Origin of the sequence: uncultured Dysosmobacter sp. (assembly GCF_947631635.1) — a bacterium.
Lineage (GTDB): Bacteria > Bacillota > Clostridia > Oscillospirales > Oscillospiraceae > Oscillibacter.
This window is the reverse complement of sequence record NZ_CANRMB010000009.1, coordinates 55,383-104,171: the sequence shown is the minus strand read 5'-3', so window position 1 is coordinate 104,171 and position 48,789 is coordinate 55,383. Positions and strand designations below refer to the sequence as shown.

Annotated in this window: 55 protein-coding genes, 1 tRNA gene and 1 riboswitch (1 of these 57 cut by a window edge); of the genes, 23 read left to right on the top strand and 33 right to left on the bottom strand. The window is 58.6% G+C overall.

The window, feature by feature from the left end; translation table 11 throughout:
• Positions 1-148 precede the first annotated feature (148 nt).
• The 10 genes from Q0Z71_RS06940 to Q0Z71_RS06895 form a co-directional block, all read right to left on the bottom strand.
• Positions 149-1,180 carry a DUF262 domain-containing protein gene (locus Q0Z71_RS06940; RefSeq protein WP_298019955.1) on the bottom strand — a complete coding sequence of 344 codons (1,032 nt, stop codon included), beginning with the start codon at positions 1,178-1,180 and terminating at the stop codon, positions 149-151.
• Positions 1,177-1,767, bottom strand: coding sequence for a hypothetical protein (locus Q0Z71_RS06935; protein ID WP_298019952.1), 591 nt, complete (start codon positions 1,765-1,767; stop codon positions 1,177-1,179). Before Q0Z71_RS06935 ends, Q0Z71_RS06940 begins: the two co-directional genes overlap by 4 nt.
• A 101-nt stretch (positions 1,768-1,868) precedes the next feature.
• Entirely contained in the window at positions 1,869-2,516 is a 648-nt protein-coding gene (locus Q0Z71_RS06930) for a flavodoxin family protein (RefSeq protein WP_298019950.1), read from the bottom strand.
• Between the two features lie 13 nt (positions 2,517-2,529).
• On the bottom strand, positions 2,530-2,940 hold the full coding sequence (locus Q0Z71_RS06925; RefSeq protein WP_298019948.1) for a peptide deformylase: 411 nt from the start codon (positions 2,938-2,940) through the stop codon (positions 2,530-2,532).
• Between the two features lie 241 nt (positions 2,941-3,181).
• Positions 3,182-3,257, bottom strand: a tRNA-Pro gene (locus Q0Z71_RS06920).
• A gap of 342 nt (positions 3,258-3,599) precedes the next feature.
• Positions 3,600-5,126: an O-antigen ligase gene (locus tag Q0Z71_RS06915; RefSeq protein WP_298019946.1), complete on the bottom strand. Its 1,527-nt coding sequence runs from the start codon at positions 5,124-5,126 to the stop codon at positions 3,600-3,602.
• Positions 5,127-5,147: 21 nt separating this feature from the next.
• Complete coding sequence (locus Q0Z71_RS06910; RefSeq protein WP_298019944.1) at positions 5,148-6,164, bottom strand: glycosyltransferase; 1,017 nt, start codon at positions 6,162-6,164, stop codon at positions 5,148-5,150.
• A 115-nt stretch (positions 6,165-6,279) separates the two neighbouring features.
• Positions 6,280-6,729, bottom strand: coding sequence for a DUF6194 family protein (locus Q0Z71_RS06905; RefSeq protein ID WP_298019941.1), 450 nt, complete (start codon positions 6,727-6,729; stop codon positions 6,280-6,282).
• Positions 6,730-6,778: 49 nt separating this feature from the next.
• Positions 6,779-7,528, bottom strand: coding sequence for a GNAT family N-acetyltransferase (locus Q0Z71_RS06900; protein WP_298019939.1), 750 nt, complete (start codon positions 7,526-7,528; stop codon positions 6,779-6,781).
• A gap of 53 nt (positions 7,529-7,581) precedes the next feature.
• Positions 7,582-7,836, bottom strand: coding sequence for a TfoX/Sxy family DNA transformation protein (locus Q0Z71_RS06895; RefSeq protein WP_298019937.1), 255 nt, complete (start codon positions 7,834-7,836; stop codon positions 7,582-7,584).
• A 236-nt stretch (positions 7,837-8,072) separates the two neighbouring features.
• On the opposite strand from Q0Z71_RS06895, the gene Q0Z71_RS06890 reads away from it, so the two are divergent.
• Positions 8,073-8,792: a hypothetical protein gene (locus Q0Z71_RS06890; RefSeq protein ID WP_298019935.1), complete on the top strand. Its 720-nt coding sequence runs from the start codon at positions 8,073-8,075 to the stop codon at positions 8,790-8,792.
• 249 nt (positions 8,793-9,041) lie between these two features.
• Here Q0Z71_RS06890 and Q0Z71_RS06885 read toward each other — a convergent pair whose 3' ends face one another.
• Complete coding sequence (locus tag Q0Z71_RS06885; protein WP_298019933.1) at positions 9,042-9,230, bottom strand: hypothetical protein; 189 nt, start codon at positions 9,228-9,230, stop codon at positions 9,042-9,044.
• Between the two features lie 68 nt (positions 9,231-9,298).
• Here Q0Z71_RS06885 and Q0Z71_RS06880 point away from each other — a divergent pair, with 68 nt between their 5' ends.
• Positions 9,299-9,784 (top strand): N-acetyltransferase, encoded by a 486-nt coding sequence (locus Q0Z71_RS06880; protein WP_298019931.1) that lies wholly within the window; start codon positions 9,299-9,301, stop codon positions 9,782-9,784.
• A 131-nt stretch (positions 9,785-9,915) separates the two neighbouring features.
• Here the strand turns inward: Q0Z71_RS06880 and metK are convergent, their stop codons facing one another.
• Positions 9,916-11,097, bottom strand: coding sequence for a methionine adenosyltransferase (gene metK, locus Q0Z71_RS06875; RefSeq protein ID WP_298019929.1), 1,182 nt, complete (start codon positions 11,095-11,097; stop codon positions 9,916-9,918).
• Positions 11,098-11,187: 90 nt separating this feature from the next.
• A riboswitch (SAM riboswitch) is annotated at positions 11,188-11,279 on the bottom strand.
• Positions 11,280-11,451: 172 nt separating this feature from the next.
• On the opposite strand from metK, the gene Q0Z71_RS06870 reads away from it, so the two are divergent.
• Positions 11,452-12,333 carry a rhomboid family intramembrane serine protease gene (locus Q0Z71_RS06870; protein ID WP_298019926.1) on the top strand — a complete coding sequence of 294 codons (882 nt, stop codon included), beginning with the start codon at positions 11,452-11,454 and terminating at the stop codon, positions 12,331-12,333.
• A 43-nt stretch (positions 12,334-12,376) separates the two neighbouring features.
• Here Q0Z71_RS06870 and Q0Z71_RS06865 read toward each other — a convergent pair whose 3' ends face one another.
• The 5 genes from Q0Z71_RS06865 to Q0Z71_RS06845 all read right to left on the bottom strand — a co-directional run bounded on the left by Q0Z71_RS06865 (position 12,377) and on the right by Q0Z71_RS06845 (position 16,383).
• The gene (locus tag Q0Z71_RS06865; RefSeq protein WP_298019924.1) at positions 12,377-13,018 is read right to left on the bottom strand and encodes a hypothetical protein; all 642 of its coding nucleotides are present in this window, start codon (positions 13,016-13,018) and stop codon (positions 12,377-12,379) included.
• On the bottom strand, positions 13,015-13,740 hold the full coding sequence (locus Q0Z71_RS06860; RefSeq protein WP_298019922.1) for a permease prefix domain 1-containing protein: 726 nt from the start codon (positions 13,738-13,740) through the stop codon (positions 13,015-13,017). Before Q0Z71_RS06860 ends, Q0Z71_RS06865 begins: the two co-directional genes overlap by 4 nt.
• Before the next feature lies 1 nt (position 13,741).
• On the bottom strand, positions 13,742-14,083 hold the full coding sequence (locus Q0Z71_RS06855; RefSeq protein ID WP_298019920.1) for a PadR family transcriptional regulator: 342 nt from the start codon (positions 14,081-14,083) through the stop codon (positions 13,742-13,744).
• A gap of 183 nt (positions 14,084-14,266) precedes the next feature.
• Complete coding sequence (locus Q0Z71_RS06850; protein WP_298019918.1) at positions 14,267-15,148, bottom strand: DUF3298 domain-containing protein; 882 nt, start codon at positions 15,146-15,148, stop codon at positions 14,267-14,269.
• Positions 15,149-15,174: 26 nt separating this feature from the next.
• Positions 15,175-16,383, bottom strand: coding sequence for a nucleotidyltransferase family protein (locus Q0Z71_RS06845; RefSeq protein ID WP_298019916.1), 1,209 nt, complete (start codon positions 16,381-16,383; stop codon positions 15,175-15,177).
• Between the two features lie 196 nt (positions 16,384-16,579).
• On the opposite strand from Q0Z71_RS06845, the gene Q0Z71_RS06840 reads away from it, so the two are divergent.
• From Q0Z71_RS06840 to Q0Z71_RS06825, 4 genes are all read left to right on the top strand, one after another.
• Entirely contained in the window at positions 16,580-17,785 is a 1,206-nt protein-coding gene (locus Q0Z71_RS06840) for an acetate/propionate family kinase (RefSeq protein ID WP_298019914.1), read from the top strand.
• 231 nt (positions 17,786-18,016) lie between these two features.
• Positions 18,017-18,421 (top strand): zinc ribbon domain-containing protein, encoded by a 405-nt coding sequence (locus Q0Z71_RS06835; RefSeq protein ID WP_298019912.1) that lies wholly within the window; start codon positions 18,017-18,019, stop codon positions 18,419-18,421.
• A 9-nt stretch (positions 18,422-18,430) separates the two neighbouring features.
• Positions 18,431-19,114: a 5'-methylthioadenosine/S-adenosylhomocysteine nucleosidase gene (mtnN, locus tag Q0Z71_RS06830; RefSeq protein ID WP_298019910.1), complete on the top strand. Its 684-nt coding sequence runs from the start codon at positions 18,431-18,433 to the stop codon at positions 19,112-19,114.
• Positions 19,086-19,475, top strand: coding sequence for an S-ribosylhomocysteine lyase (locus Q0Z71_RS06825; protein WP_298019907.1), 390 nt, complete (start codon positions 19,086-19,088; stop codon positions 19,473-19,475). Before mtnN ends, Q0Z71_RS06825 begins: the two co-directional genes overlap by 29 nt.
• Here Q0Z71_RS06825 and Q0Z71_RS06820 read toward each other — a convergent pair.
• Positions 19,453-20,148, bottom strand: a complete 696-nt coding sequence (locus Q0Z71_RS06820; RefSeq protein ID WP_298019906.1) for an aspartate/glutamate racemase family protein — start codon at positions 20,146-20,148, stop codon at positions 19,453-19,455. The two genes, Q0Z71_RS06825 and Q0Z71_RS06820, sit on opposite strands and share 23 nt — an antisense overlap.
• 128 nt (positions 20,149-20,276) lie before the next feature.
• Between Q0Z71_RS06820 and Q0Z71_RS06815 the strand changes: the two genes are divergently transcribed.
• The 6 genes from Q0Z71_RS06815 to Q0Z71_RS06790 all read left to right on the top strand — a co-directional run bounded on the left by Q0Z71_RS06815 (position 20,277) and on the right by Q0Z71_RS06790 (position 25,716).
• On the top strand, positions 20,277-20,966 hold the full coding sequence (locus Q0Z71_RS06815; RefSeq protein WP_298019904.1) for a helix-turn-helix domain-containing protein: 690 nt from the start codon (positions 20,277-20,279) through the stop codon (positions 20,964-20,966).
• A gap of 302 nt (positions 20,967-21,268) precedes the next feature.
• Positions 21,269-21,580, top strand: a complete 312-nt coding sequence (rplU, locus tag Q0Z71_RS06810) for a 50S ribosomal protein L21 (protein WP_298019902.1) — start codon at positions 21,269-21,271, stop codon at positions 21,578-21,580.
• A 2-nt stretch (positions 21,581-21,582) separates the two neighbouring features.
• On the top strand, positions 21,583-21,915 hold the full coding sequence (locus Q0Z71_RS06805) for a ribosomal-processing cysteine protease Prp (protein WP_298019900.1): 333 nt from the start codon (positions 21,583-21,585) through the stop codon (positions 21,913-21,915).
• 43 nt (positions 21,916-21,958) lie between these two features.
• Positions 21,959-22,240 (top strand): 50S ribosomal protein L27, encoded by a 282-nt coding sequence (gene rpmA, locus Q0Z71_RS06800; protein ID WP_298019898.1) that lies wholly within the window; start codon positions 21,959-21,961, stop codon positions 22,238-22,240.
• A gap of 280 nt (positions 22,241-22,520) precedes the next feature.
• Entirely contained in the window at positions 22,521-23,807 is a 1,287-nt protein-coding gene (obgE, locus tag Q0Z71_RS06795) for a GTPase ObgE (RefSeq protein ID WP_298019896.1), read from the top strand.
• 523 nt (positions 23,808-24,330) lie between these two features.
• Complete coding sequence (locus Q0Z71_RS06790) at positions 24,331-25,716, top strand: TrpB-like pyridoxal phosphate-dependent enzyme (protein WP_298019894.1); 1,386 nt, start codon at positions 24,331-24,333, stop codon at positions 25,714-25,716.
• Positions 25,717-25,926: 210 nt separating this feature from the next.
• Here the strand turns inward: Q0Z71_RS06790 and Q0Z71_RS06785 are convergent, their stop codons facing one another.
• Positions 25,927-26,406: a hypothetical protein gene (locus Q0Z71_RS06785; RefSeq protein ID WP_298019891.1), complete on the bottom strand. Its 480-nt coding sequence runs from the start codon at positions 26,404-26,406 to the stop codon at positions 25,927-25,929.
• Between the two features lie 172 nt (positions 26,407-26,578).
• On the opposite strand from Q0Z71_RS06785, the gene Q0Z71_RS06780 reads away from it, so the two are divergent.
• Positions 26,579-26,839 carry a helix-turn-helix transcriptional regulator gene (locus Q0Z71_RS06780; RefSeq protein ID WP_298019889.1) on the top strand — a complete coding sequence of 87 codons (261 nt, stop codon included), beginning with the start codon at positions 26,579-26,581 and terminating at the stop codon, positions 26,837-26,839.
• 62 nt (positions 26,840-26,901) lie between these two features.
• Here Q0Z71_RS06780 and Q0Z71_RS06775 read toward each other — a convergent pair whose 3' ends face one another.
• Positions 26,902-28,065: a DUF2974 domain-containing protein gene (locus Q0Z71_RS06775; RefSeq protein WP_298019886.1), complete on the bottom strand. Its 1,164-nt coding sequence runs from the start codon at positions 28,063-28,065 to the stop codon at positions 26,902-26,904.
• A 147-nt stretch (positions 28,066-28,212) separates the two neighbouring features.
• On the opposite strand from Q0Z71_RS06775, the gene Q0Z71_RS06770 reads away from it, so the two are divergent.
• The 5 genes from Q0Z71_RS06770 (at position 28,213) to Q0Z71_RS06750 (ending at position 32,479) form a co-directional block, all read left to right on the top strand.
• The gene (locus Q0Z71_RS06770) at positions 28,213-28,827 is read left to right on the top strand and encodes a single-stranded DNA-binding protein (protein ID WP_298019884.1); all 615 of its coding nucleotides are present in this window, start codon (positions 28,213-28,215) and stop codon (positions 28,825-28,827) included.
• Between the two features lie 136 nt (positions 28,828-28,963).
• Positions 28,964-29,881 (top strand): PstS family phosphate ABC transporter substrate-binding protein, encoded by a 918-nt coding sequence (locus Q0Z71_RS06765; protein WP_298019883.1) that lies wholly within the window; start codon positions 28,964-28,966, stop codon positions 29,879-29,881.
• Positions 29,878-30,933, top strand: coding sequence for a hypothetical protein (locus tag Q0Z71_RS06760; RefSeq protein ID WP_298019881.1), 1,056 nt, complete (start codon positions 29,878-29,880; stop codon positions 30,931-30,933). The genes Q0Z71_RS06765 and Q0Z71_RS06760 overlap by 4 nt, the downstream gene beginning before the upstream one ends.
• Positions 30,934-30,944: 11 nt before the next feature.
• The gene (locus tag Q0Z71_RS06755) at positions 30,945-32,039 is read left to right on the top strand and encodes a hypothetical protein (RefSeq protein WP_298019879.1); all 1,095 of its coding nucleotides are present in this window, start codon (positions 30,945-30,947) and stop codon (positions 32,037-32,039) included.
• A gap of 200 nt (positions 32,040-32,239) precedes the next feature.
• A complete protein-coding gene (locus Q0Z71_RS06750) occupies positions 32,240-32,479 on the top strand; it encodes a hypothetical protein (RefSeq protein ID WP_298019877.1) in 240 nt (79 codons plus the stop codon).
• 115 nt (positions 32,480-32,594) lie between these two features.
• Here the strand turns inward: Q0Z71_RS06750 and Q0Z71_RS06745 are convergent, their stop codons facing one another.
• Genes Q0Z71_RS06745 through yedF form a run of 5 tightly spaced genes read right to left on the bottom strand, consistent with a single transcriptional unit; the run spans position 32,595 to position 35,305 of the window.
• Positions 32,595-33,113 carry an NUDIX domain-containing protein gene (locus tag Q0Z71_RS06745; RefSeq protein WP_298019875.1) on the bottom strand — a complete coding sequence of 173 codons (519 nt, stop codon included), beginning with the start codon at positions 33,111-33,113 and terminating at the stop codon, positions 32,595-32,597.
• A 12-nt stretch (positions 33,114-33,125) separates the two neighbouring features.
• Positions 33,126-33,299, bottom strand: coding sequence for a DUF6472 family protein (locus tag Q0Z71_RS06740; RefSeq protein ID WP_298019873.1), 174 nt, complete (start codon positions 33,297-33,299; stop codon positions 33,126-33,128).
• 11 nt (positions 33,300-33,310) lie between these two features.
• Complete coding sequence (locus Q0Z71_RS06735) at positions 33,311-33,547, bottom strand: DUF3343 domain-containing protein (RefSeq protein WP_298019871.1); 237 nt, start codon at positions 33,545-33,547, stop codon at positions 33,311-33,313.
• A 1-nt stretch (position 33,548) separates the two neighbouring features.
• The gene (locus Q0Z71_RS06730) at positions 33,549-34,691 is read right to left on the bottom strand and encodes an aminotransferase class V-fold PLP-dependent enzyme (RefSeq protein WP_298019869.1); all 1,143 of its coding nucleotides are present in this window, start codon (positions 34,689-34,691) and stop codon (positions 33,549-33,551) included.
• Positions 34,688-35,305 (bottom strand): sulfurtransferase-like selenium metabolism protein YedF, encoded by a 618-nt coding sequence (yedF, locus tag Q0Z71_RS06725; protein ID WP_298019968.1) that lies wholly within the window; start codon positions 35,303-35,305, stop codon positions 34,688-34,690. Before yedF ends, Q0Z71_RS06730 begins: the two co-directional genes overlap by 4 nt.
• Before the next feature lie 262 nt (positions 35,306-35,567).
• On the opposite strand from yedF, the gene Q0Z71_RS06720 reads away from it, so the two are divergent.
• Positions 35,568-36,824 (top strand): diaminopimelate decarboxylase, encoded by a 1,257-nt coding sequence (locus Q0Z71_RS06720; protein WP_298019867.1) that lies wholly within the window; start codon positions 35,568-35,570, stop codon positions 36,822-36,824.
• A 93-nt stretch (positions 36,825-36,917) separates the two neighbouring features.
• On the opposite strand, the gene Q0Z71_RS06715 is transcribed toward Q0Z71_RS06720, so the two are convergent.
• Together Q0Z71_RS06715 and Q0Z71_RS06710 are read right to left on the bottom strand one after the other, a co-directional pair.
• On the bottom strand, positions 36,918-38,228 hold the full coding sequence (locus tag Q0Z71_RS06715; protein WP_298019865.1) for a hypothetical protein: 1,311 nt from the start codon (positions 38,226-38,228) through the stop codon (positions 36,918-36,920).
• A 9-nt stretch (positions 38,229-38,237) separates the two neighbouring features.
• The gene (locus tag Q0Z71_RS06710) at positions 38,238-38,603 is read right to left on the bottom strand and encodes a VOC family protein (RefSeq protein ID WP_298019863.1); all 366 of its coding nucleotides are present in this window, start codon (positions 38,601-38,603) and stop codon (positions 38,238-38,240) included.
• A gap of 291 nt (positions 38,604-38,894) precedes the next feature.
• Between Q0Z71_RS06710 and Q0Z71_RS06705 the strand changes: the two genes are divergently transcribed.
• Genes Q0Z71_RS06705 through Q0Z71_RS06695 form a run of 3 tightly spaced genes read left to right on the top strand, consistent with a single transcriptional unit; the run spans position 38,895 to position 41,281 of the window.
• Entirely contained in the window at positions 38,895-39,125 is a 231-nt protein-coding gene (locus Q0Z71_RS06705; protein WP_298019861.1) for a FeoA family protein, read from the top strand.
• Positions 39,122-41,128, top strand: coding sequence for a ferrous iron transport protein B (gene feoB / locus Q0Z71_RS06700; protein WP_298019859.1), 2,007 nt, complete (start codon positions 39,122-39,124; stop codon positions 41,126-41,128). The genes Q0Z71_RS06705 and feoB overlap by 4 nt, the downstream gene beginning before the upstream one ends.
• 12 nt (positions 41,129-41,140) lie before the next feature.
• Positions 41,141-41,281: a FeoB-associated Cys-rich membrane protein gene (locus Q0Z71_RS06695; RefSeq protein WP_298019857.1), complete on the top strand. Its 141-nt coding sequence runs from the start codon at positions 41,141-41,143 to the stop codon at positions 41,279-41,281.
• Positions 41,282-41,642: 361 nt separating this feature from the next.
• On the opposite strand, the gene Q0Z71_RS06690 is transcribed toward Q0Z71_RS06695, so the two are convergent.
• The 6 genes from Q0Z71_RS06690 to Q0Z71_RS06665 form a co-directional block, all read right to left on the bottom strand.
• Positions 41,643-42,407 carry an HAD family hydrolase gene (locus tag Q0Z71_RS06690; RefSeq protein WP_298019855.1) on the bottom strand — a complete coding sequence of 255 codons (765 nt, stop codon included), beginning with the start codon at positions 42,405-42,407 and terminating at the stop codon, positions 41,643-41,645.
• A gap of 5 nt (positions 42,408-42,412) precedes the next feature.
• Positions 42,413-42,958 carry a hypothetical protein gene (locus Q0Z71_RS06685; RefSeq protein ID WP_298019853.1) on the bottom strand — a complete coding sequence of 182 codons (546 nt, stop codon included), beginning with the start codon at positions 42,956-42,958 and terminating at the stop codon, positions 42,413-42,415.
• 74 nt (positions 42,959-43,032) lie between these two features.
• Positions 43,033-44,355, bottom strand: a complete 1,323-nt coding sequence (locus tag Q0Z71_RS06680; RefSeq protein WP_298019851.1) for an extracellular solute-binding protein — start codon at positions 44,353-44,355, stop codon at positions 43,033-43,035.
• Between the two features lie 66 nt (positions 44,356-44,421).
• Positions 44,422-45,543 carry an ABC transporter ATP-binding protein gene (locus Q0Z71_RS06675; protein WP_298019849.1) on the bottom strand — a complete coding sequence of 374 codons (1,122 nt, stop codon included), beginning with the start codon at positions 45,541-45,543 and terminating at the stop codon, positions 44,422-44,424.
• 41 nt (positions 45,544-45,584) lie between these two features.
• Positions 45,585-47,414, bottom strand: coding sequence for an iron ABC transporter permease (locus tag Q0Z71_RS06670; RefSeq protein ID WP_298019847.1), 1,830 nt, complete (start codon positions 47,412-47,414; stop codon positions 45,585-45,587).
• A 436-nt stretch (positions 47,415-47,850) separates the two neighbouring features.
• Positions 47,851-48,789, bottom strand: partial view of an ABC transporter ATP-binding protein gene (locus Q0Z71_RS06665; protein ID WP_298019845.1) — the 3' portion only. 795 nt of this gene lie beyond the right edge of the window; only the last 939 of its 1,734 coding nucleotides appear in the window; its start codon lies off the right edge, out of view; the stop codon is at positions 47,851-47,853.

The following is a 48,789-nucleotide window of genomic DNA, read 5'->3' as shown; positions in this document are numbered from 1 at the left end:
AAGACGTCTCTATTGCCGGCTGACTTCATTCAGCCAGAGTCTGCAAACTATTTTGCGCATAACTCTTGACGGCACCAGCACCCATATCGGTGATTCTTGATGTTTGTCATCAGTTTTTGATAGTAGCTCTTTGTTCGTTGGCACTAAATTAATCAGCAAATAGTTCTTTCTGAAGTGCGGCAAACCGATTCTTTCTGGCGTTAAGATCAGAAGAATTTCGGATACCAGAGGCATAAAGAGTCACATTCTCTTGGACATCTTCTTTTTCATCGTCGATTTTCTTCTGATACGCACTAATATTATTCCCAAACTCCAACAACTTTTCTCGAAGCTGATCACGCTTGTCCTGAGCCAGTGGCAACTTACTTTCTATTTCTGCCATAACAAGAAAGAGCGTATAAAAGTCAATCAGTTTACTCCAGCGAGTTTTTTTGATTTCTGGCAAAACTTGTATCAGTTCACTACATACCTTATTGAATACTGTTTCTACGTGCTCAACATCAGGATATTCTGTTTCATACATAACATAGTAATAATCTAATTTGTCTTTTTTATTCTGCGGGCCATTCAGAAATGCAATCGCTAACTCGCTGATGTATTCAACATCCATCATGCGTCTGACTTTTTCTGCCGAAAAGAGCCCAATATCCTTCCAATACTCGTTATCAGAAATACGGTTCATGGATTTAATAAAATCACCATTATATGTCGATTGTCGTAGCTCTTGTGCATTTAGCGCTACATTATTTTTATTAATCCGCTGAAATATAGACCTAATCTCATCATCAGTAATATCTGGTAAAGTTCGGACAACAAATCTATAAGAATAGAAATTTATCCTGTCTGCTTCGGATAAATCTTCAAAAGAGCACATACTCCATTTGTCGCTTTCTCCTTCAGAGATTTCAAATTCGCCAGCAATAAATCCAAGAACAGATCGAATACGTTGCTGTCCATCTACAATAATGTATTTTCTTCTTCCGTCTGCAGATATTTTTTCCTGAATATATATCTCAGGGATTGGATATCCATTCAGAACAGAGTCAATTAAATAGCTTTTCTGTTTATCTGTCCATACTGGGTTTCTCTGAAAAGGTGGACTCATCTCCAATTCCCCTGCGTCAAAAGCTTTCTTAAACCAAGAAATATTATATGTTGTTGTATCCAAATAGTTTTTCATCTCAACTTCTCCTCCAACAAAGCATTTTTGCGATTATCCACGCTTATCGCAAGATAGTTACGTACAGCGAGCTTATCCTTATAAATTCTAAAATTTATATTTCGGTTTTCTAATAAAGGATATGATTTGCTTTGTTTAATAATATTGTCCCATTCGGTACCAAATGATAACAAAGGGAGTATTTTATCAGTAGCAATAGTACCCCAATATATTAGCCGTTTTCTATGATCATCTAAAGCTTCTCTCATTTTGGGTTGTATAATGGTGCGAGATGTATAAATTAAATCGTGCCATGCCACATCGAAATAATGATGTGAAATTATGCTAACATCAACATCTGATTTTTCGTTAAATGCTTTGAAGTTTTTATTTGGATTTAAGCTAAAGCCAAGAGACGCTGAGCCAGTAATAAGTATATCAGCTGGATCAATTCGTAATTTCTGAGCAATCCCCTCGCGCCAACGAATATATTCCGTCTCTTGGGTATCAAATATATATGGAGTATGTTCAAGTATCCATTTTGTTATAAAAAATGATGTAGGGAGACTTTCTAACTCTTTCTTAATTATTTCAATGTCTCGTTCCACTATTTTTACCCCACAGACCACCGTTTAAAATATTGATCAGTGCTAAATGCATTATAGTTTATAGCAATACAAATTACAACAAAAAATGAGTTTATATTCAATCACACTTGCATCTTCGTGACCAGCGCAGCGCCCATCTCATACGCCTTCTTGCATTCCTGTGGGAATACAGTCTCATGCCGGAGTGTTTTCGCCTCGGGGTCAAATATCGACCAAGGCCAATCCATCTTGCTGTAATCCTTGAGCTGGAGGGTATCCCCGCTGACGAGGAGCTCCGTGGGCCCCACAAATCCACTCAGCGTCCGCTGATAGTTTTGCAGAAGATTCATGTAAGCCGTGTCCGGTGCGTTGCTGGTCATGATCAGCAGCACGGGGATCGGTCTCTGGTTACAGCAGGGCGTTTCCCGGTTATAGGTCAGATTTTGGAACACAAGGCGCTCATAAAGAGCCCGGAAGGAGGCCGTCATCTCCCCGAGATAGTTGGGAGAGCCGATAATCAACCCGTCCGATTCGCGGATGGCATCCAGTACCTCCGTCAGACCGTCGCGGCAGACACAGTGTCCCTTGTTCTGCTCTCTTTTGCAGCCGAAACAGGAAATGCAGCCGGTGTACCTTTCCAAACGGAACAGGTCGAATTTCTCCACGGTCGCCCCTGCGGATTCGGCACCTTTGGCCGCCTCAGTGATAAGGGTGTCCGTGTTCCAGCCTTTTCTCGGACCGGCGTTGACCGCAATGATTTTTTTACTCATACGCTTTGCCCCCTTAGATAATGATCCCCTCGCAGTGATCCACCTCATGCTGGATGATCTGGGCCGTCCAACCGGTAAAAGTTTTGAACCGCTTCTGGAATTTCTCGTTCTGGTATCGTACCTTGATAGACTTCCAGCGCTTTGCCGATCGGCTGCCCTCAAGGGACAGACAGCCTTCCTCCGCCTGATAGGGGCCAGAACGCTTGATAATCTCTGGGTTGAACATCACCATGTATGTGCTCTCGTTATCAAAGACGATGATGCGCTTGTTGACGCCGATCATATTGGCTGCCATCCCCACGCAGTGTTCCTTGTTGGCCGCAAGCGTGTCCAGCAAGTCCTGAGCCACGGGCAGATCTTCCGGAGTGGCCGGCTCCGCCTTTCGGGCAAGAAGGGTTTCGTCTCTCATGATTTCTCTTATCATCTGGGACCTCCTGTCAGGCAGAAAAAACTTTTCCCTATTTTACCACAAAACTATCTCTCTTTAAAGCGGCATCAAGTATTTAAATGCAGCTCGTGCGTCTCTATAAACAAAGAATAAAGCCATAGCATAAAGAGTTAGGAAAACCGTATTTGAGAGTTCCGGCACGAGAGATACGACACATTGCATAATTGAACTTTTAACGCAGAAAAACCGCCTTTTCAGGCGGTTTTTCTGCGATTTTTGGTCCGAGTGACAGGGTTCGAACCTGCGGCCTGATGGTCCCAAACCATCCGCGCTACCAACTGCGCTACACCCGGATATTCAAATCAAAAGTTCTGCTGTCTGTGGTCATTCATGTGGTCAAAGAGGTTTCCTTGCCCGGTTCGGCGTTCTGAGAAAATCCCGCAAACGCCCGTGTTCCAAGGCTTTCCGGGCTTCTGACATTCCTATCATGGATAGGCGGAGCCGCACTCCCAAACCACCCGCGCTGCCGACTGCGCTAATCCTGAATATTTAATCTCAATGTATTTTATTATAGCACGGAAATCCTTGGGTTCAAGTCTTTCCTTCCTATTGACTTCTTCAGCCACAAAATCATACTCGTTAGATGGGCCAGGAATCCCTGGCCCATCATTATTTTACCGATTTATCTGCCAAAGTCAAGGGGTTTCTTTGCCCTCTGTGCGGCAGATCTTCACACCCGCTAAAGCCACCGCGAAAACGAACCAGAAAATACACATGACGCGGGGGTAGTTCCAGAGATAATCCGCCAGGCCGCAGACCATGGCGCCGCACAGGGCCGCCGCCGCCGCGCAGGTGATGGTGCGTGCGGTGGAATCCGCGCAGTGGCGGACTGTGTGGGCGGCTCGCTTGATGTTCCAGAGCATGGAGGCCACGAAGCCGACCACACCCAGCAAACCAGCCTCTACCCAAACCTCCAAATAGAAGTTATGAGAATGAACATAGGGAAAATCCGCGTGGTAGAGATTCCACTCGGAAATGTATGCCTGGGGCGCGGCAGTTCCCAGGCCCGCCCCCCAGAGGGGCCGGCTGCGGATGACCTCTATGGCCGCTTTGAGCAGCGGTATGCGGCTGGCGGTGGAGGAATCCGCCGGATTGGCGATGGTCAGGATGCGGTTCCAGATCGTCGTCGGCAAAAACGGGACCGCCAGACAGCACAGCACCGCAAACGCCGGGATCAGCTTAGGCTTCCACAAAAACACCAAGACCACCATGGCGCAGGCCATGCCCACCCAGCTTGCCCGGGAATAGGTCATGCCCAAGGCCGCAATGCCCACAACAAATACGCCGGATGCCACCAGCTTGCTGAACAGGCGCCTGGAGCACAAAATCAGCGCCAGCACCAGGGGCAGCAGCAGGATCAAAACTTCCGCAAAGGTATTCGCGTTGTCAAAGTAGGATTCCACCCGTCCGGGCATTCCGGCATTGACCCTCAGGTCCACAGTGGAGCGGCTGACCTCCACGCCCTGGATGCGCTGGACGATGCCGTAGGCACCGGACACTGCCACGCAGACGGCGCCGCCTACGGTCAGGCGTTTCAGATCCTCTGTACAGCGGACAGCGCTCACCGTCACCAGGACGCAGAGGGCCGCGGAGATATGATAGAACAGGAACCGCAGGGACAGGGACGGCGCATAGGAGAAAAACACCGCCAGAAACATGGCGCCAAACAGCACCAGAGGATAAAATCCGATATTCGCCAGATCCAGCCGGAGGTCCTTCCGGTGCATAGCCCCCGCGTGGAACAGCACCAGCAGGGCCGCAAAGCCCAGCAGGCTGTACGCATTGTTCCAATAGGTAAACGGAATGATCCACAGCAGGCAGATACACCAGAACTGGGCGATGGCCGTCTCATCCCCCATCTCAAAGACCAGCCGGGCAAAAAAGCTGTCCTCAAAAGTCAGGGGCAGCGCGTTGTACAGCTTGTGCAGCAGTTGGCCGGGCAGGTTTACCAGCGCGGTCAGCAGGCGGCACAGACAGCTGTCCGGCCACGCCCGGGCCACGACGCCCTCCCGGCACAGGGGCCGCAGGACACGGCTCTCATCGATCTGGCGGTTACACCAACCGCCGGCGGCCTTTAGCACACGGTGGATGGCGCTGTCCTCGTACACAGCGCACAGCGTCAGCCACAGATGATACAGATAACTTTCCCGCAGAAGCGTCATAAAAAATTCGTCCTCGTTTCGTCAGATACGGTTTTTCAAACGGTACAGCTGTGTCAGAAGGCGGAAATGCCCGCCCCGCACCAGATCGGCCACCAGCTGTTTGTTGCGGTTCAGGCCCTCCGGCTTTAATCCGGCGATGGCCTCCGCCATCTCCGGGCGGCGGCAGAGGGTCTCCACGGCCTTCCGCTTCTGCGAAAGGGGCTTGTCGTTCCCCCGGGCATATTCGTTGCCGATGGCGATCAGCAGTCCGGCCCAGTTGGAATTCTCCCGCCACTGGGGCCGCGCCTCCTCCAGGCCGTATTTTTTCACCAGAGCCTCCTTCCGCTCCATAAAGCGGCCAAAGACTTGCATAAAGTCCTTCATATATTTATGGGTCGCTGATGCGGGATTCAGCAGGTAGCGGTACAACGGCTGTTCCGTCACCGCCAGCTTGTGGGCGTTGCAGAAATACTCCATCAGGAACAGCTCGTCCTCCAGATAGGCCCCTTCAAAGGTGATGTTTGCGGAGCGGAGGATCTCGGCGGAGAACAGGTACCGCCAGATAAAGCCGTTGAACACCGGCACCCGCAGGCGGTCTCCCAGAAGCGGATACACGATGCCCTCTCGGATGCCCTGCCCGTCATACACCCCGGCAGGCAGCAGCTTTTCCACGGATGTGCCGCCGTCAGGGCTTAGATTCAGGTGAGCGCAGCCCACGGTATCCGCGCCGCTCTGCTCCCGCAGGCACCACAGTGTCTCCAGTGCCCGGAATTCCAGGCGGTCGTCCGCATCCAAAAACGCGATATACGCGCCTCTGGCCTCCCGCAGGCCCCGGTTCCGGGCTTCGCTGACGCCGGCGTTCCGCTCCTGGTGAAATACCCGGATGCGGTCATCCTCCGCCGCGCAGGCCTCGCAGATGGCGGGAGAGGCATCGGTGCAGCCGTCGTCGATCAGCAGCAGCTCCCAGTCGGAAAAGGTCTGCTTGACCACGTTTTCCACACACTTTTTCACGTATTTCTCTGCCTGGTAGACGGGAACGATCACAGAAATGCTTGGCATAATACCCCTCCTTCAGAGATGACACCATGGGGACAACTTGATTGTACCCTATTCCGGCGGTCAGGTCAAGGCGGGGATTTGTCCCTCTCCCCTGCTGCCAAGATTCAAAACAACATTACAGTTTTCTCTTTCCGTACTTTTCTTTTGCGCATTCATACGCCTCCTGAATGAACGGTTTCAGTTCTTCAAATCGCTCCTCGGATGGATTTAGAACGCAAATCCATCCCATCCAGGCGTAAACAGGATGCGGAAGAATTGTGTTTATCAAGGAAAAATCATAGTCCATTTCGACAGTGCATCCCTTAGCAGGACGCTTTGGCGTTGGACCGAACATTCTGGAAAATGTGTCCTTCCGCACCCCCAAATTCACACGGTAAATATCTTTCCGGTCCAATATCGAACTCTTATCATGATCCCCATCTTTTTCCTTTACAGTTAAGATATAAATGCCCCGTTTCAGCTTTCCGTCAGGATTGTAGAAGATCCCGCGCTCACCCCAACTACTGACTAAAACGGTACCATCAAGGTTTTCAAGGCAGTATTTCAAAATTTCATCCGGCGCCATATATTCCCTTTCTGAAATTGACTTTTTGCACTTTACCACAACAACATCATCATCTTTTCAGCAGTCTTGTCAATGCGGCGGCATCCAGCAAATTCACAGTCTCAAATCTTCCCTTGTAGAACACGCCCCAGTTATTGAACACGCAGGGCAGTTCCTTTGCCTTTTGCAGCGTATCCACCTGCATGAACGATACCGGAACGGCATGGTCCTGACAATACCGCCTGACCATTTCCACGCTCTGGACGATATAGGGGCATTGCAGGTCATAGTAAATGGTCAGCTCCTGGCTCTCAATTGCCGGAGTCTTGATGTTGGGCGCGAACCTCGGCACGGTTCCATCAAAGGAGCACGCAAGCAGTTCATAGCCATAGTCGGTGGTATCGACCGCCTCAAAGCCGAATTTCTTCGCAAAGGCCTGGTCGGAGAGCCAGGCCTTTTGCCTGGCCGCTCCCAGCATGCAGACGCCGGACTGTCCCTTTGCCCTGGCATCCGCCAGGCAATACTCCATCAGCGCCCGTCCATAGCCTTTTCCCTTGTGGCTTCCGGTGACCCACAGGCAATACACATACACATAGTTGTCACCGATCACAGGCACCCAGGCGGTCTCCAGGGGCGCGTATTCGATAAAAACCACCGCTTTTTCGTTCAGTTTTCTAAAGACATGGCCTTCCTTCAGCCGCTCTGAAAGCCACTGCCGCTTTGCCTCAACGCCCGGATGGGGCTTTTTACTGCGGATGATGCAGCACAGATGCTCATGGGCGATATTTTCCGGCGTCAGGTTGATAAAATCAGCATTCATACAGCGCCTCTCCTTCAAATCTCCGTTTGGAAAGAACAAATCGGACGAACAGCTTATTGGAAGCTGTCGCTAAAGTCCTTCAGGTCCTTCTTCACTTCCTCGGGCAAACGGTGGTATTCCACATCTTCCACCGCGCCCTGAAGCGTATACAGATGGACCAGGCAGACATTGGGATAGCGCGTTTTCAGGCGGGCAAACGCCTCTTTGCTTCCCAGCCGCGCCAATTCCTCCGCCGAACAAATGCCGACGGACCGGAGCTTCCGCCCCATCTCTTTTCCAATATTCCGCATGGACGTCAGCTCCGCCATCAAACCACATCCCTTTCCAACTCACAATCGTGCTTTGTCTATACTATAACAGCATTCGTTCTGTATTTCAATCCGGCGGTCATTACTCATGTGCGGTAAAGTAACACAAGAAAACTTTGTTGAATCGACAGCCGTTCCACTATTCCGATTTCAGAAAACAAGTGCAAATCACCTTGCAGTATGCCAAGAAAATCGCTATAATTGTGCCATAAAAATATGGCAAGGGAGGATAATCAATGGGAGCTTTCGAGTTAATTGAGAAAAAAGAATATGATGCGTTTTGTGCATTGTATTTGGAAAGATCCCATTTGCAGAAAGAGCAATCAGAATATGCAGACCTAATGCCAGGAAATTATACCAAGGCTTTAATTGGAGCCAGACAGTATGAAACACTGGTATCCTTTTGCAAAAAAATGATTGCAGAAATTGGGGAAAATTCCCCTAAAATTGATCGGAGTTCATCGCTATTCTTTATTGCACTAAGTATCGGATATTTTGAACTGGGGAAATACCAAGAGGCGATACAAGCACTTCAAGATGGAAGTCGAGCTGCTTATCAAGACCGTCCCAGAACACAAGCCCCTGGTATTTTGTATTATGAGGCAACGATGCTCAATGACAAAAAGGCAAAGCAGGAAAGCAAGAAGTTGCTAAATGCTCGGTTAAGAAATAAAAATACGCTATCTCCCGAATTTGCAACGGCAAAATTTTTATTGGGAAAATGCAGCGAAGAGGAAATGCTCGCCCAAATAGAAATACATCCTCCCATTTTGAAGGAACGTGCAAAAGTACAAGCACTCTTTTACATGGCAGTAAAAGCATTTGAATCAGGTGATTTTGATGGATATGCAAAGAATCTCAAAGATGCTTGTGAACTATACAATAGCGTTCCAACCGTTACCTTAGAATTTGAATATCATCTGTCAGAGATTTGTCGTTCCCGAATTAACAGTTAAGTGCTTGTTCTAAAGGGAAAGATTCGACCCGTGGCCCCAATTTCGTCTCTCGGCTCATTTGCCCCTTTGGTCAAAGGGGCACAGCTTCTTTCGGAAGATGTATCTTGAACGGGACGGCAGCATTCCTTATAATCATAGTAGGCAGTCTTTTTGGGAGACTGCCGGCCTGTCGGGCGGATTTTCGACAGGCCGGGCAGCTCTTTTGCCTTTTGACAGAGTGAGCGGGTCCGTCTATTCTTGCGCGCCGCTCTACTCCACGAGCCCAGACGCCTGCATATTGGCCACCCGGGCCTGTAGCTCGTCCAGCGTGCCGATGCAGCCGTCCTCCCGCCGCAGAGTGGTCTGCGTCTCCGGCGAGAGGGTCTGGAAATACTCATAGGCGGACAGATCCTGGTCCAGCAGGTCTGTCAGGCAAAGATAGCTTGGAAATTTCTCCACCGCGTATCACCTCCAGCCCTATTCTGCCCTGCAAGCGGCGCAAAAACTCTGGAAAGAGGCCTGTTTTGATGGAAATTCGTCAGATTTTGGAGAATAAGCGGGAATTTCTGCCCCTGCTTCTGCTGGGCGACGAGCAGGAGAGCATGATCGACCGCTATCTGGACCGGGGCACGCTCTTTGCCCTGTACGACGGCGGCAGGCTGCGGACCGTCTGCGTGGTGACGGACGAGGGCGGCGGTGTGTTCGAGGTCAAAAACCTGGCCACCGCGCCGGACAGCCAGCGCAGCGGCTACGGACAAGCCATGCTGGCCTTTGCCGCGGAGCACTGCCGGAACAGCGGCGGACGGACGCTGCTGGCCGGCACTGGAGACAGCCCGCTGACCATCCCCTTTTACGAAAAATGCGGCTTTCGGGAGAGCCACCGGGTCCCGCATTTTTTTACCGATCACTACGACCACCCCATTTTCGAAGCCGGGCGGCAATTGACCGACATGGTGTATCTGAAAATGGCATTACAGCGTGACCAAGAGGAACCGCCATGCATGATACCCTGACCTTTGGATCCCTGGATGTCTCCCTCGGCGCACATGCCCCCTTCCTGATCTCCCATGTGCCGCTCACTATCACGGCACTGACAACACGAAAAAGTCCCGCCGTTGAACGGCGGGGCTTTTTTGCTGTGTGCTTATTCCGCCACAGCGGCCTTCAGGGCCTCTATGCGGTCGGTCTTTTCCCAGGAAACCCCCAGGTCCTCCCGGCCCATGTGGCCGTAGGCGGCCAGCTTCCGGTAAATGGGCCTGCGCAGGTCCAGGTCCCGGATGATGGCGGCGGGACGCAGGTCAAAGACCTTGCGGACAGCGGCTTCCAGCTTGTCGTCGCCCACGGTGCCGGTGCCGAAGGTATCCACCAGGATGCTGACGGGCTGGGCCACGCCGATGGCGTAGGCCAGCTGCACCTGGCAGCGGCGGGCCAGTCCGGCGGCCACGATGTTCTTAGCTACCCAGCGGGCGGCATAGGCCGCGGAGCGGTCCACCTTGGTGGGGTCCTTGCCGGAGAAGCAGCCGCCGCCGTGGGGGGCGCTGCCGCCGTAGGTATCCACAATGATCTTCCGGCCCGTCAGGCCCGCGTCCGCCGCAGGACCGCCCTTGACAAAGCGACCGGTCGGGTTGACATAATACTTTGTATTCTCATCCAGCAGTTCCTTGGGAATGACGACCTTTGCCACCAGCTCCACCATGTCCTGACGGATGCGCTCCAGGGTGACGTCCGGGTTGTGCTGGGTGGAGATGACCACGGTATCCACCCGGACAGGGCGGTCGTTCTCGTCATACTCCACGGTGACCTGGCTCTTGCCGTCCGGCCGCATATAGGGCACCACGCCGGTCTTGCGGACCAGGGTCATCTGCTTGCAGAGCTTCTGGGCCAGGGACAGGGGCAGGGGCATCAGCTCCGGTGTCTCGTCGCAGGCGTAGCCGAACATCATGCCCTGGTCGCCGGCGCCCTCGCCCAGCTGCGCGCCGGATTTGTCCTCCAAGGACTTGTCCACGCCCAGCGCGATATCGGGAGACTGCTCATCGATCGAGGTGATGACGCCGCAGGTGTCGCAGTCAAAGCCGTACTTGCCCCGGTCATAGCCGATGTCCCGGACCACCTCCCGGGCGACCTTGTCGATGTCCACATAGCTTTTGGTGGTGATCTCGCCCATCACGTGGATCAGGCCGGTGCAGGCCGTGGTCTCGCAGGCCACGCGGCCCTGGGGGTCCTGGGCCAGGATGGCGTCCAGAACGGCGTCGGAGATCTGGTCGCAGATCTTGTCGGGGTGACCTTCGGTCACGGATTCAGATGTAAATAAATAGTGTCTTGCCATCGTATTTGCTCCTTTTTGTATGTTCCCTTTCCAAGCGCATAAAAACTGCGCGTTTCGACGACGAAACGCGCAGAAAAACACTTTTTCTGGTCCTCATCTGTCGATACCGCCGGATTTGGCACCTTACAATGCAGGTTGCCGTGGTTTCACTGGGCCGTTCCCTCCACCACTCTTGATAAGGGTCATTTAATTGTTGCTATCATCTTAATCAGTTTTCGGCGGAATGTCAATATACATTTGCTGTTTTTTGTTGGAAAATTGCGGTCGTTTTCCATCGTTCAAAATTTATACATGATTTTTCCATCCAGAGTGGGTATAATCTCTTATCATACTGTTCGTGTTGGAGGGATCCTCTTGAGAAAGCTCAACGCCGCGGTGGACCGGTTCGCCTATAACCATCCCCGCTTCGGCATTCCAAACCTGATGCGGTACATCGTCTTCGGCAACGCTCTGGTCTATCTTTTGGCGGTGTTCGCCGGATACAACGCCGTCAGCTTCCTGGAATTCAACTGGCTGGCCATCAAGTCCGGAGAGCTGTGGCGGCTGGTCACCTTTATCTTCATGCCCGGTTACAGCTCTTCGCGGCAAGTCATCTGGCTGCTCTTTTTTCTGTATCTCTACTACATGATCGGCACCACCCTGGAGCGGGAGTGGGGCACCGCGAAATTCAGCCTCTACTATCTCTCCGGCGTGGTCCTGACGGTGGCCGCCGGCGTCATCATGGCGCTGGTCACCGGGCAGAATGTCTTTATCTCCGGCGCCGGCTATGTGAACCTCTCCCTGTTCTTTGCCTTTGCCATGCTGTACCCCGACACCCGGTTCCTAATCCTCTACATCATCCCGGTGAAGGTCAAATGGCTGGCCTGGCTTGACGCAGCGGTTTTTGCCCTGTCCGTTCTCACCAGCCTGCTTCATCTGGACCTGGTGGGGGCCCTGCTGCCGGTCATCGCCCTGCTGAACTTCTTCGTGTTCTTCTGGACCAACATCTCCGACGAGATCTCTTACCGTCGGGGCCGTACCAGGCATCAGTCCAGCCACCAGACCATCCAGTTCAAGGCCGCCGTCCGGCAGCAGCGGAAAAAGGAGGCGGAGCAGGGCTATCGCCACAAGTGCTCTGTCTGCGGACGCACGGACACGGATTTTCCGGACCTGGAATTCCGGTACTGCTCCCGCTGCGCGGGCTATCACTGCTTCTGCCAGGACCACATCAACAACCACGTGCATTTTACGGAATGATGAAACGGAGCCGCCCATTTGGGCGGCTCCGTTTTTCCAGGGTTCAGGTGGCCCAGGTGTGCTGCTGCGCTTCCACAGCCGTCACCGGCAGTCCCGCCTCATCAAACCCCAGCACCTCAAAGGCGTTGTAAGCGCCAACGGACACGTCCTCCAGCTTCGTCAGCACATACAGCTCCCCATCCCGCTCCCGGATATCCGCCGCCGGGATCTCCACGGTCCTGGTGCTGGGGTCCTCTCCATGCACATTCTCCGTGATCCGCAGGGACAGGCACCGGATGTCCGGGTCGTCCACGCGGCCAAACAGGTAGGCGGTCTCAGCCCCTCCCTGCCGGTGTCCGTAGACCTCGGCATAGAGGCCCGCGCCGTCCCAGGTCTCCACCCTGGCATAGGCCCGGTCATACCAGCCGAACAACGGGTGGTAGCCTGCCACGCACAGCATCATGGCGCGGTCCCCCTCCACCAGATAGTGGAGGGCGAACCGGGTGACGGGCAGCGTGCCGTCGTAAAACCGCCTCACCACCCTGGGGTGTTCGATGTCGTTGAGGTCCGCCATATCCCAGACCGCCTGGATGGGCAGGAAATTGTACAGGTTCCCTGCGGAGGCCAGAATCACCACCGCCGCCAGGATAGCACACCGCCGCAGGGCGGTCCGCTTTCGGGAGGACTGTTTCTCTCTCTTTTTCATGCGTCCTCCTCCCACAGCAGCGGCACCTGTGCCTCATACCGCTCCCCATACCGCTCACAGACCACGGTGAGATAGGGGTCGCCGTATTGGACCGTGCTCTGACAGTCAGAATAATCCACCACCCCGGAGACACTGGTGCTGCCGCATCCGCCAAAGCACACCTGCCCCCGGCAGTCCTCAAATGTCACGCGCAGGCCGGAGGTATATCCAAAGGGGCTTTGGTCATAGCAGCACAGCAGGACCGTGGCCGCCGGCTCTCCCTCCTCCGTCTTTCCCGTGCCGGAGCCGAGGATGCGCAGGACATCTGAGCCGACGGACAGGCGAATATCCAGCTTCTGGCTGATCTCCGCCTCCCAGTGGTCCGAGATGAAGGTCCAGGGCGCCAGCCGGGCCTGCAAGTTTTTGTATGTACCGTACACGCCGCTCAAAAGGCCCAGGGCCGACGTCAAAACCGCCAGGATCAGCGCCGCCTGCGCGATGCGGCCCAGCACCAGCCACCGCAGGGGGTACTGCCTGTCCAGCTCCCGGCCCACCTCTTCGGGGTCCCCCATCAGGGCCATGGTCCGCTCCTCCGCCAGCTCCGGCGGATACCCCAGATCCAGCAGGGCGCAGATGTGGTCCTCCATGTGGGCGTCGATCTCCGCCTGGATGGAGGTCCGCTCCGCCTCTGTCACCCGGCGGAGGGCGGCAAGGACCCGTTTGGTATATTCCTCTCTGGTCATATCACGCCGGATTCAGGCCCGCGCTGCTGCGCAGCACGGCGTTGACAGCCCCGGCATAGCTCTGCCAGGCCTCCGTCTCGCTTTTCAGCAGCGCGCCGCCCCTGCGGGTCAGGTGATAGTACTTCCGCATCCGGCCTGTGGGGGCCTCCTGCTGGTAGGCCTCCACCATGCCGGACTGCTCCAGGCCGTGGAGCACCGGATACAGCGTGCCCTCCTTCATCTCAAAGGTGTGGTCGGAGCGGCGGGCCAGCTCCAGGATCATCTGGTAGCCGTACATATCCTCCCCCGCCAGCAGGGACAGCACCAGCAGCTGGGTATGCTCGATATTCTGCTTCTTTTTCATAATGCACCTCCGTTGGAGATCAATACCTAGAGTTTCTAGGTCTATTATACATAGTATCTCTATGTATGTCAAGCAGAAAAACACGGGCCAAACGGCCCGCGCTTTCGGGTTTGTCTATTTCGCCGTGTCCCGGCCTTGTCTGAAAATTGGCGGAAAAAGGACGGTTGCGCGTTTTGGCATTTTTCAAACAAGGCCTAATCCCAGGACGGTCCGGCCGTGGCCGCTGAGGTGCGGCAGCAGCCATTCATAGGACAGCCGGAATTCCTGGGGACCGGCGCCATAGGCCGCCAGTTCGTAGGGGGAAAAGGCCACCGTCATACCCGTCTCGTCGAAGGACACCGCATAGCTGTCCCAGTCAGCAATGATGTGCTCATAATCCTGCCAGAAGAACGCCTCCGGCTCCATGCCGTTCTCCGCCGCCGCTGCGGCTGCCTGCTGGAGCAGCTCCTGCTGGACCACGGTCTGGAACGCCGTACTGTCCTCCGCCAAAACGCCCGTGTCAAAAAAGGTCCCGGAGGACAGATCAAAATTCCATCCCAGAAGCCAGATGTTGGGGTGCGCGCCTCCGGTATCGCTGTAATACTCCGCCGAAACGCTGACCAGGCAGTCGGTCTGATAGACCCGGCAGATCAGTTCCAGCGTGTAAGGCGTCCACGTGCCATCCTGCTCCTGCCGCAAGGCCAGGTCCTCCGCCGCGCTGTCCGCGAATTCCGGGAACTCCTCCGCCGCGGCCCATTTGCTGAATTTATCGTTGAACGTCCGCACCACCTCCGCGGCCTGTTCCTCCAGTTCCGTCTGCGGCTCCGTGATGACCGTGCCGTCTCCACGCAGGGCCTCCAGCACCGGCAGGTGGAACTGGTATGAGGCCAGGGGCGTACCGTCGTCCGCCTGGGCCTCCTCCTCGCAAAGGTCTATGGAAACCCTGTACTCCACCAGCTCCCGCGCCGAAAACTCCGCCTGCGCATAGGATACGGGCTCTTGTGGAATTTGCGTGTCCGCCGCAGGCGGGACAGAACACGCGGGCAGCAGGCTGATGACCAGCAGAAGGGCGATCAGTGGTATCATGGCAGTCTCCTTTCCGTCTCAATGCCTCACAGGATCACAGGCCCCTCCCTCCAGGCCTTTCCGCCCACGGCGGCAGAGAGGTCCGGATACGCCAGGGCATACAGGTCGGCGGCGCGGGCCTCCAGTTCAAAAAGCTCCTGGGCCGCCCGACCCAGCCGCCGGACATCCGCCGGTTTGGTGAGGACGGGCACCGACGCGGTTTTCCGCATTTCAGACAGCAGCGTGCGGCCCGTCCCGTTGGCGGCCAGCACCCGCAGGTAGGGGACCTCAGCCGGGAAACCGGCGGGCGTTATCCCCAGATACGCCCACAGGACCATCCGGCGCAGGCGGGCGCAGGCATACCGCTTTGTCTTGGCCGCTTCCAGCACCTCCGCCACAGAGGCTGCGGTGCGGCTGGCGCTGTACAGGCGGTTGCAGAGGCCCTCCCGCCCCTCGTCCAGGGCGGCGAAGTCCTGCTCGGTCATGGTCCGCAGCCGGGCCAGCACCGCCCGCTGGCAGGTCTCCGCAAACACCGGAGCGCGGCCGACGGCCTCCTCCTCCTGATAGGCCGTCCGCATGGCGGGGGCCATCAGCGCCAGCGCCGTCTCCCGCGCTCCCCTCCGCAGAAGATCGCGGATTGCGGAGGCCGAGGGGTTCTCCCCCTCCTGGACCGTCCCGTCGTGGGCGGCGCCCCGGCGGGGCACGGTCAAGGGCTGGATGGCGCTTCCCCGGCGCAGCAGGCTCTTGCAGTATTCCACGGCCAAAATATTGTTGGGTGTCTCCAGCAGCGCGGCCTTCTCCGGCCCCAGGATGCCCCGCACCGCCGCCTGACGGCAGGCGGCAAAGGACATGCCCTCGCCCAAAAAGCGGTGCAGCCCCGCCCGGTAAAGCTCTGAATCCAGGCAGGCGGCCACCTCCATCAGCGCCGCCGCGTCTCCGCACTCACTGCCGAAGGCCAGATGGGTCACAAGGCCCGTGGCGGCCAGGGTCTGCACGCCGCCGTCGGCAAACCGCTCCGCCGAGGAGACGGCCCATGGCAGCGGAAGCTCCAGCACCAGGTCCGCGCCGCTCTGGAGGGCGGCCTTTGCCCTGGCCCGGCGGCCCACAACGGCGAAGTCTCCCCGCTGGACGAAATCGCCGCTCATAGCGCAGACCACGGCGGTATCCGCCCCCAGCAGGCGGCGGGTCTCCGCCATCAGGTGGAGATGGCCGCTGTGCATGGGATTGTACTCTATAATGATACCCGCAGTTTGCACAGTTTTCACCCCTAACTGGTAACAAAAAAATGACATTTCGGTAAAAATGGTGGTTGTAACCCTGGGAAACTCTGGTATAATGATAATATCTTGGACTCTGTCCGGATCCGGCGGAGTCCCCTGTACGCTTTATTTTATCTTAAATTTGGAAAACCCGCAAGGTTTTCCCCAAAAGAAGAAAGAGGAGACGTTAAACATGAACATTCTCGTCATCAACGCAGGCAGTTCTTCCCTGAAGTATCAGCTGCTGAACCCCGAGACCGGCGTGCTGCTGGCCAAGGGCCTGTGCGAGCGCATCGGCATCGACGGCAAGTTCACCTACAAGCCCCAGGTGGAGGGCAAGGAGACTCTGGACGCCGTGGACGTGGCCATGCCCACCCATTCCGAGGCCATCCAGGCCGTGCTGGACGCCCTGGTGGACGCCAAGAACGGCGTGATCGGCTCCATGAAGGAGATCGACGCTGTGGGCCACCGCGTGGTGCACGGCGGTGAGGCCTTCAACAAGTCCGTCCTCATCACCGACGAGGTCATGAAGGCCCTGGAGGACTGCATCCCCCTGGCTCCTCTCCACAACCCCGCCAACATCACCGGCATCAACGCCTGCACCGCCGTCATGGGCAAGGATGTGCCCCAGGTGGCCGTGTTCGACACCGCCTTCCACCAGACCATGCCCGCCAAGGCCTATATGTACGCCCTGCCCTATGAGTACTATGAGAACGACAAGGTCCGCCGCTACGGCTTCCACGGCACCAGCCACAAGTATGTCGCCGGCCGCGCAGCCGCCATGCTGGGCAAGAAGCCCGAGGAGCTGAAGCTGATCTCCTGCCACCTGGGCAACGGCTCCTCCGTCACCGCCATCGACGGCGGCAAATCCGTGGACACCTCCATGGGCTTCACCCCCCTGGCCGGTCTGCCCATGGGCACCCGCTCCGGCGACCTGGATGCCGGCATTCTGCAGTATGTCATGAACAAGTACAGCATGAACATCGACGAGATGCTGAACGTGCTGAACAAGAAGTCCGGCGTGCAGGGCGTGTCCGGCGTCAGCTCCGACTTCCGTGACCTGGAGAACGCCCACAAGGAGGGCAACGAGCGTGCCGGTCTGGCCGTGGATATGTTCAACTACGGCGTCAAGAAGCTGATCGGCGCGTATGCGGCCGCCATGGGCGGCGTGGACGCCATCATCTTCACCGCCGGCGTGGGCGAGAACTCCGCCAACCAGCGTCTGGCCATCGCCTCCGGCCTGGAATTCATGGGCGTGAAGATGGACGCCGAGGCCAACAACGTCCGCGGCAAGGAGACCGTGATCTCCGCCGCCGACTCCAAGGTGAAGGTCCTGCTGATCCCCACCAACGAGGAACTGATGATCGCCATGGATACCGCCGCCATCGTCAAGGGCTAATTTTTCTTCTCCGCTTGCAAAGGACCTGGGATGGAGCTTCATCCCAGGTCCTCTCTATTTTTCCTGTCAGTCCATCTGCGGCAGAAGCAGGCGCTTCCTCCTTGTCCCAGCCGCTCTCTGTGGTATGATGATAATGGTACCTCTTATCCCGCCGTACCGCCCCTGGCAGCGATTGCGGAAACCGGCGGGATATGATATGCTGGTATCTATCAAACCGTGGAGGTGTATTCTATGAAGAGCATCAAGCCCGGCCGGGGACCGTCGGCCATGGGGGCACTTGGTTCTGTGATCGCGGTCATCTTTGGCATTTTCTGGACCATCATGGCGGTGTCCATGGGCGCGCCGGGGTTCTTTCCCCTCTTTGGCGTGCTGTTTATCATCATCGGCATCGTCCAGGTGGTCTACAACCTGAAAAACGCCACCGGGGAAAACCGCTACTCCGCCTTTGACATTGTGGAGGACGGCGAGGAGCCGGACCCGCTGGATCAGCGGTTCGGCGCAGGGTCCCGGATGGACACCGCGGACTCCGGGACCGGCAGCGGCGCGTTCCGCTTCTGCCCCTACTGCGGCGCAAAGCTGGGCGCTGAATTTGAATTTTGTGGGAAATGCGGCAAAAAACTGCCGGATATCCAGTGAGGAGATTGTATGAAGATCGGACTGCAGTTTGCCATGCCCGTGGAGCTCCACGCTCTGCCGGGTGCCAAGGCGCTGGAACCCTTTGAGACCGTTTCCGGCGTCTCGTTTTTTGAGATCGCACCCAACATTCTGGCCTGCGCCGGGGGCGTCAGCAAGGTCAACGCCGCCATGGCGGCGGAGATCTTCTGTTTGCGGTACGGTGTGGACCTGATCTTGAACGCCGGTGTGGCCGGGTGTGCCACGGACCTCCCCACCGGCTCGCTGGTGGTGGCGTCGGAGTTCGTCCAGCACGACGTGGACACCACCGCCGTGGGCGACCCTGTGGGACTGGTCTCCACGGTCAACCAGACGGTCTTTCCCACCTGGGAGCCCGGGCACTGCGTGGAGATCTTGAGGTCCCTGGGCGTCAGCGCCGTCACCGGGCGGGTGGCCACCGGGGACTGGTTCGCCGTCAAGGGGGACCGGGCCGCGTGGGTGCGGGACACCTTCTCCCCCCTGCTGGTGGAGATGGAGGGCTGCGCCATCGCCCAGGTGTGCCTGCGGAACGGCGTTCCATTTGTGTCTCTGAAGTCCGTGTCCGACCACCTGTTCAGCGACAGGCAGGCGGAGGAGTACTTCGACTTCGGACAGGCTCTGGAGAACCTGGGCGGGACGGTTCTGCCCTTTGCAAAGAAAATACAGGAGGAATTCTGAGATAGACCGAATCGCCAGCTTTATTGCGGACCACAACAGGCTGATACCGGGACGGCACCTCTCCCGCCGGAATGGGGACAGCGCGGCCTTTGGCCTGCAGTTCAAGAAGCTCAACACCGGAGACCTGCCGGGCAGTGCCGGGATGCACTCCGCCGGGCACCTGATTGCCGCTCTGCTGCGGAACTCTTTCTCCAAGGAGGCAGTGATCTACTTTAGTCCCATGGGTGGCCAGACGGGATTTGGCTTTCCATGTTTTGCAGCTGGCGGAATATCCCTCTTTTCCATAGCATTTTGCCCCAGCCTGGAACAGGCCGGGGCAAAAATCATGTATGTCCGTTTTACAGCTTTCCCAGGCTCATGAGGGCGGCGGTCTCGCCGTGGATCTGGGTGGTGTCAAACAGCCTGGCGGTCGTGTCCGCCTGATGGACCAGCAGGCCGATCTCCGTACAGCCCAGGATGATCCCCTGGGCACCCTTCGCCGTCATCTCGTCGATGATCTTCAAATACGTTTTTCGGGAGGCGTCCTTGATCTCTCCCAGGCACAGCTCGTTGAAAATGATGGCGTTCACCACATCGATCTCCTCCTTCTCCGGAATGATGACATCGATGCCGTTCTCCGCCAACCTGCCCTTGTAGAAATCCTGCTCCATGGTGTATTTCGTGCCCAGCAGGCCCACCCTGCTGATGCCCGCCCGTTTCAGCGCGTCGGCGGTGACCTGGGCGATGTGGAGCAGGGGGACCTTCACAAAGCTCTGCACCTGGTCAAAGACCTTGTGCATGGTGTTGGTGCAGATAAGGATGAAGTCCGCCCCGGCGGCCTCCAGGCCCTGGGCGGCCCGGCCCAGGATCTCGCCGCTCTTTTCCCACTCCCCCGCGGCCTGGCACTTCTCGATCTCGTCGAACTCCACGCTGTACAGGATGACCTTGGCGCTGTGAAGCCCGCCCAATTCCTGTTTTACAACCTCGTTGACGATCTGGTAGTAGGTGACGGTGCTCTCCCAGCTCATGCCGCCGATCAATCCAATGGTTTTCATACAGTTCCCCCGCTTTTTATGATGATGGGACCAGTATAGCACCTCCAAACAAACCGCGCAACGGATATTTGCGTGACGTTTCCCCCGCCGTATGGTAGGATAAGGGCATTCCAGAAGGAGGGAGCATAATGGCATCTGTTTCCAAACACATCCGGCGGCTCCGCACCGCCAAACACATGACCCAGGAGGAGCTGGCGGAAAGGCTCTTTGTCACCCGGCAGGCGGTATCTGCTTGGGAGACGGGAAAAGCCCTGCCGGACGTGGAGACTCTGGAGCGCATTGCGGAGGCTCTGGGGGTGGAGGTGGCGGAGATCATCTACGGCAGTGCTCCCCAGTCTCCCAACCCGCGGCAGCTAAAGCGGCGATGGGCGCTGACAGGTGCCGGATTTACCGTTATATTGGCTGTTTTGATAATTATAACGTTCAAAAATGGAGTGTATGGTACCTGGAGACATGGCCTTGCCTTTCAGTTTACCGATTCAAATTACCAGATATCCTATGAGGACATCCCGAACAGCTTTTCGGTGGAGCTGGATCTGAAGGACTTGGAAAGCAATGCGGGAAAGGTGCTGTATGCGGATGAGAGCGGCTGCCGCGTTCTGGTGGATTCGGTGGACGAAAACCGGCAGGGAGAGTACCGGGTCTGGTTCCGCGCCTGCGGTGTTTACGGCCGCGCCGGCGGCCAGTTGGTATCCGGCTGTCAGTCCATGCGTGTGGATAAGGTCACTTGGACGATGTCCACCACTGCCGCTATGACCGCTGCCGTGAATGGGAGCCGTTATCCCTGTTCCGAGGCCGGCGCCAGCGGGCTCATCTAAAGACGGCAATCAGTTCAGCTTCCATCTGAATCCCCGGGTGCCGGACACATGGGAAGGGGTTCCAATAGGCGGGCTGGGCAAACTCACGGTCACTGTCTCCGGCCTGACCCGTTTTTCCACCCGCCGGATCTCCTATTGGGATCTTTACTGATTTTTGGCGATTATGCGATTTTATTCCGAAAAAGCGTTGACATTCTGGTTTTTCGCTGATATACTTGATAAGCCGCTTTGAATGGGTCTGAAAGTATGCCAATGGCATCGCCCCCGACAGCGAGCCCGTAAATGAAGGAGTTGAAATACAAATGAACGCAATCATCGTGACCGGCGGCAAGCAGTACAAGGTCGCTGAGGGCGACGTGGTCTACATCGAGAAGCTGGACCAGGAAGCCGGCGAGACCGTCAAGTTCGACCAGGTCCTGGCCGTCATCGACGGCGACAAGGCCACCTTCGGCACTCCCGTGGTGGAGGGCGCTTCCGTGGAGGCCACCATCGTCAAGAACGGCAAGGGCAAGAAGATCCGCATCTTCAAGTACAATCCCAAGAAGGGTTACCGCAAGCGTCAGGGCCATCGTCAGCCTTACACCAAGGTTGAGATCGGCAAGATCTCTGTCTGAGCATGACCACGATCACGTTCCGCACGGAGGGCGACCGGATCACCGGTTTTGATTCCAAGGGCCACAGCGGCTACGCCGAGGAGGGCGCGGACATTGTCTGCGCGGGCATCACCAGCGCCATCCGCCTGGTGGAGGCCACCATCAACGACGTGCTGGGTCTGGCGGCATCCGTGAAGGTCCGGGAAAGTGACGCTTCCATCTCGCTCCGTCTGCCCGGGGGTCTGGCTCCCACGGCCGAGAGCACCTGTCAGGCGCTTCTGACGGGGTTGATGGTCTACTTTGCCGAGCTCCACGACGAGTATCCCGAAAACATCGAGGTTTTGGAGGAAGATTGACTTCCTCTCCATCTACAATCTTACAGAAAGGATGGTCCGTATCATGATTCGTATTGGTCTCCAGTTCTTCGCTCACAAGAAGGGCGGCGGCTCCACCAAGAACGGCCGTGACTCCGAGTCCAAGCGCCTTGGTCCCAAGCGCGCCGACGGTCAGTTTGTCAAGGCCGGCAACATCCTGGTCCGCCAGCGCGGCACCCGCATCCATCCCGGCAAGAACGTTGGTATCGGCACTGACGATACCCTGTTTGCCAAGGTGGACGGCGTGCTCCGTTTCGAGCGCCTGGGTAAGGATCGTAAGCAGGCTTCTGTTTACGACGCCGAGTAAGCAATCAGAGCTTTGGAGCCCCGAACGCACACGTTCGGGGCTCTTTTCAGGTGAGGCGTCTGCATCCGAGGGCACAGCTTCTGTGCCTTGGGATGTATGCGCCTCAATGGGTATACTATAATCAAATAACTTGAAAAGTGCCAGATCACTTTTCAAGTGTCACAGCGCACATGCGCTGTGACAGGCCGCGGACCGCGGCCTTGATTTGCATTTCATCGTCAATCCCTGTGCGCTTTTTCAAGTGAATGGACGATACAAACAACTATTGGAGGTGTGTTCTATGGCAGCATCCTTTATCGACAAGGCCCGGATCACGGTCCGCGCCGGAGATGGCGGCAACGGCGTGGTCTCCTTCCACCGGGAGAAATATGTGGCGGCCGGCGGCCCTGACGGCGGCGACGGCGGCCGGGGCGGCTCCATCGTCCTGGTGGTGGACGACAACATGTCTACCCTGATGGACTTCCGCTACAAGCGCAAATACGTGGCGTCCAACGGTATGCCCGGCCAGGGGGCCAGAAAGTCCGGCAAGGACGGACAGGACCTCATCATCCGGGTGCCCCGGGGCACTCTGGTGCGGGACGCGGAGACCAATGAGATCATCCAGGACATGTCCGGCTCGGAGCCCTATGTGCTCTGCCGGGGCGGCCGGGGCGGCTGGGGCAACAAGCACTTCGCCACCCCCACCCGGCAGGTGCCCCGCTTCGCCAAGGCGGGCCTCCCCGGCGAGAGCCATGATGTCATTCTGGAGCTGAAGCTGCTGGCAGATGTGGGCCTCATCGGCTTCCCCAACGTGGGCAAGTCCACGCTGCTGTCCGTGGTGTCCAAGGCCCAGCCGAAGATCGCCAACTACCACTTCACCACCCTGTACCCCAACCTGGGTGTGGTGTGGGTGGACGAGGGCGTCAGCTTCGTCATGGCGGATATTCCCGGCATCATTGAGGGCGCCAGCGAGGGCGCAGGTCTCGGCCATGACTTCCTGCGGCACATCGACCGCTGCCGCCTGCTGGTCCATGTGGTGGATGTCTCCGGCAGCGAGGGCCGGGACCCTGTGGCGGACTTCGACGCCATCAATGAGGAGCTGAAGCAGTACAGTCCCGAGCTGGCGGTGCGGCCCCAGATCGTGGCCGCCAACAAGGTGGATATCATGGAGGACCCTGAAAACCTGGCGCGGCTCCGCGCCCATGCGGAGGAATTGGGCTACGCCCTGTTCGAGATCTCCGCGGCGTCCCACCAGGGCACCCGGCAGCTAGTGGGCAAGGTGGCGGAGATGCTGTCCTCCCTGCCTCCCGTCACGGTGTACCAGGCGGAATACGTGCCGAAGCCCCCTGTCATCGACGCCTCCGCGCCGCTGGAGATCCAGCGCGCCGACGACGGCCACACCTGGCTGGTGGAGGGCCCCTGGCTCCAGCGGCTCATGGGAAATATCAATTTCTCCGACTATGAAAGCCGGATGTATTTTGACAAGACCCTGCGGGAATCCGGTCTGTTCCAGCAGCTGGAGCAGTTGGGCATCCAGGACGGCGACACGGTGTCCATGTACAACTTCGAGTTTGAATATCAGCGGTAACGCACTACAGCGGACAGGCACGGGCTGGTGTCTGTCCGCTCCGCTTTGTCTGGTTTGGATCGTATCGCGTGTTTTGTTCAACATATACAGTTTTTTCCAGGGTACAGCGGGTGTTTTTTATCCAAACTGAAAAATATATTTTTGAGGGATTGACAAACGCACTTCATCGGAGTACACTGCGTTCAAATCCAAAAGCAAAACCTGTGACGCAGACGAGTACACGGACGTCGCTTCTCCAAGAGAGCTGCCGGTGGTGGAATGGCAGCAGAAGTGGCCCCGCCGAATGGACTGCGGAGGGCGGACTGAACGGAGCGGCTGCTCTCAGTAAGATCCGACGGGCTTTTCCCCCGTTACCAAGGAAAGACGTGTGTTGGCACGTCGCCGAGCGGACGAGTGATCGTCAATTTGGGTGGCACCGCAGAAGTTTTAGACTTTTGTCCCAAAGGAACCATTGGAGTGGTCCTTGTGGGATGAGAGTCTTTTTTATTTCCCCATGGGCCCCGGATATGAAAGGAGTACCGCTATGACCACCGAGAAGAACATCCCTTACAAGATCTACCTGTCCGAGGATGAGATGCCGAAAACCTGGTACAATGTCCGGGCGGATATGAAGAACAAGCCCGCTCCCCTGCTGAATCCCGGCACCGGTCAGCCCATGGGCTTTGAGGACCTGCGCCCCGTGTTCTGTGACGAGCTGATCCGCCAGGAGCTGGACAACGACACCCGGGAGATCCCCATCCCCCAGGAGATCCGGGATTTCTACAAGATGTACCGCCCCTCTCCCCTGGTCCGGGCCTACTGCCTGGAGGAGAAGCTGGGCACGCCGGCCAAGATCTACTACAAGTTCGAGGGCAACAACACCTCCGGCTCCCACAAGCTGAACAGCGCCATCGCCCAGGCCTACTACGCCAAACAGCAGGGGCTGGTCGGCGTCACCACCGAGACCGGCGCCGGCCAGTGGGGCACGGCCCTCTCCATGGCCTGCTCCTACCTGGGCCTGGACTGCAAGGTGTACATGGTAAAGGTCAGCTACGAGCAGAAGCCCTTCCGCCGGGAGGTCATGCGGACCTACGGCGCCTCCGTCACCCCCTCTCCCTCCATGGAGACCGAGATCGGCAAAAAGATCCTGGCGGAGCACCCCGGCACCACCGGCTCCCTGGGCTGCGCCATCTCCGAGGCCGTGGAAGTCGCCACCAGCAACCCCGGCTACCGCTATGTGCTGGGCAGCGTGCTGAACCAGGTGCTGCTGCACCAGTCCGTCATCGGCGTGGAGACCAAGACCGCGCTGGATAAATACGGCATCGTCCCCGATATCATCATCGGCTGCGCCGGCGGCGGCAGCAACCTGGGCGGCCTGATCTCCCCCTTCATGGGCGAGAAGCTCCGGGGGGAGAAGGACTACCGCATCATCGCCGTGGAGCCCGCCTCCTGCCCCAGCCTGACCCGGGGCCGGTTCGCCTACGACTTCTGCGACACCGGCATGGTCTGCCCCCTGGCGAAGATGTACACCCTGGGCAGCGGCTTCATCCCCTCTCCCAACCACGCCGGCGGCCTGCGGTACCACGGCATGAGCAGCATCCTCAGCCAGCTGTACCACGACGGCTACATGGAGGCGGTCTCCGTGGAGCAGACCAAGGTCTTTGAAGCCGCCGAGATGTTTGCCCGGGTGGAGGGCATCCTCCCCGCCCCCGAGTCCAGCCACGCCATCCGTGTCGCCATTGACGAGGCGCTGAAGTGCAAGGAGACCGGCGAGGAAAAGACCATCGTCTTTGGCCTCACCGGCACCGGCTACTTCGACATGGTGGCCTATGAGAAGTTCCACAACGGTGAGATGAGCGACTACATCCCCACCGACGCGGAGCTGGAAGCCAGCTTTGCGCATCTGCCCAAGGTCCCCGGACAGGACTAAATCCCGAACAAATCCCCCCGCGGCGAACGCCGCGGGGGGTGTGTTTAGGAAGCACTGCTTAAATCAACGTGCACAGATTTGCGGCAGAAATTTCTCCTGGCAAGGAAGAAAAACGCAGGAATCCTGACGGATTTCAAGTTTTTTGACGCAGTCCAGGGGGGATTTCCGGCGTGAAGATGTGTGCGGGGATTTAAGCAGTGCTTCCTTTATTCAGGGGGCGGCCTGGAATCGTGCCGCGGACACCTCCACCGTATAGCCCCCTTCACTCTCAACGGCGGACACGGTATACCCCCGGATGAGATACGCGGCGTCCGGCGCTATTGGATAGGCTGTGATATCCGCCGTGTCCCGCAGGTCCAGAAGGACAAAGCCCCTCTGGCGCGTTTCGGCCAGCAGCTTTCGGCAGTCTCCGCAGAAAAGCTTCCGGTCCATCGGCTTGCGGGAAAGCGGTAGATAGGCGGTGCACCGCTGGCGCTCCGGCGTCCGCTCCACAGTCATGGCCACGCTTCCGGCCATGCAGAACACATGGTGATCCATGTCCTGCTCCTCCGCCAGCTCCCCCAAGTGGAGCGGGTCCGGCGCATAGATCGCCAGCTCCGTCAGCGTTCCCGTGGACAGCTCCAAAACACAGGGCGCGTGATAGGTCCTGCCTCCGCACAGGGCACAGGATTCCGGTTCTGGCGGTTTCATATGCCAGAAGCAATTTCCAATAATGAGCAGGATTATGCAGGTTATCATCACATACTTTCTCATTACTTTCTCCCCTCTTTTATTACCCATATATAAGGGTATACTTTAACAGGGGTAATGTCAACAGGGATAGCCAATGATATGATAAGAAAGTAAACAGGGGGGTGGTATTGTGGATGACTTCAAGAGCATTGTCAGCTATAAGTTGGATGAATATGGGCATGTAAAAGTAAAATTAGCGGAAGTCCTACATGCTAAAAACATCTCGAAAAATCGTCTGCATACCCTCACCGGCATTAAAAACGATACGATTGACCGCTATTGCAAATCCAAGAATATTGTGAGAGTAGATTTAGATTTCATTGCAAAAGTGTGCTGTGTACTGGATTGCAAAATTGAGGACCTATTAGAATACCAGAAGCCCGAAAAATAAAACAGCCCTGCGTTCCTTTTGGAAACGCAAGGCTGTTTTTGTATGGTGCGGCACCTCCGCCGTCACTGCTCGGTCTTTTTCAGATTCCACTTCTTTTTCGGTCTCTTCTCGCTCTCCTGCTGCCAGTCCTCGATGAGCACCTTGAAATTGCTGCGGAACAGGAGCTTGATGGCGTAAAACAGGGCGTCCCGGGTGTCCTTGTCCATGTCCTTCATGGCCTTGACCATGGCGCCGGCGGCCTTGAAGCTCTCCGCCTTCAAATCGGTCAGCGTCTGGGCCCCGGAGGCGGTGAGCACATCGAACAGGCCGTCCACGAACAGCTCCCGCTGCTCCTGGGACATGTGGTGGACCCACTCCTTCAGCACCAGGTCGTTGAGCCGCCCCTGCCGGGTGACGCTGCGGAGCTTCACGAAGTGGTCCCCCATCACCTGCCAGGAAAAGCCGTCGTGCTGCATCAGGCCCTGCTGGTCGCTGTCCACCACGAAGTAATCCTCCTCGTGCTCCAGGATCATCCCCACCACGGAGGACTTGGGCACGATGGACACGATGCGGTCCGCCACCCGCTGGTGCTGGGGCAGGTCCAGCAGGTCGTCGTGGAAGCCGGGCCCGTCGTTGGACCAGATGGCGGCGATGCGCCGCTGGATGGCCGCCGGGCAGAACACGCCGGACCACACCGCCAGGTTGCCGCCCTTGGAATGGCCGCCCAGCCGGAGCTTTTTCCGGGGGAACTGCTTTGCCACCTGCTCCACATACCGCACCGCCATCTTCTGGGCCGGGACCTCCGGCACGCAGGCCAGCTGAAAATCCTCCTTCCAGCCCGCCAGCGTGTCGTCGGTGCCCCGGAAGGAGAGGTACAGCGCCCCGTCCCCCGTCTCGACGGTCAGGGCGGCGAACTGCTCCGCCTTTTCGTTGTCCAGCCAGTCCACAAAGCAGTTGAGCTTCATGGCCCGGAAGCGGTTGGAGATGGCCATCTTCCGCAGCATCTCCGGGATGGCGTCCGGCACCAGAACGCCCATGTCGATCTTCTCCCCCTTGGGAAAGCGGGCGAAAAAGGCGTCCGCCGCCTGACGCAGCTCCACGCTCTCCCCCTCCCCGGGGGCGGGAACGATGCCCTTGAAATCCACAAAGACCAGCTCCGCCAAAATCAGGTTGTCCACCTCATTGAAAGGCGCCTGTTCCAGCGTCAGGTCCCCCCGCCAGTCCAGATAATCCAAGAGATCTGCCATATGCCCTCCTCCTTGCGTCCGCCGTGTGTGCAAAATCCAGTCAACGGGAAATGAGTCCATTATAATCTACATTTTCTCCATACACAAGAGGTCTATCCATGGAAAACCGCTCATAGAATGCACCATCACGACCGAGAGGTGGACAACATGACGACTCAAACCCGAAACGAAGTGCTGCTGGAGGGCCTGGCCCTGGCCGCGCCGGAATGGTCCCACGAAAACCATGATACCCAATTTTACCGCTGCTATCTGCAGGTCCCCCGGCTGTCAGGTCAGGCGGACACCCTGCCCATCCTGCTGCCGGAGAGCCTGGTGCCGCAGATCTCTCCCAATGCCGCCCTGCGTGTCCGGGGCCAGCTGCGGTCCTTCAACAACCGCAGCGGCGTGGGCAACCGGCTGGTGCTGACCGTATATGCCCAGGAGCTTCAGCCAGGCCTTGGCGAGCCTGTCAACCAGATCACCCTGTCCGGCGCGCTCTGCAAGCCGCCGGTGTTCCGCCGGACGCCCCTGGGCCGCAGCATCTGCGACCTGATGCTGGCCGCCCCCCGGCGGTATGGCCGGGCGGACTATCTGCCGGTCATCGCCTGGGGCCAGCTGGCCGTGCAGGTCAGCCGGATGCAGGTGGGCGACGCCCTGACCCTGGAGGGCCGGGTGCAGAGCCGTACATACCGCAAGGTCACGGAGTCCGGCGCCGAGGAGCGGGTGGCTTACGAGGTATCCATGATGCATCTGCTGGTCCCGGAGGACCCGGATGGGCTGTGAATCCCAACTGAACCGATCAGACGTCCGCCGTCAGGCGGGCGTCTAATTGTTTCTCTTTTGTAACTATTTGTCATGAAAAAGGCGGGATTTTTTCTGAATACCTGGTACAATTAAGAGCAGAAAGGAGTGTTGCACCATGAAATGCCCACGTTTCCTGGCGCCGCTGCTGGCGCTCTGCCTGCTGGCGGGCTGCGGCCAGACACCGGCCTCTCCGCCGCCGGACCCCCAGCCGGAGCAATTCGTCTTTACCCGGGAAAATTTCCCCCGTCTCAACGGATCCACCTCCACCGTGCCCCTGGGACAGGCCATCGCCAGCGTCCTGCTGGGCGAGAGCCGGGAGGAGGTCTCGGACCTCATTCAATTCTCCAAGACCACCCAGTCCTTCCGGGAGCTGATGGACGGCCGGGCCGACCTGCTGATCTCCGCCGAGCCTGCCGAGAGCATCTGGAAGGAAAAGGAGGAGCGCGGCTTTGCATGGGAGATGGAGCCCTTTGCCGTGGACGCCCTGGTGTTCATCGTGAACGCGGACAATCCGGTGGACTCCCTCACCACAGAGCAGGTGCAGAAGATCTACACCGGCGAGATCACCAACTGGTCCCAGGTGGGCGGAGATGACCTGGAGATTGTCCCCTTCCAGCGGAATGCCGAGGCCGGGAGCCAGACCGCCATGCGGAAGCTGGTGATGAAGGACCTGCCCATGATGGAGGCCCCGGCGGACTATGTGCGGGGCGAGATGGGCGACCTCATCCAGGCTGTGGCCGCCTTTGACGGCTCCGCCAACGCCATCGGCTACACGGTCTACTATTACGCCAACGACATGAAGATGGCGGAGGGCCTGAAGATCCTGTCCATCGACGGTGTGGAACCAAACGCGGACACCATCCGCTCCGGCGCGTATCCGTTTTTGAACAACTACTATGTCCTGACCGCCGCCGGCCTCGCTGACGACGCCCCCGCCAAGGTCCTGTACAATTGGCTCCTCAGCGAGGAGGGGCAGACCCTGGTGGCCCATGAGGGCTATGTGTCTGTACTGGATGTGGGGAATGTTTCATGAGGCGGATGGTCCCGGTCCTGCTGTTCCTGTGCCTGCTGGCAGGCTGCGGGACAGCGCCGTCTCCGGTGGAGACGGTCTCTCCTGTCTACACCGACTGGTCCAAGCTGGTGCCCCGGGAAGAGAACGGTCCGCTGTATACCTATTTTGAGCCATACAGCGGCACCGGGCCGCTCCAGCCTCGGGAGGACTACGGCCCGCTGCTGCCCTACATGGGGGTTCTTTTTCAAGACTACTACCCGCTTTACGGTCTGGTCACCACAGACGGCCAGCTGGTAACAGAGCCGGTCTACTGCTATATTCGTACCATTGACGGCAGCTCAGGCACATCCAAATTCCTTCTTCTCAGCAGTGTGGAAGGTGATCCGGCATGGTTTTCCGACAACGGCAGCGTGCCCATCTGGGCAGAGAACTGCGTATCGGTCACAGCGGCCGCGCCGGACGGCAGTTGGGTCGTCTCCGGTGATTACCGGGCGGCGGAACAGGTGGATGACCGCCATCTGGCTCTGTACCGAGAGGATAGTTCCATCACCATTCTGGATGACACCGGCTCCGTCTCCGCCTTTTTCCCCGGAGATACGCTGGTCCAATGGATGGGCTGCGGTTTCTGGTTCTGGGATGACGCCGGCAGTCCCATAGTGGTCTGGAGGGATGGCTTCGGGGCCCTGTATGACGGCATAGACGATGCGCTCATAGGCTGGCTGGACAGTTCCACCGGGACTATTTCCAAAGAGGCTCCCCCGGGGGCCTCTGCGGAGGGACAGGAGGACGTATCCGCAGAACTGCCGGTAATAGATGGTTACAGGGACCTGTATCCCATCACCGATTCTGTCACCGGAGAGGTCTTTCTGCTTGGCCACCGCAAAACAGACGGCCGCTGGCGGTATGACCTTTTAGACGCGCAGGGACATCTGCTCTATCCCGACTGGCACAGCGCCGACTATGGGATTGCCGGCGGCCTGATCTCCACGTTGGAGGGCGATATATACGCTTATATCTCCCTGGATACCGGCGAAGCGGCCTTCCGCTATCCCCTCCGCACCAACTCCGACTGAAAGGAGACGCTATGAAACGTCTGTTGATCTCTCTGCTCCTCCTCTGCCTTTTGACCGGCTGCGGGACAGCGCCGCCTCCGGAGGAGACGGTCTCTCCCGTCTACACCGACTGGTCCAAGCTGACGCCCCGGGAAGAGGAAGCGCCTCTGTATACCCGTTTTGAGCCGTACAGCGGCAGCGGGCCGCTCCAGCCCAGGGACGATTATGGCCAGCTCCTCCCCTACATCGGCGCGGAGCTGACCGTGGACAACTATATCTGCGACGCGCTCCCCCTGTACGGCCTCACCACTGCCGACGGCCAGGTGGTCACCGAGCCGGTCTATGCCAGCATCTCCATGGAGAATGGCTTTTTGCTGCTCTGGCGGGGCAGCGATCAGTTGTATCAGCAGGAGGGTTCTCAGCTGGAGCGGGGAGATTTTGACCTGACCATAGCGGCTCCGGACGGAAGCTGGGTGCGGACAGTAGACGGGTATTATGTCTACTCCACCGAAGGACTGCTGGTCACCGCCGATCAGGGAAACCTCTTCTATTGGAACGATCGGGGAGAACTGGTCCACCAGTTCTCCGCCGACATCTTCCGGCCATATCTGGGGGACCGTTGTGCCTGGAACGACGAGGGCGGCCCCTGGCTGGATCAGGCGGATGGGCGGGTGGTCTACCTCACCTCATACAACCACAGCCCGGACGGCGACCAGCCCCTCCGCCTGTATCTGGATCTGGAGCAGGAGGCGGTACGGGAGACGCCGCCTGATGGATATCCGGCGGAGATCGACTACGAAAGCCTCTATGAAGAGCCACCGGAATTCCCAGGTTACCGCAATGTCTGGAATATCACCGACCCTGTGACCGGAGTGCGGTATTATTACGCCTACACGGACACAGAGGGTCCCCCGGAGCGCCGCCTGCTCTCCGAGACCGGCGAGGTCCTGCTGCCGGACTTTGACAGCCTGTGGATTCTCTTTCCCCAGATCATCAACGGCTGTGTCGCCTGCGTGGACTATCAGGACGCCATTTCCATGCACATGGCGGGGGGAACCTTCCGCTGGCAGCGTCTGGACACCGGCGCGTGTGTGTTCCGCTTCCCCATCCGCTCCAATTCCGAATAAACAGCAGCGCCGTGGAGAAAACTCCGCGGCGCTGCTGTTTTACGCTCTTTTCAGGATAAATGCTGCCGAAATGGCCCCTGTTCATTTTGCCAAATGCTTGATTGAAAGCAGTTTTATTGTATGGTACAATGATTGAAATAATTTCGTTTTAGCGTGAAGTACACAGCGCAGCAAACTGGAATTCAAAAGGAGCGATCGCTATGTTCTTACATCCCATTCCCGCCGATGACCAGGCTTTGGGGGTTCTTGTGTTTGTGCTGGCTCCTGCCGTTTTTGTACTAATTCTACTCTTTAATGCCCATCAAATGGGTAAGTTCAAAAAAACAAAGCGTGCCCCTTCCGACCGTGTATCGAGACATTCCCACACAAAATGGGGTCTCATCATATGCTGCATGACTGCAGTCATCCTGTTGGGAATTGCTATCCAATATATTTTTTGATTTAAATACTATTTTATTGGACAGCCGCCAGCTTTATGACGGCTGTCCTTTTGTCCGCCCTGACAAAAAGGCCATGATGAATGCCAGCGCCGCATGGAACTGAAAAGGGGCTTTTTTATTTGGTGGGAAATCCAAAGGTCTCCCGCATGTCGAACAGGAATTGCAGAAAGCTCTTGGGATAGGGGATGAAGCTGCCGTCGTCCACCATAGCCAGCAGCTCTTCCAGCGTCACCCAGCGGACGGCGCTGACCTCCTCGGCCTGGAGGGACAGCCCATCGATGTCCACATCCCGGACGGCGATGAAAAAGTCGTCGAACCCACCGGCAAAATTCACAGTCACCGAGGGCCGCAGGCCGGACAGGTCCAGGGCATAGCCCAGCTCCTCCCGGATCTCACGCTCCGCCCCCTGGCGGGTGGTCTCTCCGGCATCCACGCCGCCGCCCACCGTCACATCCCACAATCCGGGCCAGATGTGCTTGTTCTCCGTCCGCCGCTGGATCAGCAGGCGGCCCAGGCGGTCAAACAGGCACACATGGACCACGATGCGCAGCTCGCCGGGGTCCTTCTTCGCATATCGCTCCGCCGTTCTCCCCAGGGGGACGCGGTTTTCATCATACAGGTCTACCAGTTCCATCTGCCTCTCTCCTCACTGCCGCCGGGCGGTCTCATAGTCGCCGCCCCGGCGGTAGAAGGGGCAAGCGTTGTTGGCGCTGCGCAGAAAGCGCTCCATCTCGTCCTCATCCAGGTCCATGGTGCAGAAATAGGCGTCCAGCTCGTCGTCATAATCGTAGTGGACACACTCCTCGCAATTAGCTGCCATCGAATCACCTCTCAGAGGATTATAGCATAGATCCCGTCCACATCCAAGTGCTGTTCCATCACCAATTCCTCCACCGCCTCCCGGGCGGCCGGCGGTGCGGCCCAGCACATGCCGCAGCCTGCGGTGATGGTCCGGGGCACGGGGATCAGCCGCCCCGGCACTCCCGCCGACTTACAGGCGCGCTCCATGGCCATGGCCCCGGTGGTGGTTCGGAAGGTCACCACGCACTTTTCCGTCTTTTCCCGCATCTCACAGGGCCTCCTCCGCCAGGACGCGGACCGCCTCCGCCGCGGCATCGGTCTCCGCCGCTGTGTTGAAATAGGACCAGGAGAACCGGACCGCGCCCTGCGCCCCGGTCCCCAGCGCCCGGTGGAGCCGGGGCGCGCAGTGGGCGCCGGGACGGGTGGCGATGCCGAAGCGCTCCGCCAGCTCGTCGGATACCTCCGCTGAGTCCACATCTCCGATGTTCAGCGTCACCACAGGCGCACGCTCCGGCGCGGTGTGATCGCCGTATACCGTAACGCCCGGGAGCAGGCGGACGGCCTGGTAAAACCGGCGGGCCAGGTCCATCTCATGGGCGCGGATGGCATCCATGCCGGTCTTTTCGATGAAGTCCAGCGCCGCGCCCAGCCCCGCGATGCCGTGGCTGTTCAACGTCCCGGCCTCCAGGCGGGTGGGATACTCCATGGGCTGTGTCTCCAAATAGCTCTGGACCCCGGTGCCGCCCACGGCAAAGGGGCGGACCTCCACGCCCTCCCGGACGCACAGGCCGCCGGTGCCTTGAGGCCCCAGCAGGCTCTTGTGCCCGGTGAAGCACACCACATCGATGTGCCGGCGCTCCATGTCGATGGGGAATACGCCCGCCGTCTGGGAGGCGTCCAGAATAAACAGCAGGCCATGCCGGTGTGCAAACGCCCCCACCTGTTGGATATCCACCAGATCCCCCGTCAGGTTGGAGGCATGGGTGCAGACCACAGCCCGGGTGTTGGGCCGCAGCAGCCGTTCAAAGTCCCCATAGTCGATGCTTCCGGTCCGGCCGGCGGACACGAACTCCACCGCCATGCCCTGCTCCCGCAGGCGATACAGGGGCCGCAGGACGGAATTGTGCTCCAGGTCTGTGGAGATCACGTGGTCCTCCGCCGTCAGCAGGCCGCTGATGGCGATGTTCAGCGCCTGTGTGGAGTTCTGCGTGAACGCCACATGGTCCGCCCTGGAGCAGTTGAACAGGTCCGCCAGCTTCTGCCGGACGCCGTAGACCGTCCGGGCGGCGGACAATGCGTCGTCATGGACGCCCCGGCCGCAGTTTCCGTAGGCGTTCATGGCCGCCGTCACCGCCTCCGCCACGCCCGGCGGCTTGGGCCGGGTGGTGGCGGCATTGTCCAGATAGATCATGGCTTGATGACCTTTCCCGCCCCTGCCAGCGTCTCCACGATGCTGTACATATTGGTGGCGGAGCCCACCGCCAGCTTCTCCGTCAGGCCGTAAAAGTTGAGGCAGGTGCCGCAGGTCAGGATCTCCACCCCCTGGGCCTCCATCTTTTTCAGGTCCTCCAGGGAATCAGAGCCCTCCACGGTCAGCTTGGCGCCGCCGTTATAGAACAGGATGGTCTTGGGCAGCTTGGGCAGCTGGCTGACAGCGAACAAAAAGCCCTTCATCAGAGTCCTGCCCAATTCGTCACTGCCGCGGCCCATCACATCGGTGTCCACAGCCACTACAAAATCGCTCCGCATATCCGGCGCACAGGCCAGCTCCGGCTCCTCGGCAGGCGCGTCGCCCACGGGGGCGGTGACCTCCATGGTGACCACGAATTCCGCCGCGCCGGTCTTTTCCGCCTTGGCCGTCAAATGGTGGCCGCTGGCCATCCGGGTCAGGTTCTGGACCGCGATCTCATTGTCCACATGGACTTCCAAGATTCCCGGCTCGGTCATCGCCCGCAGGGCGCGGGTGGCCTTTACCACCGGGATGGGGCACTGTTCGCCAACGGCGTTCACAACAACGTTTTTCATCATACCGTTCCTTTCTCCGTCTGCAACGGTGCAAGTTCTCTCCTCTATTGTAATGCGGGTCTGTCCTAAAAACAAGGGCTATTTTTTTATCAGAATATCGTCACTGGAGCGCAGATCCGTTGTTTTTATTTGAAATACAATTATGCCGCTATTTTTCAGCAAATTTCTTGACAAATCCAGGGGCCTGCTCGTAAAATGAGGGATATCTGTGGTCCGGACGGTCCCGGGCCTGCCCACTCTGATAGGATTCGAGGTCATCCCTATGAAAACTCCCTTTGTCACAAAAGAACAGCTGGAGGCCATTGCCGCCCAGTATCCCACGCCCTTTCACATCTATGACGAAAAAGGCATCCGGGAAAATGCCCGCCGCCTGAAAGCCGCCTTTGCTTGGAATCCCGGTTACCGGGAGTATTTCGCCGTGAAGGCCACTCCCACCCCCGCCATTTTGAAAATTTTGAAAGAGGAGGGCTGCGGCTGTGACTGCTCCTCCCTGGCGGAGCTGCTGATGGCGGAGAAGTGCGGCGTCACCGGTGAGGGCATCATGTTCTCCTCCAACAACACCCCGGCCGAGGAGTTCCAGCTGGCGGACGAGCTGGGCGCCATCATCAATCTGGACGACATCACTCTGGTGGATTATCTGGAACAGTCCATCGGCAAAATTCCCGAAAAGATCTGCTGCCGCTACAATCCCGGCGGCGTGTTCACTCTGGGAGAGACCCGGGAGGGCTTTCAGGTGATGGACAACCCCGGCGACGCCAAGTACGGCATGACCCGCATGCAGATCGCGGAGGCCTTCCAGCGGCTATCCGCCATGGGTGCCAAGGAGTTCGGCATCCACAGCTTCCTGGCCTCCAACACCCTCTCCAATGAATATCACCCTGCCCTGGCCCGCCTCCTGTTCCAGCTGGCCGTGGAATTGAAAGAGGAGACCGGCGTCCACATCACGTTCATCAATCTCTCCGGCGGCGTGGGCATTCCCTACCGGCCGGAGCAGCCCGCCAACGACATCGCCGCGATCGGCGAGGGCGTGCGCAGGGCCTATGAGGAGATCCTGGTGCCCGCTGGAATGGATGACGTGGCCCTGTACACGGAGCTGGGCCGCTTCATGCTGGCGCCCTACGGCCACCTGGTCACCCGGGCCATCCACGAAAAGCATATCTATAAGGAGTACATCGGTGTGGACGCCTGCGCCTGCAACCTGATGCGCCCCGCCATGTACGGAGCCTACCACCACATCACCGTCATGGGTAAGGAGCACGCTCCCTGCGACCACAAGTACGACGTGGCCGGCGGCCTGTGCGAAAACAACGACAAATTCGCCGTGGACCGGATGCTGCCCAAGATCGATATGGGCGACCTGCTGGTCATCCACGACACCGGCGCTCACGGCCACGCCATGGGCTACAACTACAACGGCAAGCTCCGCTCCGCTGAGCTGCTGCTGAAAGAGGACGGCTCTGTGGAGCTGATCCGGAGAGCGGAGACGATCGAGGACTACTTCCAGACGCTGGTCTGGTAAACACGAAAAAACCGCCTCCGCGGCAATGCCGCGGAGGCGATTTTTGTCGTCGTCAGTCTCCTTTTGGCGCAGAGCGCGCCGTGCCGTCCCGCTTCAGCGCCGCTTTTTCCATTGGAAGCACACAGCCGCCGCCAGGGGCAGCAGGGAAACCGCCAGCGCCGCCCAGAAGACCGGGCCGCGCTCCGCGGTGGACAGAGGTGTCTCCTCAACCGCCGGCGTCTCCGCCGGTTCCTCCCGGGGTGTTTCCACAGGCACTTCTGTCTCTGCCTCCGGCTTTTCCCGCAGGGCATCCGGCATCTCCAGCAGTTCCGGTGCCGGGGCATTCGGATCGATCTCCATCCAGGACACCTCTCCCGCCTGCTCCATCAGTTTCCTGCATTCCGTCCGGACCTCCGGGAACCGATCCTGCGGGTACTCCTCCTGAATGGACACATGATACGTGCTGGGCAGCTCCCAGAGGCTGCCATCCTCCAGAATCGCCAGCGTACAGTCCTCGGTGGCCTCTGCGTAACGGACGCCCTCCATGATCTTCACCGGGACCGCCAGCTCCTTGTCCGGCAGGTCACCGTTATAGGCGTCCTCCGAGTCCGGCGCACCGTCCTTTAGGATGGCGGGCCTCCCGCGGCCCCAAGACCAGAGGGTGCCCTCCACCGTCACAGCGGTGGGACCAAGTCCGCCGTGGAAGCAGACTACGTTTTCCAGCAGCAGCTCCGGCGTGCCGTACCAATCCCCTTTGCGGACCGCCCGATAGAGGCCGCCGTTCTCTCCCAGCATCAGCAGTGCGTCCGCGGCATAATCATAGCTCACCTCCGCCGCGTTGACCGCCACCGGGAGCAGCAAAGTCTCTCCATCTTCGGCGGACCGCCGCTCTACCCATGTACCGCTCTCCAACTGGATATAATTTCCCCAAAAGGCCCGCACCTGGTCCATGATCTGCTCCGGCATCCGGAACGTTTCCGTCTCCGAATCATATCCGCCCCAGGTCCACAGCGTCCCGTCGTCCTTCAGCGCCACAACACATTCAGTCATATCGTGGACCGAAACCACGTGGTCCATCAGCCGTACCGCGCCCTGACGGCCGCTCTGTCCGCACAGCTTCCCCTGAAAATCACTCCCCCAGCCCCAGAGGACGCCGTCCCGATCCACCGCAAAGCCTGCCAAAAAACCGCTCTCCGCATAGACCGCGTGCTTCACCTCCGGTACGGCATCTTCCCAGAGTACCGGGTCCACCTCGGCGGTGATACCGCCGTGGAAGCTGTCGCCCCAGGACCAGAGGGTACCGTCGCCGTCGATGGCATAGTGGGTGTAGCCGCCGTTGGAGATGGGCCGCTTCACCGGCTCCAAGGCAGCAGCCGAGGCCGTCAGCAGAAGCAGGGCGGCCAACAGCGCAAACAGCCGTTTCATCTCTCCCCCTTACCGCGCGGGAATGATCTCGATCCAGTACCCGTCGGGGTCGCTGATGAAGTAGATGCCCATCTCCGGGTTTTCAAAGCAGATGCAGCCCAGCGCGTCATGCCGGGCATGGGCGGCGGCGTAGTCCTCCGCCTGCATGGCCAGGTGGAATTCGCACTCCCCCAGATCGTACTTCTGGGGATGGTCCCGCAGCCAGGTCAGCTCCAGACGGAAGTCCGTCTTCCCGTCCCCCAGAAAGGCAATGACAAAGTTGCCGTCCGCCGCTTCCTTCCGGCGCACCGGCTCCAGATCCAGGGCGTCCTTATAAAATTGAAGGGACTTGTCCAGATCCGACACATTGAAGTTGAAATGGTTGAATGAAAGCATCCCGATCACCTCATTTTTTTGATGATCTCAGTATACCACAGCCTTCCAGGCCCCCGCAACTGCTTCCTCCTGCCAGAAGGTTTTTCTACCATCGATTAACAAGGGGAAACACGCCTGCCAGCATTTGTTTTAGCCCCGAAAAACCGTATTTCCCCTTGTCAATCGATGGTATACAAAATGATTTAAAAAGTTTGTCGGAAATTCTGGTGATTTTGCTATTTGACAGAGACGAGATGCCGTGATAGACTCGCAATAGTTAGAATAAGCTAACTGTAAAGGAGGAAATTGCCGATGACTTTGGATATGCTGCCCCTGGGCCAGGACGCTGTCATCACCGCTGTGGGCGGAGAGGGCCCGCTGCGCTGCCGTCTGCTGGACATGGGCCTGATCCCCAAGACTCTGGTGCGGGTCGAAAAGGTCGCCCCTCTGGGAGATCCCATTGAGCTGTGGGTGCGGGGCTACTCCCTGTCCCTGCGGAAAGAGGACGCCCACAATATCACCGTGGAGGTGAGGAAGGCATGATCCTCGCACTGGCAGGCAATCAAAACTGCGGCAAGACCACCCTGTTCAACCAGCTCACCGGCTCCAACCAGCATGTGGGCAACTTCCCCGGCGTCACCGTGGATCAGAAATCCGGTGAGGTCCGGGGGCAGAAGGACTGCACCGTCGTGGATCTGCCGGGCATCTACTCCATCCGGCCCTATACGCCGGAGGAGATCGTCACCCGGGACTTCATCCTGAACCAGAAGCCGGACGGCATCATCAATATCGTGGACGCCACCAACATTGAGCGGAATCTCTACCTGACTCTGCAATTGATGGAGATGCGCATCCCCATGGTGCTGGCGCTGAACATGATGGACGAGGTCTCCGCCAACGGCGGCACCATCGACATCCAGGGCATGTCCAAGGCCCTGGGCATCCCTGTGGTCCCCATTTCGGCGGTGAAGAACCAGGGCGTGGACGAACTGATCCGCACCGCGGTCAGCGTGGCGAAAAACCGCACCTATCCGGCGGTGTACGACTTCTGCTCCCCCGGTCCCGTCCACCGTTGCATCCACGCGGTGGTCCATCAGATCGAGGACCACGCCGAGGCCTCCGGGCTTCCGGTCCGGTTCGCCGCCACCAAGCTGATCGAGGACGACCCCGATATCCGGGAGCGGCTGGAGCTGGACCAGAACGAGCTGGAGCTGATCGAGCACAGCGTTCAGGAGATGGAGGCCGAACACGGCATGGACCGCAACGCGGCCCTGGCGGACATGCGGTACGACTTCATTGAGGGCATCTGCCGGGCGACGGTGGTCAAATGCCGGGAGTCCAGGGAACGGCAGCGCAGCGAGGCCATCGATCGGGTGGTCACCAACAAATATTGGGCTCTGCCTATTTTCTTCGGCATCATGCTGGCGATCTTCTATCTGACCTTCAATGTCATCGGCGCGTTTCTGTCCGACCTGCTGGCGGCGGGGATCGACGCCCTCACCGGCGCTGTGGACGCAGGGCTGACCGCCTACGGCCTGAATCCGGTGGTCCACAGCCTGCTGATCGACGGTATTTTCGCAGGCGTAGGCAGTGTATTGAGCTTTTTGCCCATCATCGTGGTCCTTTTCTTCTTTTTATCCATTCTGGAGGACACCGGATACATGGCCCGTGTGGCCTTTGTCATGGACCAGCTGCTGCGGAAGATCGGCCTGTCCGGCCGGAGCATCGTGCCGATGCTGATCGGCTTTGGCTGCTCGGTGCCCGCCATCATGTCCACCCGGACGCTGGCCTCCGAGCGGGACCGGCGGATGACCATTCTGCTGACGCCCTTCATGAGCTGCTCCGCCAAGATCCCCATCTACGCAGTGTTCACCGCCGCGTTCTTCCCCCGCAACGGCGCATTGGTGATGATCGCGCTGTATCTGGCCGGTATCCTGGTGGGCATTTTGGCCGCCAAGGTCCTGGGCGTCACGGCGTTTCGGGGCAATCCGGTCCCCTTTGTCATGGAGCTGCCCAACTACCGCTTCCCCTCCGCCAAGAGCGTGGGGCAGCTGTGCTGGGACAAGGCCAAGGACTTTTTGACCCGCGCCTTCACCATTATCTTCGTGGCCACCATTCTGGTCTGGTTCCTTCAGACCTTCGACACCCGGCTGAATCTGGTGACGGACAGCGCCGACAGCCTGCTGGCCACCGTGGGCACCTGGATCGCGCCCCTGTTTGCGCCCCTGGGCTTTGGGGACTGGCGGGTCTCCACTGCGCTGATCACCGGCTTCATCGCCAAGGAATCCGTGATCTCCACCCTGGGCATCCTCACCGGCGCCGGTACCGACGTCACTGTGGAGGCCCTCAGCGCCCTGTTCTCCACCGTGACTGCCGCCAGCTTCCTGGTGTTCACCCTGCTGTATACTCCCTGCGTGGCGGCAATCTCCGCCGTGAAGCGGGAGCTGGGCTCCGGCTGGAAGGCGGCGGGCGTGGCTGTCAGCCAGTGCTGCGTGGCCTGGGTGGTCTCCTTCCTGGTCTATCACATCCTTCTGTTATTGGCATAAGGAGGTCTTTTCATGCTGGAATTCTTGATCCTGGCTCTGCTGGGCGGATGGCTGTTCCTGGCGCTCCGCTCCTGCCTCCGCCGAAAGGGCGGCTGCGGGTCGGCCTGCGACGGCTGCTGTTTCAACTGCCGCTCCAACTGTCAAAAGCGCTAAAATATCCCCGGGCCTGCGGCCTGGGGATATTCTTTTTCTATAGCAAACATCAGAAATAATGGCAGCAAAGGAGTTGGGTACAGGTGGTGCAGAACAAGGATGACGACGCAGGCGGGCTGTCGCCCGTCAAGGAGGAATACGCGGTTATGCGCCGCCTGTACCCGCCGAACTGCTGTCAGCATTTTCGATGTCTGCTATAAATAACAGAGGACCGCTCCCGCCGAAGGCGGAAACGGTCCCCTGCTGCACTGTCATGGTATTGGATACGGCCGCTCCGCGGTCATGCGGTGCGGCGCTGCATGTATGTCCAGGCCGGAGCGCCATCGGACAGCGGCGGCCTTTTTTACATATGTTATACTTGTTATACTGCCTGGTCCTGTACCGCCTGATCCCGCAGGATGGTGTAGACCTCGGAGATATCGCTGATGGAATAGGTAGCCTTCACATCTTTCGGCACATCCTTATCCCGGGACTTCGTCAGGTGGGAATGGATATGGAACGTCACGGCAAAGCCCACGTTCTGCGGGCCAATGACATCCCGGGAGAAGGTATCGCCCACGTAAGCGCACGTGGCCGGATCAGACTGCACCTGGCGCAGGGAGACCAGGAAGATATTGGGGTCCGGCTTCCGGTAGCCGGTGACGGAGGACAGTGTCACATCCTGGAAGTAATCCCGGATGCCGTACTCCTTTAAGATCCAAAACACTTGGTACAAGCTGGCGGTATTGCTGATCACGCCCAGCTTCATTCCCATGCCCTTCAGGCCCTCCAGCATCTCCGCGACGCCGGGGCGAAGGCTGCGGTGGTAATAGGTGACCTCCCACATGTGGGCAAGCTCTTCCGCGAAGGGCTTGACGGTCTCAAAATCCAGGCCGAATTCCGTCAGGACATAGTTGCCCCAGATCTCCTCCGGCTTCAATTCGCGGTTGGTAGGGCCGCGGTAGGCGGCATAACGGTCCCAGCCCTCCGCCAGCTTCTTGACGGCGGTGGGAACATCCATGGACACCTCGATCCCCTTTTCAGCGAGGATGCGGAGGACTTCACGGGCGGATTCCTCCCGGCTGGCATCATCGGTATAAATATCCTCCAGCGTGCCGCCCATATCAAACAATACGGTATCGATCATAAGTCTCACTGCCTTTTCTTAAGCTCTGCCGCAGGCGCAACAGGGGGCTTATTTTTCCAATATCGGTAAAACAGGAATATCGATGACCCGCCGCCAATGACAAGAGGCGGCAGCACGAACATTCCGAAAACTTGCAGGATCATATGAGCCTGCTCGCTGTCTGTATCGATCAGCAGGGTAATGAGGCAGGCCAGCATCAGCAAAAATACCCAGAGATACGCTGCCGGCAGCAGCCGCTTCTCTGTCTTGGACAAAAACCAGGTCAGACTGCAAACCGCCGCGCCGATCACAGTGGGTACGAGAGACTCCACCAGATTCACGGCAAAAACCGGCAGTCCGGTGGTCAAAGCATCCAGCGGGTCGAGCAGGAAGAAAAACAGTACGCCGTAAACGGCGATGAACACCCAGCAAAGGCAGAAAGAGTACAGCAGCAGCGTGCTCTTCACCTTTCCGTTTTCGGTCATCTGGAAGGCGCCCCAGAAGCTGTCTGCCGCCTTGGTGACCTTTTCGTTATACGCTTGTTCTTGAATGGGATTGCCTTTGCCTAGCATGGAGTTCCTCCTTTTAAAAAGGCGGGCGGCCGATTGGCCGCCCGCCCGGCGGGGCCGCACTCAGCGGCACAGTATTACATGTTGGGGTTCTGGTTCAGCCACAGGGTCCACATATCCTGGACATTGGGATAGTTCCAGTAGATGGCGTCCAGATTGTTGGCGCGGGCGCCCAGGTCGGCCAGCTTCTCGGGGTTCCAGTCGTCCTCAACGTCGTCACGCAGCATCCAGTTGCCTTCCTTGGAGAAGGGCTTCAGACCGCCGCTCTTGCCATCGGCGCCGCCGGTGACAAAGCGGATGAACAGACGGGCACCGGCGGGATTGTCGCAGCCGGCAACCGCGAACATGGATTCCACGTTCAGCAGCGCGTTGTAGGGAGTCAGGTTGGTGCACCAGGCGATGTTGTAGCCGGACTCATCACGGTTGCCGATCTTACCGGCGGAGGCCAGGGCCAAGGCGGGGTCGTCAGCGGTGGAATTGTGAACGGCCAGCACCAGCTCGTCGCCGTCGCCGATGAAGGTCATCTTGGACTGGCTGAAGCGCCACAGGTACTCAACGCCGGCGTTGTTCTCGGGGACCTCGAAGGGGAACTGGGAGGCGTCATAGGTGTACTCCAGATCCTCGCCGTAAACGTCCTTATAGGACTGGGCCATCTCGTCAGCGTAGTTGATGAAGCTGGCGAACAGGGACAGGTATGCGGTCTCCTGGCCGATCTCCTTGGTGTACAGGCGGTACTTCTGGCTGCCGTCCTCGTTCTTCTCGATGATCTGCCACCAGCTGGTGATGGGCTGGCCATCGGGGAACGCCTCGGTGTTGTAATACCAGAAAGCCTGGGAGGCATACAGAGGATAGCTGAACCGCAGGTTCTCCTCGTCGATGTGGGAGCAGATGTCGCGGGGATAGAAGGGTTCAATGATGCCCTGAGAATAGTACTCAAAGAACACGTTGCCGTTCACGTCCTTGGTCTGCAGCACGTCGGCGGTGATGTTGCCGGTCTCATTCTCGATCTGGGCCTTGCTCAGGACCTCGTCGGAGTCCAGGTCGGAGACTTCCAGCTTCAACTCGGGATAGAGCTCGTTCCAGGTGTCCACGACCTTCAGCATCTTGGAGGAGGTGGCGTAGACATTGATGGTGTCGGCGCCGCCGGCGGCCTCTTCCTTCGCCATCTCATAGAGCTCCTCGTCGGTCATGTCGCTCCACTCGTCGTAGTAGGGTCCGTGGGCCTCGGTGTTGGTCTCCACGTCATAGCCCAGGTTCAGGGGGCATTCCGCGTCGGTAGCGGCGGGTTCTTCCGTGCCGGGAGCGTCAGGGGTGGCGGCGGGTTCCTTGTCGCCGCCGCAGGCAGCCAGGCCGAATACCATAACGCCGGCCATCAGAAGTGCAAAGAGTTTCTTTTTCATCGGGTCTTCTCCTTTCGTTTTTGAACATGTAGGGATTCTCCGCTGGGATTCTATAAACTCGCGGAATCAGACCGCGCGCTTAATGAGTCTGGTGGTCTCCTTGTTGTACACGTTGATCTTGTCCTGGTCGATGATGGCCCAGACCTTCTGGTCCAGCTCGTAGTGGACCTGGCCCAGCTCCTTCACCAGGAACTCCTCCTCACCGGCCTTCAGGGTGACGATGGTCTCGGAACCGGCGGGCTGGCTGGCGTACACGGTGACAGGCAGGGCGCCCTCCACGCTCTCCCGGGCGATGACGATCTGCTCGGGGCGGCAGGCCAGCACGCAGTCGAACTCGCCGCTGGCGGGCTTCTCCTCGTCGGTCAGGACCTCGGGGCCGAAGGTGTGGCCGCCCAGCTCGCTCTTGACCACCAGCTGGCCGTTCTTCATCTCGGCCCGGCCGGGGATCAGGTTGATGCGGGGGTTGCCGATGAAGTCGGCGGCCTCCAGGTCGATGGGGTTGTTGTACAGCTCCATGGGGGTGGCCACCTGGTTCAGCTCGCCGGCCTTGAACAGGGCGATCTTGGTGGACATGGTCAGCGCCTCGGTCTGGTCATGGGTGACGTAGATGATGGTGGTGCCCAGCTCCTTGTGCAGGCGCTGCAGCTCGGCGCGCATGTCGATCCGCAGCTTGGCGTCCAGGTTGGAGAGGGGCTCGTCGAGGAGCAGCAGCTTGGGGCTGGAGGCCACGGCACGGGCGATGGCAACGCGCTGCTGCTGGCCGCCGGACAGCTCGGTGGGATAGCGGTCCTTGTACATCTCGATCCGCATCATTTTCAGGGAGTCCATGACGCGGCGTTCGATCTCATCGCTACTCATCTTCTGGATCTTCAGGCCGAAGGCGACGTTGTTGTAGACCGTCATGTGGGGCCACAGGGCGTAGGACTGGAACACCAGGTTCAGTCCGCGCTTGCTGGGCTCGGCATAGTAGGCGTCATTGGCGTTGATCATCTCCACGCCGTCGATGGTCATAATGCCGTTCTGGGGCTTTTCCAGACCGGAGACCACACGCAGGGTGGTGGTCTTGCCGCAGCCGGAGGGGCCCAGCAGCGTCATGAAGTCGCCGTCCTCGATGGTCAGGTTGATATCCCGCAGGACGTGGTTGCTGCCATAGAATTTATCAATATGCTTTAATTCGATACGACTCATATCATTCTTTCCTTTCTGTCAATAAACACAGTTCCCGCTGATTACCAGCTCTTGCTGATGTCGGCACCGCCGATCTTGTTGGCGGCGATGTAGCACACCAGGATGAACAGCAGCACGCACACGGAGATGGCGTCGGACATCTGGTTGTAGCCCTCCTGGGAATAGGTGAAAGCCAGATAGGACATGGTCCGGGTGGTGGGGGTCATCATGATGATGATCAGGTCCAGCTCCTTGGCGATGGAGATGAACACCAGCATGAAGCCGGAGATGAAGCCGTTCTTCGCCAGGGGGATGATGATGGAGGTCATCCGCTTCCAGAAGCTGGCGCCGGCAATGTCGGCGGCCTCTTCCAGCTCCACGCTGATGGACAGCATGTTGGCGGTACCGGACCGGCTGGCGAAGGGGAAGTGCTTGACCACAGAGGTCAGAACGATCAGAGTGAAAGTGCCGTACAAGGAGGGGATCAGGCCGCCCAGATGGGGACGGGAGAACATGGAGAAGTACATGGTGGAGAACGCCACGCCGCTCATCAGATAGGGCACGAACACCAGCTGCTCCGTGAGGTTGCCGTACCACTTGCCGCGGCCGCGGGAGCTGATGTAGCCCAGGAACTGGCCGCAGAAGGCAGTCAGGATGGAGGCGATCAGGGTCAGGCGGATGGTGTTCAGGAAGGCGCTCTTGAACTCGGGATTGCGGAAGATACCGGGATAGTTGGTGTACTTGGCGATATCGCCGGACTTGCCGATCCAGTTGTACAGCGTCAGGTTGTCGAGGCCGTAGCCGGCGCCGGTGGTGATCTGGAAGGTCTCCATGATCAGCACGAAGAAGGGCATCACCATGGCCAGGAACAGGAACACGCCCAGGAAGATCATCATGGGCTTCTTGGCGGCGCCCAGAGGCATCAGGGTGCTGCGGCCGCCCTTGCCGCCCACGGTGGCATAGGACTTGCGGACGCCGATGATGCGCTGGTTGCTCATCAGGATCAGAGCGGCCAGGCCCACCAGGACAATGGACATGGCGTAACCCACGCCGCGGGGGCCCTGGTCGATGAACACGCGCATCTTGGTGGCTAAGGTGTAGTAGCCGATGCGGTTGCCCAGGTTGGCGGCAACGCCGTATGTACCGATGGACTTGGAGATGGTCATGACCAGTGCGGACAGCACGGAGGGCATGATCAGGGGCAGGGTGATGTGGCGCAGGATCTGAGCTTTGTTGGCGCCCTGGATCTCACCCATCTCCTCCAGTTCGGAGTTGATGGAGCGGAGCGCGCCGGACACCTGAATGTAGGAGAATGCGTAGTAGTGCATGGACATGCACAGGATGATGGCGATGGGGCCGTAGGCCAGCCAGTCGGGGATTGGAATGCCCAGGCCGCAGAGGAAGCCGTCAGCGCCGCTGGTCTTGTTGCGGAACACCGCCAGCCAGGCCAGCGCCTTGGTCCAGGAGGGGATCATGTAGGGGATGGTGACCAGCAGGCCCAGGACCTTCTTGCCGGGCAGATCCGTGCGGATCATCAGCCAGGCCAGGACGGAGCCCAGAGGCACGGAGATCAGGGTGGTCATGGCGCCGCAGAACAGGGAGTGCAGCAGAGGTTCCCAAAGCACGGCCTTCGCCATGGCGCCGGAGAGCATGTACTTCCAATAGTACAGGGTAAAATCACCCACATGAGCGCCGGGATTCCGCCGAAGCTCGCCCTGGGCCATGGTGAACGTGGACTTGATCATGGTCAGCAGGGGGATCAGGATCAGGCAGAACAGCACGATCAGGCTGACCAGCACGATCATGTTGAACGGGTTCTTCACCACGTTCAGGATCAAGTTTTTCAATCTTTTCTTCGTCAGGGGTTTCTTGGGAAGATTTTTCTTGGACACGGTAACACCTCTTTCTGTCATTTGCCGGGAACCTTGCCTGTGACATTTTTCAGATTTTCTTTCCCTCACATCCATTTCTCACAAGTGATCTGCACCGGGGAGATTTTGATCAGAAACCCCCTCTTTTGTGCAAACGTTTGCGTTTTGCTATCCCAATTATAATGCTTTTCCTGCTGCTTTGTCAATTGATATGTTGGCTATTTCGCAGGAGTTTTTTTATGAATATTCACAATCGTTAGTTGAATTCCATAAATTTCTGTGCAATTTTTTCAGCATTCTGCTAGTTAAAATTTTTGGATTTCCAGCTTTTGACGAACACGTTTTCGTAACTTACCGCCCCTTCCGCGGAGGTCCAACGGCGTTTTTCGCCGGCGGTCCCAGTATCCCACGCGGCGGGACCGCGGCGCCACCATGTTTTTGTAAAGCTTCGGTAAAATCAGCCCCACTGGGCGGCGTACAGGGCCGCGTAGATCCCGCCCGCCTCCAGCAGCTCCCCGTGGGTCCCCTGCTCCGCCACACCGCCCTGGTCCAGCACCAGGATGCAGTCGGCATTGCGGACCGTGGCCAGCCGGTGGGCGATGACGAAGCAGGTCCTCCCCTGCCGCAGATGCTCCATGGCGAGACTGATCTCCCCCTCTGTCTCCGTGTCCACATTGCTGGTGGCCTCGTCCAGGATCACGATGTCCGCGTCTGTCAGCAGGCACCGGGCGATGGCCAGCAGCTGCCGCTGGCCCTTGGAGATCCCCGCGCCGCCGTCGGTGAGCACGGTGTCGTACCCATCCGGCAGGGAGGTGATGAAGCGGTGGATGCGGGCGGCCTTCGCCGCCTCCACGATCTGCTCCCGGGTGGCGCCGGGGGCACCGTAGGCGATGTTCTCCGCGATCGTCCCGCCGAAGAGCCAGGTATCCTGGAGCACCAGGGCCAGACGGCGGCGCAGGCCATCCCGGCTGTACCGGCCCACCGGCACGCCGTCGATGGTGATAGAACCGCCCTGCGGCTCGTAAAACCGCAGGAGCAGGGAAACCAGGGTGGTCTTGCCCGCCCCGGTGGGCCCTACCACCGCCGCAAGGCTCCCCGCCTTGATCCGGGCCGTGAAGCCCTTCAGCACCGGCCGGGACGGGTCGTAGCCGAACTCCACCCGGTCAAAGGTGATATCCCCCTGAAAATGATCCGCCGGCACCGCATCCGGCCGGTCCCCCGCCTCCGGCTGCTCGTCCAGCAGGTCCAGCACCCGCTCCGCGGCCGCCGCGCTGGCCTGCAGCTCGCTCAGCAGGTTCGCCGCCTCCCGGATGGGACCGGAGAATTTGCGGGAATAGAGCACAAAGGACGACAGGCTGCCCAGACTCAAGCCGCCGCCCAGATACATCACCGCCCC

What these genes read in the sequence shown, in the direction of transcription:
- Q0Z71_RS06705 (WP_298019861.1), top strand. Translation starts at nt 38,895, where the DNA reads ATGACTTTGGATATGCTGCCCCTGGGCCAGGACGCTGTCATCACCGCT.
- Q0Z71_RS06900 (WP_298019939.1), bottom strand. Translation starts at nt 7,528, where the DNA reads ATGAATGCTGATTTTATCAACCTGACGCCGGAAAATATCGCCCATGAG.
- Q0Z71_RS06675 (WP_298019849.1), bottom strand. Translation starts at nt 45,543, where the DNA reads ATGAGTCGTATCGAATTAAAGCATATTGATAAATTCTATGGCAGCAAC.
- Q0Z71_RS06745 (WP_298019875.1), bottom strand. Translation starts at nt 33,113, where the DNA reads ATGGAACTGGTAGACCTGTATGATGAAAACCGCGTCCCCCTGGGGAGA.
- Q0Z71_RS06765 (WP_298019883.1), top strand. Translation starts at nt 28,964, where the DNA reads ATGAAATGCCCACGTTTCCTGGCGCCGCTGCTGGCGCTCTGCCTGCTG.
- rplU (WP_298019902.1), top strand. Translation starts at nt 21,269, where the DNA reads ATGAACGCAATCATCGTGACCGGCGGCAAGCAGTACAAGGTCGCTGAG.
- Q0Z71_RS06680 (WP_298019851.1), bottom strand. Translation starts at nt 44,355, where the DNA reads ATGAAAAAGAAACTCTTTGCACTTCTGATGGCCGGCGTTATGGTATTC.
- Q0Z71_RS06715 (WP_298019865.1), bottom strand. Translation starts at nt 38,228, where the DNA reads ATGAAACGGCTGTTTGCGCTGTTGGCCGCCCTGCTTCTGCTGACGGCC.
- Q0Z71_RS06720 (WP_298019867.1), top strand. Translation starts at nt 35,568, where the DNA reads ATGAAAACTCCCTTTGTCACAAAAGAACAGCTGGAGGCCATTGCCGCC.
- Q0Z71_RS06805 (WP_298019900.1), top strand. Translation starts at nt 21,583, where the DNA reads ATGACCACGATCACGTTCCGCACGGAGGGCGACCGGATCACCGGTTTT.
- Q0Z71_RS06685 (WP_298019853.1), bottom strand. Translation starts at nt 42,958, where the DNA reads ATGCTAGGCAAAGGCAATCCCATTCAAGAACAAGCGTATAACGAAAAG.
- Q0Z71_RS06930 (WP_298019950.1), bottom strand. Translation starts at nt 2,516, where the DNA reads ATGAGTAAAAAAATCATTGCGGTCAACGCCGGTCCGAGAAAAGGCTGG.
- Q0Z71_RS06835 (WP_298019912.1), top strand. Translation starts at nt 18,017, where the DNA reads ATGAAGAGCATCAAGCCCGGCCGGGGACCGTCGGCCATGGGGGCACTT.
- Q0Z71_RS06775 (WP_298019886.1), bottom strand. Translation starts at nt 28,065, where the DNA reads ATGGCAGATCTCTTGGATTATCTGGACTGGCGGGGGGACCTGACGCTG.
- Q0Z71_RS06925 (WP_298019948.1), bottom strand. Translation starts at nt 2,940, where the DNA reads ATGATAAGAGAAATCATGAGAGACGAAACCCTTCTTGCCCGAAAGGCG.
- Q0Z71_RS06740 (WP_298019873.1), bottom strand. Translation starts at nt 33,299, where the DNA reads ATGGCAGCTAATTGCGAGGAGTGTGTCCACTACGATTATGACGACGAG.
- Q0Z71_RS06880 (WP_298019931.1), top strand. Translation starts at nt 9,299, where the DNA reads ATGGAAATTCGTCAGATTTTGGAGAATAAGCGGGAATTTCTGCCCCTG.
- Q0Z71_RS06905 (WP_298019941.1), bottom strand. Translation starts at nt 6,729, where the DNA reads ATGGCGCCGGATGAAATTTTGAAATACTGCCTTGAAAACCTTGATGGT.
- Q0Z71_RS06910 (WP_298019944.1), bottom strand. Translation starts at nt 6,164, where the DNA reads ATGCCAAGCATTTCTGTGATCGTTCCCGTCTACCAGGCAGAGAAATAC.
- Q0Z71_RS06815 (WP_298019904.1), top strand. Translation starts at nt 20,277, where the DNA reads ATGGCATCTGTTTCCAAACACATCCGGCGGCTCCGCACCGCCAAACAC.
- Q0Z71_RS06840 (WP_298019914.1), top strand. Translation starts at nt 16,580, where the DNA reads ATGAACATTCTCGTCATCAACGCAGGCAGTTCTTCCCTGAAGTATCAG.
- mtnN (WP_298019910.1), top strand. Translation starts at nt 18,431, where the DNA reads ATGAAGATCGGACTGCAGTTTGCCATGCCCGTGGAGCTCCACGCTCTG.
- Q0Z71_RS06855 (WP_298019920.1), bottom strand. Translation starts at nt 14,083, where the DNA reads ATGAAAAAGAAGCAGAATATCGAGCATACCCAGCTGCTGGTGCTGTCC.
- Q0Z71_RS06750 (WP_298019877.1), top strand. Translation starts at nt 32,240, where the DNA reads ATGTTCTTACATCCCATTCCCGCCGATGACCAGGCTTTGGGGGTTCTT.
- metK (WP_298019929.1), bottom strand. Translation starts at nt 11,097, where the DNA reads ATGGCAAGACACTATTTATTTACATCTGAATCCGTGACCGAAGGTCAC.
- Q0Z71_RS06790 (WP_298019894.1), top strand. Translation starts at nt 24,331, where the DNA reads ATGACCACCGAGAAGAACATCCCTTACAAGATCTACCTGTCCGAGGAT.
- Q0Z71_RS06735 (WP_298019871.1), bottom strand. Translation starts at nt 33,547, where the DNA reads ATGCGGGAAAAGACGGAAAAGTGCGTGGTGACCTTCCGAACCACCACC.
- obgE (WP_298019896.1), top strand. Translation starts at nt 22,521, where the DNA reads ATGGCAGCATCCTTTATCGACAAGGCCCGGATCACGGTCCGCGCCGGA.
- Q0Z71_RS06730 (WP_298019869.1), bottom strand. Translation starts at nt 34,691, where the DNA reads ATGATCTATCTGGACAATGCCGCCACCACCCGGCCCAAGCCGCCGGGC.
- Q0Z71_RS06895 (WP_298019937.1), bottom strand. Translation starts at nt 7,836, where the DNA reads ATGGCGGAGCTGACGTCCATGCGGAATATTGGAAAAGAGATGGGGCGG.
- Q0Z71_RS06770 (WP_298019884.1), top strand. Translation starts at nt 28,213, where the DNA reads ATGACGACTCAAACCCGAAACGAAGTGCTGCTGGAGGGCCTGGCCCTG.
- feoB (WP_298019859.1), top strand. Translation starts at nt 39,122, where the DNA reads ATGATCCTCGCACTGGCAGGCAATCAAAACTGCGGCAAGACCACCCTG.
- Q0Z71_RS06695 (WP_298019857.1), top strand. Translation starts at nt 41,141, where the DNA reads ATGCTGGAATTCTTGATCCTGGCTCTGCTGGGCGGATGGCTGTTCCTG.
- Q0Z71_RS06915 (WP_298019946.1), bottom strand. Translation starts at nt 5,126, where the DNA reads ATGACGCTTCTGCGGGAAAGTTATCTGTATCATCTGTGGCTGACGCTG.
- Q0Z71_RS06690 (WP_298019855.1), bottom strand. Translation starts at nt 42,407, where the DNA reads ATGATCGATACCGTATTGTTTGATATGGGCGGCACGCTGGAGGATATT.
- Q0Z71_RS06860 (WP_298019922.1), bottom strand. Translation starts at nt 13,740, where the DNA reads ATGACCAGAGAGGAATATACCAAACGGGTCCTTGCCGCCCTCCGCCGG.
- Q0Z71_RS06785 (WP_298019891.1), bottom strand. Translation starts at nt 26,406, where the DNA reads ATGAAACCGCCAGAACCGGAATCCTGTGCCCTGTGCGGAGGCAGGACC.
- Q0Z71_RS06760 (WP_298019881.1), top strand. Translation starts at nt 29,878, where the DNA reads ATGAGGCGGATGGTCCCGGTCCTGCTGTTCCTGTGCCTGCTGGCAGGC.
- yedF (WP_298019968.1), bottom strand. Translation starts at nt 35,305, where the DNA reads ATGAAAAACGTTGTTGTGAACGCCGTTGGCGAACAGTGCCCCATCCCG.
- rpmA (WP_298019898.1), top strand. Translation starts at nt 21,959, where the DNA reads ATGATTCGTATTGGTCTCCAGTTCTTCGCTCACAAGAAGGGCGGCGGC.
- Q0Z71_RS06850 (WP_298019918.1), bottom strand. Translation starts at nt 15,148, where the DNA reads ATGATACCACTGATCGCCCTTCTGCTGGTCATCAGCCTGCTGCCCGCG.
- Q0Z71_RS06710 (WP_298019863.1), bottom strand. Translation starts at nt 38,603, where the DNA reads ATGCTTTCATTCAACCATTTCAACTTCAATGTGTCGGATCTGGACAAG.
- Q0Z71_RS06755 (WP_298019879.1), top strand. Translation starts at nt 30,945, where the DNA reads ATGAAACGTCTGTTGATCTCTCTGCTCCTCCTCTGCCTTTTGACCGGC.
- Q0Z71_RS06820 (WP_298019906.1), bottom strand. Translation starts at nt 20,148, where the DNA reads ATGAAAACCATTGGATTGATCGGCGGCATGAGCTGGGAGAGCACCGTC.
- Q0Z71_RS06890 (WP_298019935.1), top strand. Translation starts at nt 8,073, where the DNA reads ATGGGAGCTTTCGAGTTAATTGAGAAAAAAGAATATGATGCGTTTTGT.
- Q0Z71_RS06940 (WP_298019955.1), bottom strand. Translation starts at nt 1,180, where the DNA reads ATGAAAAACTATTTGGATACAACAACATATAATATTTCTTGGTTTAAG.
- Q0Z71_RS06865 (WP_298019924.1), bottom strand. Translation starts at nt 13,018, where the DNA reads ATGAAAAAGAGAGAGAAACAGTCCTCCCGAAAGCGGACCGCCCTGCGG.